Here is a 50,584-nt window from a genome sequence, read left to right on the forward strand (position 1 = left end):
CGCCGGAGCCGAGGCGGCGGGCGCCCCGGGCTTGTAATCGGCGAAGAAGTCCCACCAGGCTCGGTCTACCGAATTCGGGTCCTGGAGGTACTGCTGATAGATCTCGTCGACGAGCCACTCGTTGGCACCGAAGGCGGCCGCGGGGTTCTTCCCGGCGGCTTGGTCATCGGTCGAGATGCTCGAGTTACTGGGGGACTGTGGCGACACGGCGGCAACCGCCCTCTTCCGCTTCACAAGGTGATGGACAGCGGGAATAAAGGCTACGCCTCCCTGGCCGAGAAGGTCAGGCCGGGCCCGTCCAACGTCGTGTAAGTCACACCGGAATCAGTGTTTCGCCCATGGAAATGGCGGGAAACAAGCGAGGTTCCACTTCGGAATGGGTACGTCGATCACGGACCGCGGCATCCTTCACACGGTCCTGTGCCTGATCACACGTGTACGCCGGCGGCGACAGCGATGGATCTTGCGACTCCGGTTCGAACTTTACGTCAACTTGGCAGAGAAGGGAGTCCCGGAAGGATGACCTGGATCCGGCAACCCCGCTGAGATTCGGCCACACCGATCCGTCCGCCGTGCAGATCGACAGCCCAGCGGGCGATGGCCAGGCCCAGGCCCGTGCCGCCGTCGCTGCCCGGACCGTGCGGCGACGGCACCCCGCCCCGGTTGAACCGCTCGAAGACGCGGTGCCACTCCGACTTCGGGATACCGGGTCCCTCGTCCAGGACCTCCAGGGCCAGCGACTCGGGATGGTCGCCCCGCCGCGCCCGCACCGTCACCCGGCCGTGCGGCGGGCTGTGCTTGACCGCGTTGTCGATGAGATTCGCGACGACCTGGTGGATCCGCTCCGGGTCCGCGTGCGCGGTCAGCTCCGGAGGGGACACGTCGAGGTGCAGATGGACGTCCGTGCGGGTGTGGCCGCCGCCGGAACCCGAGCTGAGGTCCGCGCGCGCCGAGGCGACCATGTTGGCCTCCTTCAGCACGCCCGACAGATACGGCCACACCTCGAAGCGCCGCCGGCGCAGCGGTACGACGCCGTTGTCCAGCCGGGACAGGTCCAGGAGCGTCTCCACCAGCCGCCCGAGGCGCTCCGTCTGTTTCAGCGCGGTGCGCATCGTCTCGGGATCAGCGGCCGAGACGCCGTCCACGACGTTCTCCAGGACCGCGCGCAGCCCCGCGATGGGGGTACGCAGCTCGTGCGAGACATTCGCCACGAGCTCCTTGCGCTGACGGTCCTGGGCCTCCAGCTCGTCGGCCATGAGGTTGATCGTCTGCGCCAGGTCGCCCAGCTCGTCCCGCCGGTCGTCACGCACCCGGCGGGTGTAGTCGCCGTGCGAGATGGAGCGGGCAACCGCGTTCATCTCGTCCAGCGGCGCGGTGAGCGAGTGCGCCACGAACTGCGTGATCAGCAGGGTGGCGATCATCGAGAAGACCGTGATGAAGCGCAGCTCCGTCTTGGTGTGCACCGCGATCATCGACAGACCCGTGGTGATGAGCACGGAGATGACGACCAGCGCGCCCAGCTTGGTGTTGATCGAGAAGGGCCGCACGTCACCCCAGGAGCCGGTGCCCCTGCGCTCACCGGACGCGCGCTCGCCGAGCCCGCGTCCTCGCTCTTCGAGTCCGCTCATCACATCAGCCCCTCACGCAGGTCCCGATCACGCGGGTCCTGACGTTCCGACGGAGGCCCGGCTCAGGGAGTCGGGGTCTCCAGTGCGTAGCCGACGCCGTGCACCGTACGGATCCGCTCGGCACCGATCTTGCGACGCAGCGCCTTGATGTGGCTGTCGACGGTCCGGGTACCGGAGGCGTCCGCCCAGTCCCACACCTCGGCGAGAAGCTGCTCGCGCGAGAGTACGGCACGCGGGGTGTTCGCGAGGCAGACGAGGAGGTCGAACTCGGTGGGAGTGAGGTGCACGTCCTCGCTGCGCACCCGCACCCGGCGCTGCGCGTGGTCGATCTCCAGCTCGCCGAGGCGAAGGATGCCGCTGCGCGGAGCGGAGGCCGCGACGACCGCGCGCTCCACTCTGCGGAGCAGGACGTGCACCCGGGCGGCCAGCTCGCGCATCGAGAACGGCTTGGTCATGTAGTCGTCGGCGCCGACACCGAGCCCGACCAGCATGTCGGTCTCGTCGTCGCGCGCGGTGAGCATCAGCACCGGCACCGGGCGGGCGGCCTGCACGCGACGGCAGACCTCCAGACCGTCGAAGCCGGGCAGCATGATGTCGAGGATCAGCAGATCGGGCTGCCAGGCCTCGGCGGTGTCGACGGCGGCCGGACCGTCGCCCGCGGTTTGCACGAGGAATCCCTCGGCTCGCAGGCGGGCCGCGATGGCGTCGACGATCGTCGGGTCGTCCTCGACGACCAAAACCCGGCGCTGAGCGCCCGGGGTCGCCGCCGTACTGTTCTGGGAGGTCTGTGTCTGCTCCATCGCCCGCCCCTGAAGTGTGCTTTCCGGAATCCGTGGGGTGATCCCATGACTGCGCTTGACGCTTGAATGATCCGCGTCAGGCAAGCAGGGTACGGGCAGTCACCGTGCCTCGGCTATCCAGGCCTTACCGCGAGATGCACCACGTCGGGAACGCCCCGGGCAACGGGGATCACTTCGGTACGGACCCGTCGGAATCCGGCATTTCGCAGCGATCCTTCAAATTCCGGAGAGGGCTGGGCCGACCACACGGCGAGCACACCGCCCGGCCTCAACGCCCTTGCGCAGCTTGCCAGTCCGGACTTCCCGTACAGTCCCGCGTTGCCCTCGGTGACCGTCCAGCCGGGTCCGTTGTCGATGTCGAGGCACAGCGCGTCGAACGTGTCGGAGATCTCATTGACGTAGTCGACGAGATCGGACTCGACGATGTCGGTGCGCGGGTCGGCGAGCGCCTCGACCGAGAGTTCGGCGAGGGGCCCGTCGCGGTGCCAGTCGATGACGGCCCGTTCGCGCTCGACAACCGTGATGCGCCCCCAGCGGTGGTCCGCGGCGGCATGAGCGAGCGAGAACCCGACGCCGAGCCCGCCGATCAGCACACTCGGCTCGGGGCGCCCGTCGAGGGCGTCGTACGCCGCGTCGACGAGCAGCCGCTCGGAACGCCCGTCGGAGGTGTCCATCAGAAAGCACCCGTTGGCGATGATCTGCAGCAGAGCACCGTGGCGCCGCAGCACGACCTCGCCGTACGGGCCCTGACGGCGGTCGATGACAACTGGAGTGTCGTACGAGGCGGTCATGGCCGCCATCCTGGCATTTTCACCGGTACGGGTGGCCGGAATTATCGGGGTCCGGGCCTCCGCGGTCCGGCCCCGCCGCCCGGCCACCGTCCGCGGCCCGGCCCCGCACCGCCCGGCTCCGGGGTCCGGACCCCGGACGGTGCGGGGCCGGACGATGCGAGGTCGGACGATGCGAGGTCGGGTGGTGCGGGGTCGGGTGGTGCGGGGTCGGGTGGTGCGGGGCACGCGGGATGCGACCGGGCCGGTTCCGTCATCCGGGGGTGACGGCGGGCCGTACGAGGTTGACGCCGTGGCGGGCCGGGGATCTCAGCTGGAGACCGTGGCGGGTCGGCCCCTTTCTTGAGGAGTTGCTGAGAATCGTTCTGTACGTGGCGCCGGTCATAGACAGCGACACAGGGGACGCGAAGGGTGGGAAGCGACGGAAGGAGCGCCGCACTGTGGACCTGAGCACCACCGGGCGAGCCGATGCGCCCACCGGCCGGGCCGGTACGTCCACCGGGCCGGCGCTGGACACACACCCGCCGAACCGCCTGCCCGGAATGCCTCAGCAGCGCGACGGTTCCACCGCGCAACCGGCTTCGGGGGCCAGGACCACAGCCACACCGGCGGCCGTGTCGACGGCCACGCTCCTGCCGGGCCCGGCAGGCACGATCGGATCGGCGGGTGCACCAGGCCCGGCGGGCACGCTCGTACCGGCGGGGGCGTCCGGGTCGGCGGACCTGCCGGGGGCGCCGGACCCGCTCAAGCCGGCGGGCACGCCCGGGTCGGCGGACGTACGGGAAGCGCCGAGCCGGCTCGAACCGGCGGGCAGGCCCGTGCCCGGCCCGACGGCCTCGGGCATGTCCGCGCCCGGCCCGACCGCCGCGCAGGCCCTCGCGACCGACTCCGGCTCCGTCCCATGTGCCGCCCCCGACCGGTTCGGCGGACTCCCCGTCCGGCGGCTTCTGCCCACCCCGCTGGGTACGCCCTTCACCTTCGGGTACGCGGCCGTCCTCGCCGCCACTTCCTGCCTCGCGGACCAGGCGCACCCCGCGTTCGTCCACGCCCTGCACCAGGCGTCCAGTACCGACGTCGCGCACCTCGCGCGCCACCCGGTACTCGTCCTGATCGCGAGCGCGCTGTGGATCGTCGGCGGGATCGCCTCCCCGTACGCGGTCGGCTTTCTGCTCGTGCTGACCGCGCTGGAGCGTCGTACGGGCACGGCGTGGGCGGCCGGTGTCTTCCTGCTCGGCCATGTGGCGGCCACGCTGGCCACCGAAGTGCCGGTCGGCCTGGCGGTGCTGGCGGGCGTACTGCCCGTCGGCTCACTGCACCGGCTCGACTACGGCATCAGTTTCGGCGTCGCCGCGAGCGTCGGCTCGCTCGCGGGACTCCTCTCTCCCTGGCTGCGCTGGCCGCTCCTGATCGGCTTCGGCTCGGTCCTCGTTCAGGACCTGATCCTCCTGACCGACCCCGTGACGGACGGGGGCCACCTGATCGCGCTGGCGATCGGCGTCGCGACCTGGCCACTGGTACGGCAGCGGCACCGGCACCGATTCCCCGGGCCGGTCGCGCGGGGCTGAGCCGCGGGCCCCCGATCGGATGACGCTCCGGTCGGCTCAGGGGCGCCGCGTCCTTTCCCGCGGACGCGAGGCGACCCGTTGAGCCGTCGGGGTGACGGCCGACGCGCCTCGCCCGGGAACGCCGTGCGTGCCCCGACCGCATCCGGCGTGTTCGCGCGGGTGGTCGCACGCCAGTGCAGGCCGCACGGCCGCTCCCCGGGCCCTTTCGGGGGGCGAGGACGTCCTGCCCCGGAAGTTCGTAGACGGTTCCACCGGTGACGGGCAGCGCCCGGCCGTCGGGCGAGGTCTGCGTCGACGGCGCCCGACAGCAACGGCCGGAGGATTTCCGGATCGGGACAGCCCTTAGCGGGAGAGCGACCCGTTCTGGGCGTCGGACGCGGACTGCCATGCCTGTACGCCCGCCAGGGACGCCTCCTTGGCCTGCCGCCACTTCATGGCGGCCTGCTGGCTCGGAGGCACATCCATGGTGCGGATCATGCGCCGGCCTGCGGAGAACACGGCGACGGCAGCGATGGCCATGCCGCTGAATGCCACCACGGCACCGACCGCGGTGAGCACGGCACCGGTCGTGACGAGCCGGCGGTCGATGTCGAGCGTGGGCTGGGAGTGGTGATGGTTCATGACTCCACCATCCAACGGCAAGTGGTCACCCCGCATCCCGAGCGGCGGCGCCAGAAGCCGGGCACCCGAGCCGTGGCACGTGCGGCGCCCTGGAGGCAGGCGAGGAGATGATCCGTGACCGAGCCGGACGCTCCGGCGACGACAGCCGCTCGACCGGTACCCGGTCCCGTGCGTCGCTCGATCGGCACCCGGTCCGCGCATGGCGGATGACCAGCGGCGATTCGTACAGGTCCGGGAGATCGGAAGTGATCGCTCACAGCGAACAGCCCCTGGGGAACATTGCGGGGCTCCCGTGCATTGAGTCGGCATAGCTCAACTTGACTGCCGAAGGGGAGATCATGGCTTCGACGTCCGCATCACTCACCCTGCCCGTGCTGCCGCTCGACGACGAGGTCGTGCTGCCCGGAATGGTGGTTCCGCTGGATCTGAACGACACCGATGTCCGTGCCGCGGTGGAGGCCGCCCAGGCCGCCGCCCGTTCAACGCCGGGCAAGCCTCAGGTACTCCTGGTGCCACGCATCGACGGGACCTACGCGAGCACCGGAGTGCTCGGCACCGTCGAACAGGTCGGCCGGCTGGCCGACGGAGACCCGGGCGCGCTGATCCGAGGGCGTGGGCGCGTGAAGGTCGGCGCGGGGACCACGGGTCCCGGCGCGGCCCTGTGGGTCGAGGGCACCCGGGTCGAGGAGACCGTGCCCGACCCGCTGCCCGGCCGGGTCACCGACCTGGTGAAGGAATACAAGGCCCTGGCCACCAGCTGGCTGCGCAAGCGCGCCGCCTGGCAGGTCGTCGACCGGGTGCAGCAGATCGACGACGTTTCCGCCCTTGCCGACAATTCCGGTTACTCACCGTTCCTTTCCATCGAACAGAAGGTCGAGCTGCTGGAGACCGCCGACCCGGTGGCCCGGCTGAAGCTCGCCACCGAGCAGCTCCGCGAGCACCTCGCCGAGCAGGATGTCGCCGAGTCCATCGCCAAGGACGTCCAGGAGGGCGTCGACAAGCAGCAGCGCGAGTTCCTGCTGCGGCGCCAGCTGGAAGCCGTACGCAAGGAGCTGCGCGACCTCAAGGGAGAGGACGGCGAGGAGGAGTCCGACGACTACCGTGCCCGCGTCGAGGCCGCCGACCTTCCCGAGAGCGTTCGCGAGGCCGCCCTCAAGGAGGTCGAGAAGCTGGAGCGGTCCAGTGACCAGTCTCCCGAGGGCAGCTGGATCCGGACCTGGCTCGACACCGTCCTGGAGCTGCCGTGGAACGAGCGGACCGAGGACGAGTACGACATCAGGGGCGCCCAGTCCGTCCTCGACGCCGAGCACGCCGGTCTGGAGGACGTGAAGGAGCGCATCACCGAATACCTGGCCGTGCGCAAGCGGCGTTCCGAGCGCGGTCTCGGAGTCGTCGGCGGCCGGCGCGGCGGTGCCGTGCTCGCGCTCGTCGGCCCGCCCGGCGTCGGCAAGACCTCGCTCGGCGAGTCCGTCGCGCACGCCATGGGCCGCAAGTTCGTCCGTGTCGCCCTCGGCGGTGTACGGGACGAGGCCGAGATCCGCGGACACCGCCGTACGTACGTCGGCGCGCTGCCCGGCCGGATCGTCCGCGCCATCAAGGAGGCCGGGTCGATGAACCCGGTGGTCCTGCTCGACGAGATCGACAAGGTCGGCTCCGACTACCGGGGCGACCCGGCGGCGGCGCTGCTCGAGGTCCTCGACCCGGCGCAGAACCACACCTTCCGCGACCACTACCTGGAGGTCGAACTCGACCTCTCGGACGTCGTGTTCCTCGCGACGGCCAACGTTCTCGAAGCCATCCCGGAGGCCCTGCTCGACCGCATGGAGCTGGTCCGCCTCGACGGCTACACCGAGGACGAGAAGGTCGTCATCGCCCGGGACCACCTGCTCCCGCGCCAGCTGGAGCGGGCCGGTCTGGAGAAGGACGAGGTCGTCCTCGACGAGAGCGCGCTGCGCAGGCTCGCCGGGGAGTACACCCGGGAAGCCGGCGTGCGGAACCTGGAGCGGGGCATCGCCCGGCTGCTGCGCAAGGTCGCGGCCCAGCACGAACTCGGCCGCCGGGAGCTGCCGTTCACGGTGAACGACAGCGACCTGCGCGACCTCATCGGGCGCCCGCACCACGTGCCCGAGTCCGCTCAGGACCCGGCCGAGCGCCGCACGGCGGTGCCCGGTGTCGCCACGGGTCTGGCCGTCACCGGCGCAGGCGGTGACGTCCTCTACGTGGAGGCGTCGCTGGCCGACCCGGAGACGGGCGCCGCCGGACTGACCCTCACCGGTCAACTGGGCGACGTGATGAAGGAGTCGGCGCAGATCGCGCTCTCCTTCCTGCGCTCGCACGGCGCGGAGCTCGAACTGCCCGTCGGCGACCTGAAGGACCGGGGTGTGCACATCCACTTCCCGGCGGGCGCCGTCCCCAAGGACGGTCCGAGCGCGGGCGTCACGATGACGACCGCCCTGGCGTCCCTCCTGTCCGGCCGGCTGGTCCGCACGGACGTGGCCATGACCGGTGAGGTGTCGCTGACCGGCCGTGTCCTGCCGATCGGCGGCGTGAAGCAGAAGCTGCTCGCCGCGCACCGGGCGGGTGTCACGACCGTGATCATCCCGAAGCGCAACGAGGCCGATCTGGACGATGTCCCGGCCGAGGTCCTGGAGAAGCTCGACGTCCACGCCGTCACGGACGTCCGTCAGGTCCTGGAGCTGGCACTGGCGCCGGCGACGAACGGCGCGGTGCCGGAGGTTCCGGTAGCGGCGTGACGGACGCTGCCGGAAGGGAAGGCCCGGGTCCCGTGAGGGAGGCCCGGGCCTTCGCCGTACATCGGCCGTGGCCGTACCGCATGGCCGTACGTCATGACTGTGAGCCCTGGCCGTACGACAGTTGTGCACGTCACGGCCGTACGTCACCGCCGTACGTCACCGCCGTACGTCACCGAGGTGCGCCGGAGGTCAGCCCTTGGCGAGCGCCTGGACGCGGTCCAGGGCGCCGTTGAACTTGTCGTGGTCCCCGACCGTCGGGCCGGAGGACGTGTACTGCCACATCGTGTAGTACCCCCAGCCCGCCGGGAGCGTCCCGGGGTCGGAGGCGTAGCGCGCGATCCACAGCGGGTTGGCGGAGGCGAAGCCGCCGTAGTTGCCGGTGCACTGCGTCCACCAGCTGGCGGCCGTGTAGATCACCGCGTCGCGGCCGGTCCGGGCCTTGTACTGGGTGAGGAAGCTGCTGATCCAGCTGACCATCGCGCTCTGCGTCTTGCCGTAGCAGGCGGCTCCGTACGGGTTCCACTCGATGTCGAGGGTGCCGGGCAGCGTCTTGCCGTCGCCCGACCAGCCGCCGCCGTGGTCGACGAAGTAGTTGGCCTGGGTGGCACCGGTCGTGGTGTCCGGGGTCGCGAAGTGGTACGAGCCGCGGATCATGCCGATGTTGTATGCGCCGTTGTACTGCTGGGCGAAGTACGGGTTCGTGTAATACGTCCCCTCGGTCGCCTTGGTGTAGGCCCACCTGACCCCGCTGCTCCACAGCGTCGACCAGGCGACGTTGCCCTGGTAGCCGGAGACGTCCACGCCTTCGGTCTGGGTGGCGTCACCGGTTGACGGCGTGCCGTCCTGGCCGTCGTGGGCGATGACTCCCATGCCCATCCGGGCGGAGCCCCGGGCGGGGGTGTCGGCGGCGGAGGAGGGGAGGGCGGAGAGGAGGGGGAAGGCGGCGAGCAGGGTTCCTACCGCGAGCGCTCGCAGGCGGTGGGCCGTTCCGGATCTGTGCACGGGCATGTGCGTGCCTCCGAAGGGCGATGGAGCTCCGGGAGCCCGGGGGAGCCCGATGGAGCTCGGTGGGGGGAGAGCGCGGGCACGCGTGCCGTAGGGGGGATCAGGTCGTCCTTGACCTGGGGTGGCGTGCGCATGCCAGCAGATAAGTGTCTGATAAAGAAGCTACGCACGTAGAAGACGACGTGGAAGAGGAGCCGGAGGCTGCCGTTGGTCTACGCCTGCGAAATACTGGCGGAGCTGCGACAACGGCGAGTTCTGGCAGAAACTTTCAGGATCGGGAAACCGAGTCAGGGGTGCTGACGTGCACGAGGGCGGAAACGACGGCGGAAGTCCGGTCGAATCCGGCGTGTCGGGAAATGGTGTGGACCGGCCCCCGGCGCACGGTGGCGCGGAGCGCGAGTTCCTCTCCCTGGAACGCGAGTTGACCGTGTTCCTGCGCCGCGCCCGTGCCAGCCAGGGGGAGATGGCCCGCGAGGTCCACCCCGACCTGGAGTCCGCCGCGTACGGACTCCTCGTCCGTCTCGAGGAGTGCGGCCGGCAGCGCGCCACGGAACTCGCCGCCTACATCGGCGTCGGCAAGGCCACCATGTCCCGGCAGCTGCGCGCCCTGGAGGAGTTGGGTCTGGTCGCACGAGAACCCGACCCCGCCGACGGCCGCGCCTGGCTCGTCCACCTCACCGAGGAGGGCCGCGGCCGCGTCAGCAGTGTCCGCGAGGCCCGCCGCGCCCGCTATGTCCGCCAACTCGCGCACTGGGACCAGAACGAGGTCGCGGAACTCGCCCGGCTGCTGCACCAGCTGAACCGCGGCATGGAGAAGTAGCCGCCGCCCGGCGGCGGTCCCTGTCTCCCCGCGTCCCCTCAGAGCTCCGCGAACACCACCGTCGCGTCGTCGTGCGTCTTGCCCCGCCGGGGACGCGACCGCTCCCGCGCGTCCGCGCGCTCCAGCGCCCGCACACGTTCGACGAGCGAGGGGGAGCCCTCTTTGCGTACGAGGGCGAACAGCTCGGCCCAGTCGCCCGCGTGGAACCTCTCCACCCAGCGGGTGGCGCCGTCCGTGAGGGCCGCCAGGGCGCGGACGGAGGAGCGGGGGAGTGTGCCCGTCACCGCACGAGAGGCCACCGAGGGGTCGGCGGCCGCCGTGAAGAAGCCGCCCTCCTTGTTGCGTGCGGTGGTGTCGGCGACGGCGTCCGTGGCGAGCGCGGCGCGAGGGAGGCGGGAAAGGCGGTCGTCCAGCAGCGCGGTGACCTCACCGGCGGGCGATTCCACCAGCAGGGCCGAGTCCGAGAGGACCAGGTACTCGACCTCCGACGTGGACCACCGGGCGAGGACCACGGTTGCCTGGGGTGTACGCGGGTGAGAAAGGTCACAGGTGGCGGCGTGTGCGTCGGCGACGCGGCGAATCGCCCGTGACAGGACCTCGGGCAGGGGTAAATCCCCCTGCGAAACGGACAGTTCGGTCAGCGCTCCGCCGAGCCGCGCGGAGAACCAGGAGACCGGATGCAGACAGCCGTAGTCGCCCCGAGGAGGCGTCACCCCGTCGAGCACGACCAGTGAACCGCCCTGTCCTGAAGCGGGAAGTCCGACCGATGCGAAGTCCTCATTGGGGCGGTCCGGGTCTCCGGGCTCCGATACGAGTTCAGTGCGCATTCCGCCAGTCTGCACGAGCCCTTCACAAGGTTCCCGAAAGGTCGGCAAGGAGCGCTCGACGTGCGGACCAGCAGCTCGGACGCCAGGTTTGGCATGGAATGATCGACTCCGGCAACGCGTGGCGGCGAATACTGCCAAAGCGCGTCCCGGACGTCCAACCGGCCCGCCGCGGGGGCCTGTCGCCGACGGTCCGGGACTTGCTCGCCAACTCCCCTCCGATGTTCACTCCTTCGGGTGGCGGGTCGGATGATGCGGGACCACTGCCCACCGGCACTGGGAGGGTCGGGAGCCGTACCGGGCGGACGCCGCGATTGACGGGACGTCACCCGGGCCCCAAATGGGTACACGAGTCAGGAATGCGAGCACCGGTGCAGAAGACGCGGCCGAGGCGCACAGGCAAGAAGACGGCCTCCAACTCCACAGAGGGTGGCGCCGTCGGCGACGCCACCGACTCCACAGGCCGGGGCAGGACCGCCCATGTACGCAGCCGGCTGATCGTGGCCGTGGCGGTCGTCGCGGCCGCCATCGCCGGCGCCGGCGCGCCCACGGTGCTGTCCGCCTCGCAACAGCTGAACGACTCCCAGAACCTGGTGAGGCTCGCCCAGCGCACCCAGCAGGCGCTGACCCTCGCGCACGCGCTGGCCGACGAGCGTGACGACGTCACCTCGTACGTCGCCGCGGGCCGGCCCAAGGCCAAGGCGCCCTCCGAGCAGCGCAGCGCCCTGGTCGACCGGCAGGTCGACGAGCTGCGGGCGGACGAGACCGCCCCCGCCGCGCTGCTCAAGGACCTCGACGGCATCGCGGCTCTCAGGCGAGCGGCCCTCACCGGGAAGAGCGGCGCCCTCGAAGCGCACCAGGCGTACTCCGGGGCCATCGCCGAACTCCACGCCCTCGCCGAGGACCTGGCCGACCGGATGCCGCCGCGCGCGGGCTCCGGCGCGCACGCCCTCGCCGAGCTGGACACCGCCGTCGAGCAGTCCGCCGCCGCCCGCGGACTGCTGCTGGCGGCCCTCGGCATCCCGCGCACCACCCAGACCGTCTACAACCCGGTCACCGGTCTGATGGAGACCACGAGCACGTCGTCGGACGCCGACACCAAGCAGCGCGACGCGCTCAGCGCCGCCGCCCAGCAGGCCCGCGTCCGCTCCGACGCGTCCCTCGCCGACTTCCGCGAGACCGCGCCAGAGCAGGCCGTGACGTCCTACGACTCCACGGTCACCGGCCCCGACGTCGGCTCCGCCGACAAATACCTGGCGAACCTCACCGGGCAGCCGAAGCTCTCCGACTCCGCGCTCGGCACCAGCACCAAGAAGCTGGACGCGGCCCTGTCCGCCCGGATCGACCTGATGCGCGGCGCCGAGGCCTCCCTCAACGACCACCGCACCAAGGACCTCGAACAGCTGCGGGACGACGACGTCACCGCGCTGGAGATCCGCATCACCCTCCTCGGTGTCCTGCTGCTCGTCGCGGCCGGCGTCACGATGGCCATGGCCCGTACTCTCACCCGGCCGCTCGCCGTCCTGCGCCTCGGCTCGGCCCGGCTCGCCGCCGACCCGGGCTCCCAGGAACCGGTCAAGTTCACCGGCCGCAACGACGAGTTCGCCCAGGTGATCCGCTCCGTCAACGCGTTGCACGCGCACGCCGCCACGCTGCACGAGCGGATCGCCACCCTCGAAGGCGACCGCAAGCACCTCATCGGCCAGCGCCAGCTGATGGCCGACGAGCGCGACAAGCTGCGCGGCGAACTCGCCGAGTCGGCAGCCCGCTTGGAGCAGGTGCGCGGCACGATCCACAGCACCTTCGTCAACCTCGCGCTGCGCACCCTCGGCCTCGTCGAGCGTCAGCTCGGCGTCATCGAGGGCCTGGAGGAGCGCGAGCAGGACCCGGACCGCCTCTCCACCCTCTTCAAGCTCGACCACTTCGCCACCGTCATGCGACGGCACAGCGAGAACCTCCTCGTCCTCGCGGGCGCCGAGCACGTGCAGCACCACGCGGGCCCGGTCCCGCTCGTCGACGTCGTACGGGCCTCGGTCAGCGAGATCGAACGGTACGAACGGGTGCGGATCGCGGCGCTGCCCCCGCACGCGCACATCGCCGGGTTCGCCGCCGACGACATCAGTCACCTGGTGGCCGAACTCCTGGAGAACGCCACCTCGTTCTCGCCGCCCGACGTTCCCGTCGAGGTCTCCGGCTGGCTGCTGGAGAGCGGTGACGTGATGCTCTCCGTGCAGGACGAGGGCATCGGCATGACCGACGAGCGGATGCGTCATCTCAACGCCCGCCTCGCCGAGTTCGACCCGCAGGACACGTACGACCAGGAGAGCGGCGAGGGACTCGGGCTCGGCCTGTACGTGGTGGCCCGGCTCGCACACCGGCACGGCGTACGGGTGAAGCTGCGCGAGCAGAAGCAGGGTGGGGTGGCCGCCGTGGTCGTCCTCCCGAAGGCACTGCTCGCCGCCGCGCCCTCGTCCACCGTCCCCGCCACCGCCCGGCTCGCCGGCGCGGCCCCCGTGGTGACCCTGCCCGGCGCCGACGCCGAGGCCAACTCCAACGTCCTGCGCGGCCGTTCGATCCTCAGGGCATCGGCATCGGCCGGCGGCGAGGACCCGTTGATCGCGGCGGCCAAGGCGGCCGTACGGGACGCCGCTCCCGAGCCGGAAGCGGTGCCCGAGCAGGCTTCGGTCCCCGCTCCCCGGCCGGCCGCGCAGACCCCGGTCGTCCCGGCCCCCCGGGAGCCCGAGCCGGTCACCGAGCCGGAACCGGAACTCACGTCCGAGACGACGATGGAACTGCTGCTCCCGGAGCTCGCTCCGGACGCTTTTGCACCGGAGGCCCCCACGGCGGAGGCTCCTACGGCGGAGGCGCCCGGACCGGACGCCCCCGCGCAGGAGGCCTTCGAGCCGGTGGCCCCCGCATCGGAGGCCGCCACGCAGGGAGCCCCCGCACAGGACTTCGCCGAGGCGGCGTCCTTCTCCACGGGGACGGCCGGCGTACCCGGCTCCAGGGGAACGTCTGCGGTACCGGCCTCCGGGCCCCCTGAGGCGGCCTCCGCTTCCGGGTCCCCCGAGTCGACCCCTTCCGAATTCGGCGAACCTGCCCCGGTTTCCCCCGAGTCGGCCTCGGCCTTCGGGTCCGGCGAGCCGGACCCCGCCCCGGTTTCCCCCGAGGCGGCCGGAGCCCTCGCCGAGCCGGCTCCCGGCTTCGACGGGACGTCGGTCCCCGGCGCGGACGAGGCAACCTCCCGCGTCGGCGGGACGGTCCCCGGCGCGGACGAGGCAACCCTCCGCTCCGGCGGGACGGTCCCCGGCGCAGACGGGACGACCCCCCGCCCTGGTGGGACGGCCCCCGGTGTCACCGAGGCCGGTTCCCACCCCGGCACGCGGGCCGCGGAGCCCGCTCCGGCAGCGGACCAGCCCGCAGGGACCACCACGGACGCGCCCGTAGGGACCCCGGCCGGTGTGCCCGCAGGGGCGACCACCGACGTGCTCGCAGGGGCGACCACCGATGCGCCCGCCGGGACCACGACCGACGTGCCCGTCGGGGCGGCCACCGGCCTGACCGCAGGTCAGGCCGCTCCGGCCACCGACCCCTACGCCATCGGCCCCGACAGTCATGAGCGTGCCGCCGACGAGCACTCCCGGCTCACCGACAAGGGCTTGCCCAAGCGGACGCCGAAGATCTCCGCCCCCGCCGCCGTCCCGCGGCCGCGCGTGGGCGGCGTGGACGCCGATGCCCTGCGCCGCAGGCTGGGCGGGTTCCACCGGGGTGCGGTCGAAGGCCGTCGCGATGTCGAGGCGGAGATCGCCGACCGGACGGCGGAGACCCCCACGCCCGAAGGGCGGACGCCGTCGGCACCCGCACACGCGCCCGCAGGACCCGCGTCCACCGCGCACCGGATCGACGCACAGGACGTAGAAGCATCGGGGGGCACAGTCGAGGAGGCAAGCAGTTGACCGCGACCAGTACCTTCGGCCTGAGCAGTGAAGCTCGTAACCTGCACTGGCTGCTGACCAATCTCGTCGAGGAGGTGCCGGGCCTTCTGTCGGTCGCGGTCGTCTCCTCCGACGGCCTGCTGCTGCTCTCCTCCGACCCCGGCCGCAACGCCGAGGCGAGGACGGCCGACAGCACCAAACCGACCGGCCCCAAGGGGGCCGCGGCCGACCTCGCCACCATCGTCTCCGGCATCGGCAGCCTCACCATCGGCGCCGCCAAGCTGATGGACGGCGGCGGCATCAAGCAGACCATGGTCGCGATGGACCAGGGCAGCCTCTTCGTCATGACGATCAGCGACGGTTCGCTGCTCGGAGTGCACGGCTCCCCGGACTGCGACATGAGCGTGGTGGCGTACCACATGGCGCTCTTCGTCGGCCGGGCAGGACACGTCCTGACCCCCGAGCTGCGTCTCGAGCTGCGAAAATCCCTTGAGGCCGACGCTCTCGGGAGTGCTTGATGACCGTGTCGAACGGCGTTCAGAAGCTCCCGGTCCGCGGCGGCGGCCGCAAGCCCGCCCGCGTACGCCCCTACTCGCTCACCGGCGGACGGACGCGCTTCGGCCACGTCCTGCTGGTGGAGACCTTCGTGGCCGCGCTGGAGGCCCCGGAGGCGCGCAAGGAGTTGACCAACGGTTCGCTCACCACCCGGGTCATGCCCGAGATGCGGGCCATCGTCGAACTCTGCCGCAGGATGCGCACGGTGGCCGAGATCGCCGCCCTCCTCAGGATGCCGCTCGGAGTGGTCCGAGTGCTCCTGAGCGACCTGGCGGACCAGGGAAAGATCCGTGTGTACGGAACAGGTCACGGCCCGGGACAGCCGGACCGCGCTCTGCTGGAAAGGGTGTTGAGTGGACTCCGTCGTCTCTGACGCCGAACCTGGCGTCGCCCCCCTCCTCGACGATGAGGAGAATCTGCAGGCCTGGCAGACGGACCGCACGCGCGCGCCGATCGCCACGAAGATCGTGGTGGCGGGCGGCTTCGGCGTCGGCAAGACCACCCTCGTCACGTCCGTCTCGGAGATCACGCCTCTCCAGACGGAGGCGCTGATGACCCGGGCCAGTGAGGACACCGACGACCTCACGGGTACGCCGGAGAAGCTGACCACCACCGTGGCCATGGACTTCGGCCGCATCACGCTCGACGACGACCTGGTGCTCTACCTCTTCGGTACGCCGGGCCAGCAGCGGTTCTGGTTCATGTGGGACGACCTGGTACGCGGCGCGATCGGCGCGGTGGTCCTCGCCGACACCCGCCGCCTCTCGGACTGCTTCCCGGCGCTCGACTACTTCGAGAGCTGCGGACTGCCGTACGTCGTCGCCGTCAACCACTTCGACGGCAGCGACGACTTCGAGCCGGACGACGTGCGCGAGGCCCTCACGGTGCCTTCACACATACCTGTCATGATCATGGATGCGCGTCGCCGGATCTCGGTCGTCGAGACCCTGCTCGCTCTGGTCGGCCACGCGCTCGAAGTCAGCCCCGAATAGGGACGCCCGAGGACTGGGAGAAGCAACCCGCATGCGGAAGATACTCGTCGTCGGAGCCGGCCAGTCCGGACTCCAGCTCGCCCTCGGACTCCAGTCGCAGGGGTACGAGGTCACCCTGATGTCGAACCGGACGGCGGACGAGATCCGTGCCGGCCGGGTCATGTCGACGCAGTGCATGTTCGACACGGCGCTCCAGCACGAGCGCGATCTCCAGCTGAACTTCTGGGAGTCCCAGGCTCCGAAGATCGAAGGGCTCGGTGTCTCGGTCGCGGCCCCCGGCTCCTTCGACCCGGGTCCCTCGCAGCGCGTCATCGACTGGGTCGGCAAGCTCGACGGGTACGCGCAGTCGGTCGACCAGCGGGTCAAGATGGCGGGCTGGATGGAGACGTTCGCGCAGCGCGGCGGCCAACTGGTCATCCACGGCGCCGCGGTGTCCGACCTCGACTACTTCTCCCGCGCGTACGACCTCGTGCTCGTCTCGGCAGGCAAGGGCGAACTCGTCTCGATGTTCGGCCGCGACGCCGCCCGTTCCCCGTACACCGAGCCGCAGCGCGCCCTCGCGGTGTCCTACGTGCACGGTCTGGGCCCGCGCCCGGAGCACCCGGACTACGACGCGGTCCGCTGCAACCTGGTCCCCGGCGTCGGCGAGCTGTTCATCATGCCGACCCTCACCACCTCGGGACGCGCCGACATCCTTTTCTGGGAGGGCATACCCGGCGGCCCGCTCGACGTCTTCAACGGCGTCAAGGACCCCGCCGAGCACCTCTCCCTGACCCTGGAACTCATGGAGCGGTTCACGCCCTGGGAGTACGCGCGAGCCACCAACGTCGAACTGACCGACGCGGGCGGCACGTTGTCCGGACGGTACGCCCCCACTGTCCGCAACCCGATCGGCCGTCTCCCCGGCGGCGGGCTGGTCCTCGGCGTCGCCGACGTCGTCGTGGCCAACGACCCGATCACCGGCCAGGGCTCCAACTCGGCCTCCAAGTGCGCCGCCGCCTACCTCGCCTCGATCGTCGAGCAGGGCGACAAGCCCTTCGACGAGGAGTGGATGCAGGCGACGTTCGACCGCTACTGGGACACCGCGCAGCACGTCACCAAGTGGACCAACGCGATGCTGGGCGTCCCGCCGGAGCACGTGCTCAACCTGATCGGAGCGGCAGGTCAACTCCCGCCCGTGGCCGACCGGTTCGCCAACGGCTTCAACAACCCGGCCGACTTCGAGAACTTCTTCTTCGAGCCGGAGAAGACGGGCGCCTATCTGGCGTCGGTGACCGGCGCGACGGAGGCGTAGCCCTCGTCGGTTCCTTCGGTGGCGTGTTCGGGGAGCTTCGGCGGCGTGTAGTGCCGCAGGGGCTCCCCGTCCGGATCCGGGCGCACCGCGCCCAGCAGCGGGTTCGCCGCGATGGGGGACACCTTGATCCTCGCCCCGGGCCGCGGCGCCTGCACGACCATCCCGTCGCCCAGGTAGATGGCGACGTGCGTGGCCTCGGGGAAGTAGATCACCAGATCGCCGGGACGAAGCTTGCTCAGCGGGATCCTCGGAAGCTGGGCCCACTGTTCCTGGCTGGTGCGGGGGACGGGACGGCCGGCCCGGTCCCAGGCCTGTGACGTCAGCCCCGAGCAGTCGTAGGCCGCCGGGCCCTCGGCGCCCCACTCGTACGGCTTCCCGATCTGCTCGACGGCGTAACGCAGCGCCTCCTCACCCTCCTGAGTCGGCGGCCGCACGCTGCTGAGGGCGCCGGAGGCCATGAACTTCTTCTGCGCCGTGGCCGTTCCCGACTTCTCGGACCTGTCCAGTTCGGCGATCTGTTCCGCGGTCAGCGAGGCGAGCAGCAGCTGGACGTCGTCGAGCCGCTTGCGCACCTCGTCCCGCTCCTTCTTCTGCCGTTCGGCGAGGGAGAGCTGACCGTCCAGCGCCTTGCGCGCCGCACGCGCGAGGGCAGCGGTGTGCTTCTCGCCGCCCGCGACCCGCCGCACGGTCTCGGCCCGCTCCAGCGACAACTGTCCGATCAAGTGCCCCTGGTCGAGGGCGTGCTGCGGATCCCGGGCGAGCAGCAGTTTCACGTACGTGGAGAGGTCGTCGGCGCTCTGGTACTGCTGCCGGGCCAGCCGCCCGGCGGCGCCGCGGCTGTCCTGCAGGGAGAGGCGGGCCCTGGCGAGGCCGGCGTCGAGCCTGGCGACCTCGGCGCGCTGCTTCCTCAGTTTCTCGGCGGTGCCGTTGTACGTCTCGGTGGCGCGTTCGGCGTCCCGGTAGAGCCGCTGAAGATCCGTCAGCAACGAGGCGACGGAACGCCGGGCATCGGTCCCGGACCCCTGGCCGGGCTCCGGGGCGGCCATCGCCGACGGGGGCGAGAGCAGCGCCCCGGCCGCCACCGCCGCCGTACAGAGCAGACGCAGAAGCCTTCCTGACACGTCATCACCTCCGGTACCGGGGTGGTCCGTCGACCACCCGTCTCGCACCGGCAGGATCGGCCCAGGGCATCTCGCGCGCGCGCCGGGTGACCGCTTCGGCCCAAGAAGGTCACTCGTCGGCGTTGCCGTCCGGCGTGGCGCCGCCGCTGCCCCCACTCTTGTGCGTGCCCGGAGACCAGGGCAACGTGAACCGGCGCCCCGACGTGTCGCCCTCGGGGGCGTACTCGTACTTCCACCCCTGATGGAGCCCGAGCCGCTTGCTGGTGGCCGCCTGGACGCGCCGGTAGACCAGCACGGTGGGCTCGCCGCCGTCCGGGTCGGGCACCGGAATCCGGTACGTCTTCGGCGGGTGACCGGTGATCCCGAGCAGAACGGGCAGGACGCGCCCGTCCAGCGGGCCGCCGACAAAGGGGGTGTCTTCGCTCTTCACCGGACCAGTGTCACAGCAGGTGGGCCGCTTCCCCGACAACGGGCAGCACCCGGCGGACCAGCGTCCCCGCGATGCCGTCGGGGCTCTCCATCGCGAGCGAGGCCCGTACCACCGCCGCGGTCTGCGGATCACTGCCCGCGCTCGCCACGAGCGCCGCCACGAACTGCTCGACGAGCCAGTCCCGCAACTCGTCCAGCGGCGGTTCCTTGTCCTCGTCGAGCCAGATCAGCGAGGCGGCCTCCACAGCCGTGATCCACATCCGGACGGTCATGCGCAGCCGGGGCCCGGGATCCTTCACCGCCAGATGATCGAGAATGTGCTCCGCCGCCGCCCGGCGGACCCCGTCGACTATGGCCGTGGTCCGCGAGGTCTCGATGACGCTCCCGCCCTGCAGCAGCGCGCTGAACCCGGCGTCGTGCTGGTCCACGAAGGCGAGGTAGCGGTCGAGGGCCCGGGAGAGCCGTTTGGTGAGCGGACCCTCCGGGGGCTCCGCGAAGCAGTGCTCCAGTTCCTCGGCGGCGGACCGCAGGGCGGCCTCGTACAACTGCTGCTTGCCGCCCGGGAAATACCGGTACACGAGCGGCCGCGACACTCCGGCCGCCTCCGCCACATCGTCCAGCGAGACCTCCTCGGGCACCCGCTGGGCGAACAGGGACAGCGCGGCTTCGAGCAGCTGACTGCGCCGCTCCTCGACACTGAGCCGACGGTAGGCGGGGGTGGAAGCCTGCGAGGTCATGCCGGGCAGCGTAACCGCCCACCCGCCCGGCCCCCGTACGACGCCGAACGGGAACCTCCCCCCGTACGACGCCGGACGGGACCCCCGTACAAGCCGGACGGGACCCCCGTACAACGCCGGATGGGAACCTCCCCGTACAGCCGCGGACGAGGAAGGGCCTTGGCGCGCAAGCCCCCACCCAGCGGCACCCGCCGGACAACGCGAGGGGACGTGCCGGTACATCGAATGCCCGCGGCCGGACGGATCACAAGCCGCGACCACTTGGAACACCGCTCAGATCCGTTCGGGCGCGGGCGGATGTACCGGCGCGGCCCCGCCCCCGGGAGACCTGGGCGCACCCGCAGCCGAACGGGCCCTGCCCCGAAACCTCAGCCGAGTCCGGAACCGAGCCCGACACCCCCCGACACCGCCGTCCCCCGACACCGCCCGACACCGCCCGGCAGGGCCCCGCAGGGCCCCGCGTCAGGCCAGCAGCCCCGACGACTTCCACAGCCGCCGCCCCGCCCCCCGCAGCACCCCGATGTCGTCCAGGAAGTCCGTCAGTTTCTTGGCCCCGGTCTGCATGACGTCCCGCCGGTGCCCGCTGGCCTTCACCTGGGCCAGGGCCTCGCGCTGGTCGAGTCCGACGTTCGTGTAGACGTCGGGGTTGATGAAGGCCACCGAGAAGACACGGGCGAACTCGCCCGAGGTGACTCGGGTGAACTCCTGCGACCACCGCGGCGCGGAGACCATCTGCCGCCGCAACTCCTCCCGGGCGTAACGGACATGGCGGGCCTCCTCCACCACATGGATCCGCGTGACCCCCCGGACGAGGGTCTGCACCCGCTCGTCCGGGAACGTCAACCGCTGCATCCAGTCGAGGATCTCCTCACCGAGCAGCGTGGCCGTGAAGGAGCCCGGTGTGGTCGAGATGGTCTTGAAGACCCGCCCGAGATTGAGATGGGCTCGGCTGACCGGGTAGTACGGGGTGCCCCCGCGCGTGATCAGCCGGGCGAACATCTTCGAGTGCCGGCACTCGTCCTCGATCTCGGTCAGCGCGTACCGCACATGCGCGCTCGTCGCCGCCTTGTCGTAGATGTGCCGCACCAGCAGCTGCATCAGGATGATCTCGAACCAGATGCCCAGGGAAGCCAGCGCGGCCGCCTCGTGCTGGGACAGGGCGATCCGCTGCTCCTCGCCCATCCGCCGCCACAGCGGGGTGTCGTACAGCGACACCAGCTCGGGCGGCCAGAACCACTTGCCCTCCTCGAAGGGCGCGTCCCAGTCGAGTTCCTTGTCGGGGTCGAAGGAGTGCTTGGCGGAGGAGTCGAGGAGGCGCTCGGCCACCTGCTCCCGGTCTTTGAGCAGACCGAGCGCGTCACGGAGCACATCGGCTTCGGTCACCGTCGTCATGGCTGTTCCCACCTCGTCGTACGGGATCACTTCAGGGGTTACCGGCGGTCACCACTTATGAGACTGCTTGTCAGCAAGCTCGTCAATCCCCCGTGCCGGACTTGTTGACGGCGCGTCTACTCCGTGTGAGCCTGCGAGGTATGCCGACGCATGAGCTGTACGCCGCGGACTCGGGAGATCCCCTCTGGCAGATACCGGCCTCGGGGGCGGCCCGCTTCAACTGGGAGTACGACGACGGTCGTGACCGGCTGCTCGCCCTCTACCAGAAGGGCAAGGACAAACAGTGGGACGGCCAGAAGCGCATCGACTGGGGTCTGGAGGTCGACCCCGGCGATCCGCTCGGCACCCCGGACGAGGCCATGACCCTGTACGGCACCCCGTACTGGACGAAGATGACCGACCGGGACAAGGCCGAACTGCGCAAGCACTACGCCTCCTGGCAGTTCAGCCAGTTCCTGCACGGCGAACAGGGCGCCATGATCTGCGCGGCGAGGATCGTCGAGTCGGTCCCCGACCTGGACGCCAAGTTCTACTCGGCCACCCAGACCATGGACGAGGCCCGGCACGCGGAGGTCTACACCCGCTTCCTGCACGAGAAGATCGGCATGGTCTATCCGATCAACGACAACCTCCAGTCCCTCCTCGGAGACACGCTCCGCGACTCCCGCTGGGACATGCCCTACCTGGGCATGCAGGTCCTGATCGAGGGCCTGGCCCTGGCCGCCTTCGGGATGATCAGGGACACCACCGACAAGCCGCTGCCGAAGCAGATCCTGGCCTATGTGATGCAGGACGAGGCACGCCATGTCGCCTTCGGCCGTATGGCCCTGCGCGACTACTACAAGCAGCTCTCCGACGCCGAACTCCGTGAACGCGAGGAATTCGTCATCGAGGGCTGCTACTTGATGCGGGACAGGCTGCGCGGGGTCGAGGTCCTGGAGAACTTCGGGATCCCGAAGGCGGAGGCCGAGGAGTTCAGCGAGCAGTCCGAATTCCTGCACCTCTTCCGCCAGTTGCTGTTCAGCCGCATCGTCCCCTGCGTCAAGGACATCGGCCTGTGGGGCGAACGCCTCCAGCGCGCCTACGTCGACATGGGTGTCTTCGGCATGGGCAACTCCAACCTGGACCTCCTGATGACTCAGGACGAGGAGATCGCCGAACAGCTGGACGCGGAACGGTTCGCGACGGAGGAGCGGGAACGCCTGGCGGAGATCGAGGACATGATCGACGAGGGCACAACCCCGTAGGTGCCGGGGTCCGTGAGCCCTGGGCCCCGTGACAACGGGGCCCGCAGGCGCCCTGCCCGCGCCCGGAAACGCGTCCGAAAACGCCTCGCCCGTACCGCACCCCGCCCGGCATCATCACCCCATGACCCCGTCGACCACCCCGAACCGCACGGCCGCCCGGCGCAGCCTCGAAGGCCTGGCCCTCGGCGACGCCTTCGGGGAGCGGTGGTTCCCGCTCTTCAGGGACCGGCTCCAGGCGTACGAGGAGATCCGCGCCCGGCGCACCCCGCAGGAGCCCGCCTGGCACTGGACCGACGACACGGCGATGGCGCTCGGCATCATCAGGGTCCTCGACGAGCACGGCGAGATCCGGCAGACCGAGCTGGCACAGACCTTCGCGCTCGGCTACGACGCGGACCCGGCCCGCGGATACGGCCACGGCATGCACGAACTCCTTCCCCGGCTGCTCCAGGAACCGCACCGCTGGCCGGAGTTGGCGCGGGAACTGTTCGGTGGCGAGGGCAGCCTCGGCAACGGCGCGGCGATGCGGGTCGCTCCGCTCGGGGCGTGGTTCCACGCGAGCCTGCAGGCCGTCGCCGAGCAGGCCGCGCTGTCGGCCGAGGTGACGCACGCGCACCCGGAGGGCATCGCGGGCGCCGTCGCGGTGGCGACGGCCGCCGCGTTGTCCGCGCGGGGCGGTCAGGACCTCGCCGCCGTCGCGTCGGCGACCCCGCGGAGTGCCGTCCGGGACGGCCTCGAAAGGGCGGCCGGCCTCCCCTTCTCGACCGCTCCGTGGAAGGCCTCGGACATCCTGGGCAACGGTCAGCGGATCCGGGCCGACGACACCGTTCCCTTCGCCGTCTGGTGCGCCGCCCGTCACCCCGACGACTTGACCGCGGCCCTCTGGAGCACCGCCGAGGGCTTCGGTGACGTCGACACGACCTGCGCGATCACCGGCGGAATCGTGGCCGCCCGCACCGGCGTCGAAGCGGTCCCAGCCGACTGGCTGCGCCGCAGGGAAGCGGTGCCCGGGGCCTGAGGGCTGTCCCGCCGTCCCCGGCGGGCGCACGACGACAGCCGTGGCCCTCCCTCAAGCTCTTCGAGCAGGGGGGCACCCACGCCGCGTTGTCGGATCGCCCGAATACGCCCGTACGAGGACGACCTGCCGCCTTGCGACGCTCCCCCACAGCCGAAAGGCGTGGGAGGGGCCCCAGCATCCGATGTCGCGCGCTGATCCACCGGGGATTGCGGGACAGCCCTCAGGACCCTTCCGCCGCCCTCGGGGGGAAGGACGTCCGCAGAGTGAACGCCTGCCGAGTGGGCCCGTGTTCACGCAGGTGCAGCAGTCGGGACTCGGCCTCCGGGACGGTGGGGCGATGGCCGGCCGGGACCCACCACAGCGCGGTCACCGCCTCCTCCAGCCGCTCGAAGAAGTCGCGGCGCCGCGCCATCAGCTCACGGTGCCGGCCCTGGTACATGAACGCCGTCAGCGCGTTCGTGTCGCGCCAGGTGGACATGTTGACGATCAGCCAGTCGTCGCCGAGGACGGGAACGTCCGTGGCGTTGCCGGAGTCGCTCTGCAGACGCCAGACGAATCCGTCTGCCGCGTCGGCGACGGCATTCACGGGGTCGAGGGCTTCGACGAAGTCCTTCAACCGGGGTGAGTCCAAAGGTGCTTTGAGGCGGGCGATATTGACCTGTGCGAGCTCGTACGAGGCTGTCGACTCAGTCATGGCCGAACGGTAGGTCGGCCGGGGCGACGGCCACACCCCCGTCTCACGCAATGAGAGAACGCCCCTCGCGCTCCCCTCATTCACCCCTGTCTCCCCGTCACCCACCCGTACCCCGTACCCCGTCCCCTCCCGTCACCCACCCGTACCCCGTCCCCTCCCATCACCCCCGGCCTACCGCTGCCCCACCCTCATCCGCCCAGGCCCGCCCCTCACGACCCCAGGACCGCCTCCATCACCGCCCGTGCGATCGGCCCCGCGAACCCGCCGCCGGTGACGTCCCCCCGGTCCGCCGCCGCGTCCTCGACGACGACCGCGACGGCCACCGCGGGCTCCATGGAGTCCTCGGCACGCGCCCAGGAGATGAACCATGCGTACGGGGTACCGGAGTTGCCGATGCCGTGCTGGGCGGTGCCGGTCTTTCCGCCGACGATGGCGCCGGGGATGGCGGCCACGGTTCCCGTGCCCTTCTCCACGACGTCGGTCATCAGCTCGCGCATGCGCCGCGCCGTGGACGCGGTCATCGCCTGGTGGAGAGTCCGCGGGCCGGTCGTGGCCAGCGTCCTGCCACCCCGTGCGGTGGTCCTCTCCACCAGGTACGGCGTCCTGACCGAACCGTCGCCCGCGACGGCCGCCGAGATCATCGCCATCTGCAGCGGAGTCGCGCGGGTGTCGAACTGGCCGATGGAGGAGAGCGCCAACTGCGCCTTGTCGAGCCGCAGATCGAAGTTGCTGGGCGCCACCGAGAAGGGAATGCGCAGCTTGCGGTCGTTGAAGCCGAAGTTCGCCGCCGTCCTCGTCATGTCGTCGAGCCCGACGTCCACGCCCAGCTTGGCGAAGACCGTGTTGCAGGACCAGGTGAAGGCGTAGCGCAGGGAGGCGTTCTCGCATCCCTCGATCTCGTTCGTGAGCCTCGACGTGGTGCCGGGGAGCCGGTAGGGGTTCGGCGACGTGGTCGGCGCGTCCACATCGTCCACCACGCCCGAGTCCAGCGCCGCCGCGGAGGTCAGCACCTTGAACGTCGACCCCGGCGGATACGTCTGCCGGATCGCCCGGTTGAGCATCGGCTTGTCGGCCTGCCCGTTCAGCCGAGCCCAGGCCTCGGACACGGCCGGTCCCGTCCCGGAGAGCAGCGCGGGATCGTACGACGGCGTGGAGACCAGTGCCAGGATCCGTCCGGTGGACGGCTCGATCGCGGCGACCGCGCCCCGGCGGGGGCCGAGACCCTCATAAGCCGCGCGCTGCGCCGCCGCGTTGAGTGTGGTGACGACCCTGCCGCCGGGGTTCCGGGCCCGGGTGAGGCCGTTCAGCAGGGGGAACGGGTCGAGCATCGGATCGGCGCCGGAGAGGACGCCGTCCTCGGTGCCCTCCAGCAGCGTCGCCCCGTACAGCTGCGAGGCGAAGCCGGTGACGGGCGCGTACAACGGGCCGTCCCGGTACGTCCGTTCGTAGCGGAGCTGCTCGCCGGTGTCTCTGGAACCGGTGACCGTCCGGCCGTCCACGACGATGTCGCCGCGCGGCTGGCCGTAACGGGCGATGGCCAGACGCCGGTTGGCGGGGTTGCGGTCGTACGACGGTGCCTGGACGACCTGGACACGGGCGGCGTTGACCAGGAGCGCCACCAGCAGCACGGCGCACAGTCCGATGGCCCGGCGGATGTACTTGGTCATGGTGCCGGTGTCCCGTCGTACTGACCGCGGGCCGAGTCGCTGATCCGGATCAGCAGGGCCACGATGATCCAGTTGGTGACGACCGAGGAGCCGCCCTGTGCGAGGAAGGGCATCGCCATGCCGGTCAGCGGGATCAGGCCGGTCACGCCGCCCGCGATGACGAAGACCTGGAGGGCCACGATCGAGGCGAGGCCGATCGCGAGCAGTCGGCCGAAGGGGTCGCGCAGGGCCAGGCCCGCGCGGTAGCCGCGTTCCACGAGGAGGCCGTAGAGCAGGAAGATCGCGGACAGGCCGATCAGTCCGAGCTCCTCGCCCGCGGTCGCCAGGATGAAGTCGGACTTGGCGGCGAAGCCGATGAGGATCGAGTGGCCGAGCCCGAGGCCGGTGCCGAGCATGCCGCCGGCGGCGAACGCGAAGAGGGACTGGGTGAGTTGGTTGGGGCCCTGCCCCGCGGTGATCGAGGCGAAGGGGTCCAGCCAGTCCTGTACCCGGCTGTGCACATGCGGTTCGAGACGGCCGACGGCGACCGCGCCGGCACAGGCCAGCAGCAGCCCGATCGCGGTCCAGCCGGTGCGGCCGGTGGCGACGTAGAGCAGGATCACGAAGAGGCCGAAGAAGAGCAGCGAGGTTCCGAGGTCCCGCTCCAGGACCAGGACCACGACGCTCAGCAGCCAGATCGCCACGATCGGGCCGAGTACCCGGCCGGTGGGCAGCTGGAGCCGCCGGAACCGCCAGATCTGGCGGCCGCTGTAGGCGAGCGCGTTGCGGTTGGCGGCGAGGTAGCCGGCGAAGAACACCGCGAGCAGCACCTTCGCGAACTCGCCCGGCTGGATGGAGAATCCGGCGATCCGGATCCAGATGCGGGCGCCGTTCACCGCCGGGAAGAAGATCGGCAGGACGAGCAGGGCGAGTGCGCCGACGACCGAGACGTAGGTGTAGCGCTGCAGGACACGGTGGTCGCGCAGGAAGAGTACGACGCCGATGAAGAACGCGACGCCGAGCGTCGACCAGATGAGCTGGATGGGCGCCGCCTGGTCGGCCGGGGTCTCCAGGTCGAGCCGGTAGATCAGCACCAGGCCCAGGCCGTTGAGGAGGACGGCGATGGGCAGCAGCAGCGGATCGGCGTACGGGGCCCTCAGGCGCACGGCGACATGGGCGAGGAGCGCGAGCACGCCGAGCCCGGCGCCGTATCCGGCGGCGCCGGGCGGGACGGTGCCGTTCCTGGCCAGACCGACGGCGCAGTAGCCGTACACGCAGAGCAGCACGGCGACGACGATGAGGGTGAGCTCGATGCCACGGCGCCTGGGCAGGAGTTCAGCGGGAGGGGCCGGCTCCGCCGCCACGGCCGTTCCGGACATTCCGGGCAGGATCATGTCCGGAACGTAGCAAGCGGGCGACCCGATGTCCCGTTACGCGATGGCGAACGGGCCGGTCCGCTTCGCCGTCGTTCGGCGCCGGGGTGTCAGCACCAGCGGGGGGACGGGCCGATGTTGTCGATGTAGCGCGCGGCGCCCCAGGCCCAGGTGCCGTCCGTGAGGAGGTACCAGAGGGGGTTGCCCTCGACGGTCTGGCCCGAGGTCTTGCAGAAGATGGAGACGATCTCGCCCTGCCGCGCGACCCGGATCAGCTGGCTGCCGCGGGTCGGGGAGCTGCGCAGGGCCAGCCCGCCGCGGGCGGTGATCCTGCCCTGGTACAGGCGCGGGTTGTTCTGGCCGACGCCGTCGCCCCTGCCGTTCCCGTTCGCCGGTTCGCGGCCGTCACCCCCGCCACCGCCGCCACCGTTGTTCCACGTGTGGCCGCCCCCGCCGCCACCGTTGTTCCACGTGTGGCCGTTGCCGCCGCCACCGTTGTTCCACGTGTGGCCGTTGCCGCCGCCACCGTTGTTCGAGGTCTGGCCGGCGCCACCCCCGCCTCCGCCCTGCTCGCGGCCGTCACCGCCGTCGCCGCCATTGCTCCACTGGTGGCCGTCGCCTCCGCCATCGCCGCTGTTGCTCCACTGGTGATTGTCGCTGCTGCCGGTGCCGCCCTCGCCGTCGGCGAAGGCGGGGGTGGCACCGGCTAGGGCGACAAGGCTGCCGGCGGCGAGGGCCATACCGATTCGGGTGTATGTGGACCGCAGGGACATGGAGGGCTCCTCCAGAAAGGGAATGAACCTGACTTATCGCCAGATTAGGATCGGGAGCCGGGGAGCGCAGGTCACACTCCGCCATCGGAGATGCCCGGCTCCTCCCGCCCGTGCTGAGGGAGCGTCAGCGTCGCCACCGCTCCGCCGTCCGGGGCGTTGGCGAACGCCAGACGCGCGCCCAGCACCTCCGCCTGCCCACCACGGCGACCGGATCGACCTTGTGGGCGTCGTCGCCGGGCGCGGTGACGCCCTTGACCGTCTCCGTGTCCGCCTCGCCGTAGTCGATCGCGGGCGTCGAGGCGGGCGGCAGCCGCGGCCACAGAATGGTCGGGCCGAGGGCGGTGGGGGTCGCGCCCGCGCCGTGCAGACCCGCCGGAGTCTCCGCAGCCCGCCAGGGCCGCCACCAGTACGGCGGCCACAGCGGCTCCGATGGCAGCGCGGAAGCGGGGAGGCGCCATGCGCGGGCAGCCGCCGGACGCGGGCCGTGGCTGTGCGCGGGCCGTGGCTGTACGCAGGGCGTAGCTGTGCGCGGACCGGGGCCGTGCACGAGCCGGGGCCGTGCACGGACCGCCGCTGTCCGCAACCGTCACCAGGCCCGGATCCCCGTCCTGCCGCGCGAGTGCCCGGCTCCTGGCTCCCGGTTCCTGGCTTCCCGGCTCCTACTCCGCGAGTTCTTCGAGGAGACGTGCCGTGGTGAGCCCGGCCTGCAGGTACTCCACGAACAGCTCGTTGTGCAGCGCCCAGGGCGAGCGTCGGGCCCTGATCAGCCGGATCGCGTCCTCGGCGCTGTGCCCCGCCAGCGTGAGCGCGTGCGCGACTACCAGCCCCGAGCGATTGTACCCGTGATAGCAGCGGACGAGCACCCGGCGCCCGTCCTCCAGCGCGTCGTCGGCGGCCCGCGCGAGCCGCATCACCCCTGTGAGCTGCGTACCGTCCAACGGTCCGTCCGGTATCGGCCACACATGGTGCTCGACCCCCGGGTCGGGTCCGTGCCCCGGCAGTCGCAGAAGCGTCAGGACCAGGTCGAACTCATCGTGTACGACGGCGGATTCGGGCTGTCCCGAATGCCCCTCGAACTCATGGCCGCCCATCCACAGGCCGGGCACGATCTCACTCCACGGGCTGTCCGGAGCCGGAACCTCCGGATACCTTCTACGAGTCCGCAACGGCGCCTCCCACCCAACTCCCCCAACTCCTGCCAAAGGTAACCGGGTTCTTGCCCCTGGAGCACCCCGCCTGTTCCCATGGTCATGGGGTGATGGTGCATGAACGGACTGCGCGTCATACCGGCCTGGCGGCACGGACAGGAGCGCCTGTACGTGTGCCTGACCGACGGGAGAAACGTCGCCTGGTACGACCGGGAGACGGCCAGGGTCAATCTGCTCAGCGAGGAACGGCGCGAGGACGTGCTCGTCGCGCTGGGCCCGTTCCTGACCGGCCCGGTGACGGTCGGGCCGCCGCCGGTGCCGACTCCGGCCGAGCTGGCCCGGCTGACGCTTCACCCGGACGACGACCTCGCGCCGAACCGGCCCGGCGAGGCCCTGCTGACCGACCTCGACCGCGACCCGGGCCCGGCGCACCGGCTGCGCCCCGACCCGCGCCGCCGCGCGCTCGCCGCCGAGCAGGCCGTCGGCGCGGCCCTCGACCAGTTGGAGGGAGGCGGCTGGCACACCCTGCACTCGGTCGCGCTCCCGGGCGGCGACCGCATCCACCATCTGGTGATCGGCCCCGCCGGTCTGTTCTGCGTACACGCCCTGTACGCCCGCAAGCAGCGCGTCCTGGTCGCCGACCCGACCGTCACCGTCGGCCGCCGCGAACCGCGTCCGCTGCTCCGCCGGATCCGGGCCGACACCGACCGCGCGTCCCATGCCCTGACGGCCGAGGTCCACGCCGTCCTCGCCGTGGTCGGCCCGGCCCGCCTCGACACACCGGCGCCCCCGCGCGAGGTCCGCGTCCTGCTGGACACCGACCTCGTGGGTCTCGCCCGGCTCGGCGGTGTGCTCAAGCCGGCGGACGTGGAGGCCCTGCACGCGATGGCCCGCGACCGGCACACCTGGCTGCGGGTGTGAACACGATCCGGGCGCTGCCCGCACACGTCCTTCGTCGCCCCGTTCAGGGCAGCGGGCTCGCGAGCTCCGGGTCGAACAGCGGGGCCAGCAGGTCGCCGAACTCCTGCACGCGGGGCGCGATGTCCGTTGCCTGAAAGGCCAGTTGGGCGGGTGACCCGCACTCTTCGACCTCCTCCCACGTCACGGGCGCCGAGACCGTCGGCGCCGCCCGGGCCCTGAGCGTGTAGGGAGTGGCGGTCGTCTTGCGGCCGGCGTTCTGGCTCCAGTCCACGAACACCTTTCCGGGCCGCAGGCTCCGTGTCATCCGGTGCACGACCTGCCGGGGCAGCACCTTCTCCGCCTCCGCGGCCAGCTCCTTCGCGTACGCGCTGACGTCGGCGGACGGTGTCGGCGCGACGGCGGCCAGCAGATGCAGCCCCTTGGACCCCGACGACTTCGCGCAGGCCTCGATCCCGTCGCCGGCCAGCCGCTCGCGCAGCCACATCGCCACCTCGCAGCACTCCACGACCGTCGCCGGCGCCCCCGGATCGAGGTCGAAGACGATCCGGTCGGCGGTCCCGGGCGTGCCGATCGTCCACTGCGGCGTATGGAACTCCGTCACCAGGTTCGCCGCCCACATGAGTGAGGCCAGGTCCTGGACGAGGACCATGCGCGCGGGCCCCTCGGTGTGCGGGACCTCGGCCGTGGCGACCCAGGCGGGCGTACCGGGCGGCACGTTCTTGGTGAAGAAGACCTGCCCGTCCGGCCCGTCGGGATAGCGCAGGAAGGAGACCGGCCGGTCCCGCAGATGCGGGAGCAGTACGTCCGCCACCGTGGCGTAGTAGTGCAGCACCTCGCCCTTGGTGAAGCCGGTGGCCGGATGCAGGACCTTGTCGAGATTGGTGAGCGCGAGCCTTCTGCCCTCCACCTCCGTGATCGGCGTCATACCATGACAATCCCATGAAATGGCACAAAAATGGCTCAAAGTGATCGGAAGGGTGCTGCACGTGCGATCCATTTGGAACGGCGCCATCTCCTTCGGCCTGGTGAGCATCCCCATCAAGGTCGTGAACGCCACGGAGAGCCATGCGATCTCCTTCCGCCAGATCCACCTCGACGACGGCGGTCGCATCCGCTACCGCAAGGTCTGCGAGCTGGAGGACAGCGAGGTCTCGACCGCGGAGATCGGCAAGGCCTACGAGGACGCGGACGGCACACTCATCCCGATCACGGACGAGGACCTGGCCTCGCTGCCCATCACGACCGCCCGGACCATCGAGATCGTTGCCTTCGTCCCGGCGGACCGGATCGACCCGCTCCAGATGGACACGGCGTACTACCTGTCCGCGAACGGCGTCCCGGCCGCCAAGCCGTACGTCCTGCTGCGCGAGGCCCTCAAACGCAGCCGGAAGGTGGCCGTCGCGAAGTTCGCGCTGCGCGGGCGGGAGCGGCTCGGCATGCTGCGCGTCGTCGGCGACGTCATCGCCATGCACGGCCTGCTCTGGCCGGACGAGATCCGCGCCACCGACGAGGTCGCCCCGGACGCCGCCATCACGGTCCGCGACAAGGAGGTCGACCTGGCCGACGCCCTGATGGACACCCTCGGCGAGGTCGACCTCGACGACCTGCACGACGACTACCGCGAGGCCGTCGAGGAACTCGTCACTGCCAAGGCCGAGGGGCACGAAGCGCCCGCCGCCCACACCGGGGAGAAGACCGGCGGCAAGGTACTGGACCTGATGGCGGCCCTCGAGAAGAGCGTGCGCGCGGCCAAGGAGTCGCGGGGCGAGGAGGCCGACGAGGACACCGGGACAGGCGAGGAGGCCGAGGTCACCCGGCTGCCGTCCGGCAAGACCGCCGCCCGCGGGTCGGCCCGTACGGCGCCCAAGGAGGTCGGCGGGAAGAAGTCGACGTCCACGGCGAAGAAGCCGGCGGCCAAGAAGACCGCGGCGAGGAAGTCGACGGCGAGGAAGTCGACGGCGAGGAAGTCGACGGCCAAGACGACCGGCACGACAGGCACGACCGCCGCGAAGCGGTCCGGCGGCACGGCGGCCTCCCGGACGGGGGCCAAGAAGACCGCCGCCAAGAAGACGTCCACGAAGAAGACGGCACCGCGCAAGAGGGCGTCCGCCTGACCGATGTCCCCGCGCCGGGGTGCCGGCCCGGGAGCCGGAGGGGCACGCCGCCCCGGTCTCCCGGGCCTTTCCGGCTTCCGGGCCCGGTCACGGGGGACCGGGCCCGGAGCGACCGTGCTGGGCGGCAGCACATCCGACGCGGCCCGCGTGGGCTCGGCGGGAGCCCGGCGCCTTCCGCCGGCCCAGCGCCCCGTCGGATCCCGCTTCCAGCTCCAGCAGGGCGCCCACACCGCGGAACGGGACGTGGATACGGGCTACGGCGCCACACTGACGGCGGGAGCGGCCGGGGGGAGCGGCTGGCAGTGGGCAGGAGTGGGCAGGAGTGGGCGAGACGGAAGACGCCCGGGTGCGCGGACTTCGCTCATGACGTCGGCCGGGCGGCCGGGGTGAGGCGAAGGTGCCCGAGGGGTCGGAGTGATGCGAGGAGTTGCTCGGGATGCCAGGACGGTACGAGTCGCCCGGAAGGCCGGGACGATGCGCGGAGCGGTCCGAGAGGCCCGGCGGCCGATCAGGTCACGGCCGATGAGCGCGCCGCCCCTGGCACTCGTCCATGCCTGCCTGCGCGACGGCGCGGGCGGAAGCCCCACCGCCGTGGTGCTGGAGGAGGCGCGGCCGACCCTGACCGATGCGGAACGGCGCCGGGTGCCGGTGGAGGCGGGCACCTCGCACGCCGTCTACGTCCGCGTGCACCCCGGCGAGACCCGCGAACCGATGGTGGACCTGCGCTTCTTCACCGCGGAGGGGGAGTTGCCGGCCTGCGGCCACGGAACGGTCGCCGCCCTGGCGTACCTCGCGTACCTCGCCTCGCGGAACGGTGCCCCGGAGCCCTGGCGGGCCACCCTCCGGACATCGGGACGCGTCTTCGACGGCTGGTCCGAACCGCGTGGGGCCCACTTCGCCGCCGCCTTCGATCCCGGCCCCGTGGACCTGCGCGAACCGACCGGGACGGAGCGAGCCCTCGCCCTGACCGCCCTGGGCGTGGCGCCGGACGAGTCCGGCCCCGACGTACGTGTGGCGGCGATGGGAAGGGAGCGTCTCCTGGTTCCCGTTCCCGACCGCTCGGCGCTCGCCGCGCTGACCCCGGATCTCGACCGGCTCCGCGACGCCTGCGACCGCTTCGGCCTGCTGGGCGCGTACGTCTATTCCCCGCCGTCGCCCTCCGGCTCCCTTGCGGCCCGCATGTTCGCACCCTCGATCGGCGTCCCGGAGGACATCGCCAACGCCAACAGCAGCGCCTGCCTGGCCGCCCACCTGGCCGGACAGGGCACCGCCGAGCTCACCATCGACATGGGCGACGCACTCGGCAGCCCCGCCACGATCACCGCCACGGCCCACTCCGGCAGCCGGGGACCGCGAATCCGACTGGGCGGAACGGCAAGCGTCGACCACACGAGGAACGCGCCCGGGGTCTGACCGCGCCGCTCAGTCCTGACCGCTGCGGCTGCGGCCGTCGTTACGCCGGCGGTGTTTCTCCGAGTACCTCAGCAGTTCGCCGGCCGTGATCGTCACGACGGCCACGACGCGAACCCATCGCGGGCCACCTCTGGCATCCCAGACCACGCACACGCACCCCGCGACGACGAGCAGCAGGACGCCGAGCAGCACCATGATGGTCACGGATCTCCCCCGGTTCGTTCGTACGCCTCGGTCTTCCCCTCAAGAGGGGGCGCCGACACCCGGGGTTGCAGAGCGGCCGGGAAATCTTCGCGGTCGGCGAGCGGACGTGATCCGTGCGCCCTGCCGGCCGCGGGTTGTGCCGGTCGGTCAACCCGGCACCGGTCCGCACCGGTCGAGTTCGAAGCCCGTACAACTCTTCGATCTCCTGTCTGGTAGGCGAATGTTCTCGCGCCGTTCACGGCGCGTGTCCTTGGTCTTCGGAGGGGTTTCGTGAGGGTGAGCGAAGTACGGCGCGGGGTGTGGGCCGCGGCCGGGGTGCTGGCGGTGGCCGCGGCGGTGGTGGGTGTGCCGTCCGGGCGTGCCGTCGCCGTCGGGGCGGGGCTGGAGGTCGCCGCGGATTCCGGCGACTACACCGTGAAGGCCGAGCCCTATACGGACACCGGCCCGAGCAGTTCCGTGACGCTGAGCAACACGGGTACGACGAAGATCACGTCGTACACGCTCACCGTCGACTACACCTCGCTCGGCGGAGTGGTGGACGTCGCCGCCCCCTTCTCCGGATGCGCGAAGAAGACCGAGGGCGTCCTGGTCTGTCAGGGCAAGGACGCTCCCGCACCCGGCAGAACGACCCGGCTCGGCGGCTTCCGGGCGCGGAGCCTGAAGGGTGCGCGGGGCGGGACCACCGGCGAGATCCGGGTCAGCGGACAGGCCGACGGTGCCGCGATCACCGAACGGGTGTGGAAGGTCGACATCAAGGACAGCGGGCTCGTCCAGGACCGTGTCACGGGAGAGGGGGAGGGCAAGGTGAAACCCGGCGCCGAGGTGCGTCCGGGCGAGGGCTTCACCTACTTCGGCGCGAACACGCTCAAGGGCACCGACTTCTTCATGTACGCCTCGCACGCGTCGTTCAAGCAGGAGTTCAGCAACTGCCAGTACGGCAAGCTGCCGATCGACCTGGACGGCGACCCGGCCAGGCACGTCACCGACGTGGCGCTCGCGGCGGCGGTCTGTCACTTCGACGACACGATCGAGGTGGGCGACTCCTACGACGTGTCCCCAGGACCGCTCAGGATCGACGACGACGCACGCACCGTGAAGTGGTACGGCTGGCCGGGCGGTACGGACGAGCTGAAGAGGATGACCGACGTCCACCCCGGCGGGGGCCCCGAGCTGAAGCTCGTGCCGCGCCCGGACGACGCACCCCCGGGGAAGCCGCAGGTGGGCCCGAGCGGCACCTTCTACACGGTCGACAACACGGCGGACATCCAAGCCCTCGGCGCCTCGGCGGAGGGACGACCGGGTGACGTGGTCACGGTGGATGTCGGGTACCGCAACAACGGTCCCGGCGGTGTGCCCACCTGGAACGGCAGTCGGCCCATCGAAGATCCCTCGGTGTGGACGACGGTCACCATTCCCCCGGGCACGACCGCGGTGAAGGTGCCGGAGCGGTGTCGGACCGTCAACAGCCGCAAGAGCGAGCCCGGTGGCCGTAGCTACGAGTGTTGGGAGGAGACCAACGACTGGTGGGTCGGTCCCGGCGAGCGTCTCGTGTGGTCCTTCGGCCTGCGCGTCGACAAGGTGTCGGCCCTCAAGCCCGGCAAGGTGTCGCTGGAGGTGCTGCCCGAGAGTGACAGCAACACGAGGAACGACACCGCCGCCATCACCGTGAAGGAGCCGGGCTCGACGGGTGGTACCGGTGGTTCCGGCGGCGGGAACGGGTCTTCCGGAGGAACGACGGGCGGCTCGTCCGGCTCGGGTTCCAACGGCGGGTCCGGGTCCGGGTCCGCCGGGGGTGCCCACGACACGTCGTCCACCTCCGGGCAGACCGGATCCATGGCGAGCACGGGAGCGGGAGCTACCCCGTGGATCGCCGGAACGGCGGGCGTCCTCACCGCGGGCCTCGGCACGGTCCTGTTCACTACGGCCCGCAGGCGGCGGCGGACCTGAGCGCGCCGCTGCCCGGGGCTTGCTCCGTCGCACGGACCGCAGCCATGAAAACCCTTGTTCGGCACCGGCCGAGGCGCACGATCCGGGGGAACCATGGCCGTGTCGCTGTCCGACTTCACGAGCCCCGGGAGCGGCGGGCGACAGGCGACAGAGGGCAGGCGGCAGACGGACGGGCGACGGACGGACAGGCGACGGACGCGAAAGCCCTTCTCGCGGAGAGCGAGCGCGAAGCGGCCGAGCGGCTTCTGATGGCCGAGCGACTTCTGATCGGCCGCACTGGGCCGGAAGGGCTTCGCGAAGCCCTCCCCTCCCCCTGCTCCTACCGCACCTCTACCTCGATTCGTGCCGTGCTGTTCTCCGGGTGGGGATCGTCCTCCCGGTACATCGTGGTGACGGACCCGGGCCGCAGGTCCCGCGACGCCTCGATGCGGAACTCGAACGCGTACCGCAGTTCATTCCCGACCGCGAGGAACTGCCCGATGGTCCCCCTGCAGCCGTAACCCCGCCCCTTGGGTTTGCCCAGCCCCACAATGTCCTTGTATCGCGCGGAGGGCCGGTTCGTCCTGTACCCGTAGCAGGTGGGCGGGGCGTGCACCACGGTCACGCCCGGAGGCACGGACAGCCACAACTGGCCGTAGTTGCTCAGCTCCTCCTTCTGCGTGGGGTTCCTGGAACCGGGCCCGAGGTTGCGCACGGTGAATTCAGCCCGCACCACTTCGCCGGGCCTGCCCCGCAGGGTGGTCCCGGTGACGGCGAAGTCCGCGGTATTGGCCACGTCCACGGCGGTGTCCAGCGGCTGCCAGACAGTCCCGTCCGTGCGTATGTGCGTGGGAGCAGCGGACCGGGGGACAGCCGTCAGCTCGTCGGGTCCGTCGCCCGTCCGTTCGTTGCCCAGGGGTATCTGCACCAGGCGGGCGTCGGCCGGCATCGATCTGACTTGGTACCCGATGGTTTCCCGCATGGCATGGACGTCGGCCCGCACCGCGCCGAGATCGAGGTCGTACGAGGCCAGCGGTTCGAAGGGGCCCAGCACCTTGCAACTCACGGTCGTCGAGCGGGTCTCCGAGCTCACCCACACGCAGTTACGGAACCGCTTGGTGAGCGACAGGCCCGGCGAGAGCGTCAGTTCGACCCGGACCGCCGGGAGAGGGGCGCGGGTGAAGTTGGTGAAGCCGCCCGGCAGCGGCAGCGTCCCGCCGGGGGTGAGCTGTTCGCGGGCGTTCGTCCCCCGGTCGAACGTCGGCCCGGTCTCCGGGACCGTGACCGTGTACCGCTGCATGCCGCGCGAGCCGTCCCCGGCGGTGGCCGTGATCCGCACCTGATGAAACGTGCCCACGGTCGAGGTCTTCGGGCGGCCGACGCGCACCGCTCCGACCCGGACGGGCACGCCCTTCCTGACCGGGCCGATGCCGTGGCAGACGCCGATCAGGTCGCCGTCGGCGTCGCAGGGCACGTCCACGTCGTCCGAGACGCCCTTCAGGGCGGAGGCGTCGACGGTCACGGTCACGTCGGTGAGGTCGGCCCGCTCCACGTTGGACACCCAGATGCCGTTGGAGTAGCCGGACCCGTACTGGGGCTGGATCTCGTTCGTCGGGCTGTCGACGACGACCACCAGGGGGCGTGTGGTGGCGTCGGGCCGGGTGTCCGCGGCGGCCGATGCCGTGACCAGCTGGGCACCGACGATCAGGGCCGTGCCGACGAGCGTGAGGCTGCGCGGGCGTCGGGGGATGCGATTCATCGGGACTCCCGGGGGGTACGGGCGGCCGCGGACCGGCGCCGCAGCCACAGGATGCCGCCGCCCAGCGCCAGTCCCGCGGCGACGCCGCCTGCGAGGACGTAGGGGAGAGGGGCGCCGCCCCCGGAGACCGACGGCGTGCCCGGGGCGCCGGCGATGTCGACCTTGATGGCGGCCGAGTTGTTCGACAGGTCGCTGTCCCCGTGGCCGATGGACCCCGCCATCCGGATTCTGCCGGGCCTGTTGTCGGCCCGGTCGATGCGGAACACGAAGGGGAAGTTTTCGAACTGACCCGGGGACATGGTCCGGCTCTTGTCGAGACGGTGCTGCCAGCAGTAGTAGTGGGAGGCGCCCGGGGCGCCCTTGTCCGTGTGCCCGCGCTCCTCGCCCCGGCAGAAGTCCGGGGCCTCGACGGCCGTCAGCCCGGGCGGCACCGTCAGCTTGACCACGACCGCCGTCTCGTTGTCCTCCTCGTCGTCGAAGACGGCCCACTCGCCCGCGGGACCGTTGTTGAAGAAGAAGAAGTCGGCCTTGACGGCGTCTCCCCGCTTGCCGCGCAGGGTCACCTCGTTGACCGAGAGGTCGATGGGGGTGTCGACCTCGACACGGGTCGACACCACGTCGTACGCGGCCGGAGCCGGCCGGACGTGCCGGTCGGGGTGGCCGCGCTCGGTGAAGGCCAGCGTCCGGCCCGTGCCCCGGCGTGCGCCCTTCGGCAACTCGTCGTCGGTGCCTGCTCCGTAGGAGATGTGCCCGCCGCCCGACGCGTTGTCGACCTTCGCCTCGCCGAGGTCCAGATCGTAGGACCGGCCGGGCCGCACCGTACCTTCCAGTCGGCAGATCATGCTGTTGACCAGCAAGGTCTCAGCGTCCTCCTGGTACCAGCAGTTGCCGAACTCGTCGGCGAAGGAGAGGTAGCGGTCGAGGTGGACCCTCAGATAGAGGGTGTCGAGCGTCCGCCCGGTGCCGTTGGTGAATCCTCCGGGCAGGTCGAACGACGCCCCCGGGGCCGCGGTGACCTTCTCGACCGCCCGGTCGAAGCGGAGCTTGTCCTCCTCGGCGGCGGCGAGGTGCGGTGTCCCCAGGACCATCAGCAGACCGGCCACCAGGGCGAGCAGCGCGGTGCGGCCGGATCGCTGCCCGCGGGTGTGACTCTCTCGACGGGGCACAGGCCCTCCGTACGTCGTGGAACGTCGGTGGGCCGGCCCCTTGGAGCAGGCCCACCGGACGGTGTGCTCGCACGATGAGACCAAGATCGCCGTACGAAGGTTGTACGTGCCCGGGCGTCAGGCCCCGTCGCCGGCAGCCCCTCGGCGACGTAGTCCGTGGACACCCTTGTACTCGTCCCCGGTGAGATCCGTCGGCGTGTCGACACCGAGGTCGGGAACCGCCGTACGCCACAAGGCAGTTCCGCCAGAAGCCGCACGACCAGGCGTCTGCTGCTGCGCCCCGGCCGGATCACCCGGGCAGGAACCCGGTTCGGGTGATCCGGGCCGCCGGGCGGTAGGCGGCGGGCGTTTCAGTCCAGTCTCTTCCCCATGCGCGCTGAAAACTTCTCCGTGTCCTTTGTGTGCCACCACTCGAACAGGTGGGTGCGTACAAGGAACACGAGGTAATCCAGAGTGTCCTCGGCAAGGTCTCCGCTCACCAGACTCGCTTCATGGCCCTCATAGTCGAGTGAGACTTCCCAAAGCTGCCCGGAGACGCCGACCCGGATCTTCAGAAGCAATTTCGGGAAGACGGACGGCACCTTCACCTCAAGGACTTCAAGAGAGGTCCCTCCGCCCTGGCTCTGCAGTCCTGAAAGCTTTTGAGTGAGTGCTTCCCTTACTTGCTCCGGGGTGGCCATATGGGTCCTCTCAGCACACTGTCTCTGCGCTCGCTGAAGGTGCGGCTATGGGCCGGGCTGTGTACTCTACCGTGGCCGTGATGATTCCCTGGGGTGTGAGACCACCCGGCCTCCCTCCCAGGGGGCCCTTATTGACGACCACCTTGAAGTTCTTCCTCGGATTCGGGGAGCAGCCGGTGCCCACCTTGTACCGGTAGTACACCCCGGGGCTTTTCTCGTAGCCGTTGAAGAGTGTGTCGCCTATCTTGTTCTTGAAACTGGTGCTCCAGCGTCCGCGCGCAACTATGTGGTTGTAGCCCCAGGTCTGCGTTCCGCAGCGCAGAGGCATCCTTTTCGGGCCGATCCAGAAGGTGTAGGCGACCTTTGAGTAGTGCTGTGACCGGCAGGGGTTCGACGCGCTCACTGTGGCTGCTGCGGGCATCCCGGTGGATGCGGTCGCAGGTGTAGGTGCGGTGAGCAGGACAGCGGCTCCTGCTGCCGCGATGAAGGCAGCGGTGGATTTACGTAAATGCGTAGCGCGCACGTTTTCGCCTTTCGGTGCTCGAATCTTCCTTATGTCTTCTGTAGGCCTACTTATGCTCTCCTCGTGGGATTTAAAGGTGCAAGGAATCTCCGCGTGACCATGCTCACGCCCTGGAGTGGAACCGATACGGCGAGTTGTCCATCTTGAACTTGACCGGGCCGGGCAGGACCTGAGGCCCACTCAGCCGCCGAAGCCGCCCGGATCCGGCAGCTCGCCCTCGGGCGGCGGCTCCGCCTCCAGTGGCTTGCCGAACGCGGTAAATGGCCAGGTGCGGTCCGAAAGCCCGTCGCCGCGCACCGACTCGGCGGGCGACTTCCTGATCCAGCGGTCCTGCTCCGCCGTACTCGGCGTCTCCTGCCCCGATGGCTGATCGAGGTGGGCGCGGTTCGGCCGGACGTAGTCCGTCTCTCCGCTCCGGATCTGTTCGAGCCCGGCGCCTGATGGCGAGCGTCACCGGCGATGCCTCACCGGCCATGTCTCACCTGGTGCAGACGGCGGTCGATCAGCGCGTGTCCATCGGTGCTCACGTACGACAGGCGCGCCGCGACCTGGCGCGGCCCGATCCCTCCCAGCACACCGGAAGACCGGCGGGCGCTCCGACCACGTCCGTGGACGGACCCTCGTCTTCGGTCTCATCCACCCCCAAAAGCCCATCTTTGAGGGCGAGTTGCCTCATCGTCCAGCCAACTGCCGTGGTACGCAGAGAGGTTGGCGGCGTGTTCGACGTCACGGTAGAAAACATGATCGAAAAATATGTCCACCTTTGGTCCATCTGACGTAGGGTCACTGTTGCTCGCCGGACTGCCCGAGTGAGCATAAGGAAGGACATGTGATGCGCCACAAGATCGCGGCTCTGGCCGCAACTACCGTTCTGCTTGCCGGCGGAGCACTCGCCACCGCGACTTCGGCGTCGGCAACTGTTGATCCGCCCAGCGGCGGTTGGGATCACACGTGGACCACCACGGACTCGAACAATGGTGGCACGGTCTACATAGCCGAGCACGGCGACCACGTCTCGGTCTGCGACACGGCAGCCGACGGATACGCTCCCCGGGTCCGAATCGCCAACGAGGAGCAGACTGTCCCCGGCGCCTATGACACCCGCTACACCCTCACCGCCTCGGGCGGAGAGGGATCATGCGTCTCGGCCAGTGCTTCGCAGGGGGGCGTGTACGACCTCCCTGAGAACGTCAAGATCGGCGTCACGGTCTACCTGGGTCCGGACTACAAGTACCAGTCCACGCACTATTACCTCAACGACAACTAGCCGGTACGCAGGGGCGGAAGCGCCCCCGCGCACCCTGCGTGGCCAACGCGCCGACGCCGCTGGACCCGCGTACGGGCGGTCGTGCCGGCCTTGCGCAGACGGAGAGCGGGACCCGGTGAGACTGGGCCCGCTCTCTCATGCCGGCATCGGCCACGGTCGGCGCTTGATTTCTGCTGATCCCCGGCGAGTGCCCCGGCAGGATTCGAACCTGCGCACACGACTCGGGAGTGATTGCCTCGATCGAACCCCGTCCCACCTGACCTGTGCGGGAGCCGGACCGTGTCGCTATGGCACCACACTGTGTCGGGGCTCTGTCGCGCTGGCCGAGGAGCCCGGGGAGTCGATGGCATCGGGACGTGGGCTCCGGCGGTGAACGGCGTTTACGGGCCTCGACCCCGGGGGCGGGTACGCATGGTCGATCGGGCCTGGATCACGCCCCCGGGGGGTGTCCGCCGAGACCGGCGGCGGTTACGTCATGGAAAACCCGACGAATTCACCGTAGCGGCCTTTTGGCGTGGACGTTCCACGCAGTCCCGTCGAAGGGCCCGTGACGTGAACATCCTGGCCCGCCGGAACACCCTTCAGTTGCTTCTGGCGCTCGTGGGATTGGCACTGATGCCGTCGCCGGCGGCGCGACTGGACCGAATTCTTTTCGCCGAGATGTTTCGGCGTCTCATCGGACAGGTCGTTCGGGAATCCTCGGAAGAACCTTCTCGGCGATGCTGAGGAGAACGCTGTCGTTCGGGAGGGCTCCGGACTTGCTCCACACGGTGATGTCGCAGTAGCCGCCTCGGTCATTACGGTCCAGGGCCACGGACAGCGTCCTGGCCAGGGGACCTTGTTCGACCGGTCCGCTGGATCGGCCACTCCCGAGATTGAGCTCGATCTTCATCGTGTGATCCGAGGAGAGGACCGCGGGTCGACCGAGAACCTTGAGCGTCTTGATGTCCGTCTCATCCCCGAACTTCATCAGCTTCACGTACTGGTCGGTCGACAGCTCGTTGTAAGTGGCCGAGACGTTCACGGTGTACGTGTCGAACGTGACCTCGGCCTCCGGCTGGGCGACCTTCTCATCAGTCAGAGGAGCGGTGTTGTCGGTGCCGGAGACATTGGTCGCGGTCTCTCCAGGCGTTCCAAGAAGCTTGGCCAGGTCCGGCCGGTTGAGCGCCTTGCACAGCTCCTCACCGGTCACAGGCCGGGGCGTGTCCTTGTAGACCTTCGGAAGCTCCTCGTGTGACTCGCCCGAACACGAGGCGGGCTGCGGGGCGTTGTCGTCGGACGGCATGAAGCGTGGGGCCACCCACAGCGCGGCCGCGAGTGCCCCGAACACGGCCACGGCCGCGACGGCCTGGCTCCAGGGGTTGTGCTCCTTCTCCGGAGTGCCCGGGCCGGGACGCGGCCCGGTTCCGGCCCGGGGCTGAGGGTAGGCCTGGGCCTGGGCCTGGGTGGCAGCACCGACTGCCGCCCCGTCTGCGGAGGCTGTCGGACTCGGGTTCCGGCGTGCGCGCAGGGCCCGGACCACCGCGTAGACGCGTATTGCGGTGAACACGAGGAACACCACGCCGAGACCGGCCGCGACCCGATCGTGATCGCGGACGGCGAGATACATGATGCGTACGCCGAGAACAGAACCGACCGCGATGAGCAGGGGCTCGCGGACCCAGAACGGCAGGAGACGGAGGAGGAAACCGAGCATCCTGCGATCCCACCAGGACAAGATCACATTCGCCATGATGGAAGCCACAGTTCCGGGCACGTGCAGGGCCTGCCGAAGCAGGAGACGCCAATCCGACGATCCCGAGATCGGCCATCGGGACGACAGCGCTGCCAGGACTGAGCCAAAGCTGCCGATGTCCTGGACCACTCCACTCCACTGCCCTGTTCTGGACCACTCCACTGCCCTGAGCTCGGACACCCACGGCACGCCCGTGACCCGCCGTCCGCTACCGGCCTTCAGGCACCTGAAACCCGCTCGCTGCTCACTCGCGATCAGTGCGTAACAACGACAAAGAGCCGGACCAGTAGGACTGGGCCCGGCTCTCGATGTCTGGCACTTGGGCTGGTCAGCGGGTCGATCGCGCTGGTCCGGCTTCTGTGCCCCGGCAGGATCGAACCTGCGCACACGGCTCCCGAGTGATTGCCTGTTTGCTCCCTTGAAATCCCTCTGCCTGCGGCGGAGTCCGATTAAAAGCGCGTGGTGACGCGGAGCGTGTCGGAGGTGTGTCGCGAGAGTGCCTGAGCGAGGCGATCGGAAGTCGCCTCCGACTCCTGCGCCCTCGTGTATTCGCGGCGACTTGAGGAGGGAGCGAAGGCCGCCATCCGCGAGTGACTCTGAGAGCTGACCTGTTCCCAGTCAGGCGCGGCGTAGATCTCAGTTGAGTCGAGCCGTCTCCTGCGCATCGGCCGTCTCAAGCCGCTTGAATCCCCTGCGCGCGGCCTTTGGCTCAGCTGTCCATCGGATGGTCTGTTTTTGATTGCCACGCCAGGTGATCCACGCATTATCTCTGGACGTTCTTGAAGTGTGCAGTGACGTCGTGCCGTGTGTCAGCGCTGCCGACAGAAACGATGAGGGGAACGTTGACCTTGCTGGGCTTGACCACGGAGACGGGGCCGTTCGATTCCCCGGATGCGGTGCCGGTGGCGCGGGAAGAGTATTCGATGACTTCGCTGTTCATACCGCAGTGCAGTGAAGCGAAGGTTCCCGGTGTGGCTGATCTGCTCGTCGCGGTGAGGTAGGGACCGCCAGGTAGGCGGGTCGACCCGTCGGAGGTGTTCTCAGGCCAGGCTGCAGTGATCTGGAGTTGGACTGGGTACGGGCTGTCTGGGCGGACCGCCAAGAGTCCGCACTTACGGCCGGTCGTGTAGGCGAGGAGATAGTCTGGTCCGCTCCGGGCTTGAGCAATGGCCCGGCCGCCAGCCCGAGACAGTACAGGATTGGCGATCTCCGAGACCTTGCCTGTGAGATTGACACGTGGCAAGGAGCTTAGGGCTACGGTTTGCGCTGAGCCACTTCGGGTGGGGCGTGCAGACCCACCCGAAGGCGCCGAGCACGCGACGCCGGCAAGGGAAACGGTAATTCCTATAGCAACGAATTGAGTTGCACGGATCGCCGTCACTCGCTTCCCTTCTCTGTAGCGTCAAGTAATGATTAGCTATTCCACTGATTGTCGAAGGCCGGTTGCATCAGCTTGCTGTCGCTGGTGACCACGGACGTGACACCGCCCCGCTTTATGAGGGTGTGCGCAGTCGGTGTAAACAGCCCCGGCTCACTGGTTGCAGTCACGCCGCCGTGATGGTCAGTCATAGGCGCAGCCTGAGTCGTACCGGAACTCAGAACGCCCAAGGCCAGCGCGCCGACAGCAGCCGTTACTGCAATTACCCGATTCATAGAAAATCCCCCGTAGCCCTGCCACCTACCTTGACTGGGCGGTGGCTGCGGAATTGAACCTACAGGCGAAATAGCCTGCCTAGCGTCATGCGAGATGATCCCTGAGCAAGACTTGAGGTTTTTAGATCCGAATTCAACCTTCCATCTCTCATAAGACAGAATCGAATGGCTCTGCACCCCCTCACAACCTTCTGATCCGTAGCTCTGCAGAGATCGGTCAACGGCGGTCATGCAGGTCACCCTGCGGTCCCCCGAGGTCACTGCTGGGCGGGGCCGGTTGCTGTGGTTGCTGCACTCCGCTGCTGTACCGCTCACAGGTCTACTCAGGACTCCGTCTCCGGACTTCCCTGGCACAGAACGACGTGCGCCATCCTGAAAGGCAGACCGCGGAGGATCGGCTCCATCACCTTGCCCATCGGCAGGACGGACTTGTGTTTCGGGGTATGCGTTCAGGCCGGTCACGCCACGGGCGCCTGAACGGGCCGCAGTGAAGGGACCGAACGATTGATGGAAACCGAAGCTGCCACGCGCGCCCGCCTCAGTGTCCGACAGCAGGAACTCCCAGCCGAACTTGATGAGGTTCATACGGAGTTGACCCAACTCGAAACACTGGTAGTCGTGTCACAGTGGCGGGACAGACCCAGCGGCCCGTACGGGCGAGGCACCATCTATCACACGGGCCTTGATAATCGCTGCCGTCCCACTAACCGCCCAGAGCGGATCACGCTGTACCGAGCCCTGCGTGCGAGTATGTCCCCGTGCCCGAGGTGTAAGCCAGGGAAGGCGTAGCGCCAATTCCACCAGCCCGCCACCCTCCCCAGCCACTCACGGCCGGCACCCGCGAACCGCGCCCCCGCCGGAGGCACGTACTTGACCGGCGGATGCCTTCCTCGCTTATGCCGCTGCACGTAGCGCGCCGCCGGGGCGCAGACAGGAGCCGGGCCGTGCCGCAGAGGCGGCGCGCGGCCCGCGTCTGCGCGGGTCCTTGATCAGGTAGGGAAAATTCCACCAGGAGCGTGAGGTGGCGGCACTGGCGCCCCTCTCAGGAGTGTTGACGGTCGAGCAGGTGTACAGCGTTGCTCGCCATCGCCAGGCTTGGAGCCAGGTCCCGCCGACGCCGACACGACAGATCTGGACATCTGTTGACAACACTTGCCCGGGCTTGGGGTTCCTGTCGTGATGCCCAGGTGCCTCGCCGTTTACCAAGCCTGTCAAGCAGACCTGGTGGCCTGAGCCTGTTCGGAGGCGAGCAGCCGCTCGAGGCTCCTGCGCTCTCTGTCGAGCCCCGCGAGCATCCGCGTACGTGTGTGCTCGAAGTCAGGCTCGACCTCGACGCCGAGGTCGTGGCGCAGGGTGACCCGGAGCAGATACACCCCGTCGGACAGGGGACCGCTGAACCAATCTTTGGCCCGGTTGTACGACCTGTCCGAGTCAGGGCTACTCGGCAACTGCTTCACCACCATGTACCCGACTCCGAGCGCCCTGTTGAGGGACGAGGCGATCTGGTGGACGTCCTTCGGCAGTGCCATCTGCGCCAAGGAGTATTGCTCTGACCAGGCTTCCTTCGCAGCATCGAGGACTGCTGGTTCGACGCTTTCACTGCGCTCGGCCGCTCGGACCGCGTCTCGGGCAGCGACCCGGTAAGCGCGAGCCGTGGTGTTCAGACGGGCATAGAGGTCCCGTCTGGCTTCCTGCGCTCGGTCGTGGCGGTCCTCTGCCCGTTCACGATCGGCACGCTGGTTCTGCGCCCGGGTGACGCGCTGGCTGAGCACTGCTCCACCCAGCGTTCCGCCCAGGGTTCCCCCGACGCCGATGAGCGCGACGGCAAGCGTGGTCACATCCACGAGATCCCCCCAACTCGTCCTTCATCCGCGCGTGGGCAGTTGCTGAAGACGGCACGACGGCCCCAGCAATGCTCAGGCTCCCCATCCGCGGCATGGTCCAAGACTGGGACGATAGCGAGGAGCAGGCCTACCCGGCTTCAATTCGTGCGTCACCTGCGGCGATGCCCCAAGATCCCACTCATGCCTGGTCCACAGTCCCCGACACAGGGCCGCTTCGGGCTGCTGTTCTCGGGATGACGCCAATCGGTACGGCTCGTGGTGGCGGGTAGCTGCGGTCTTATCAGCCCCACTGGGCGACGATGGCTTCCTCGACGCTGAAGACCGCATCACACTCGGCGCACTGCGCACTACCGAAGACGTAGGTCAACTTGCGGGCGATGTCCGGCTGGCCGTCTGTGAGTGCGCGGGAGTGGAGCTTTTGGGCCAGCCCCTCAAAGGATGCGGGGGCTTGAGGTCGCAGCGGCACCTGTCTCGCCGAGGTGGAGGTCCTCATGTACATGCTGTCCGTGGTCGAGAAGAAGCCGTACTCGCCGAAGACTATGAAGTTCTCCGTGTCGCACGTGGGGCAGGGCACCTCGTACTCCTCGTCGTTCAACCCGTCGAACTGCTCGCCCCAGACTTCGACGCCCTGGAAGCTCAGCAACGTGCCCAGCAAGTCCACGTAAGTCGTGGGGTTGTCGGTGAGTCCCGGGTCCTGGAGGGCTTCCTCGGTGAGTTGCGCCAGGTCGGATATCTGGGAGGCGTAGGTCACTTGAGGATCGTCAGCGCCGTACGGCTGATCTGTGCTGGCCACAATGGAGCTGGCCAGGTATAGGGGCATCCGCCGGTCCACCGCTGACCACTGACGCGCCATCTCGGTCAGAGCGGGCAAGGCCGCGTAACTCGCCGAGTAGACGGTGCCCTGATGACACAGCCGGGACCAGAGTTCGTCCCAGCTGGGGTCTTGAGCATTTAGACACGCTGCGTCGAGCAGGCCCGGGACGTCGTCTGCTGTGCCGTAGGCGTGGTGAAGCTGAGACCAGTCTGTCATGCCGATGATCTAAGCAGCCGAGCGCGGCACGATGCCGGGGAGGTTGCGTGAGCCAGCCGTTTCTGGAATCCATCAGTTACCTGCGGCGATGGTCCAAGATCCCGTCCACGCCTCGTCCACGGACCCCGACATACGGCCGCTTCGGGCGGCATATGGCTGCACATACGCGAAGACCCCGGCCTCAGCGTTTCCGCTGGTGACGGGGTCTTTGGGCACCTTGTAAAGGGTGCCCCCGGCAGGATTCGAACCTGCGCACACGGCTCGGGAGGGCATGTCGTAAGCGCCGGATAGACAGGCTCTGACCTGCGAGTTTTCCGCAAGAGCGCCCGAAGAGGGGCGATCTCTATCGCATACTGTGCACAGAAGTCCTAGGGACAAGCGGTTCCGACCGCTCAACTAGCTTATTGCGTATGGGAGTTCCGGAGACGTAACGGCTGCGAGTATGGAACCGACTGAACCGTGGTGCGACAGCAGTGAGGCCGACCGATTAGGCCAGTAGGGGGAGCGTGGCATATGGCATCAACCTCGGCGTCGCCCAGTGGCGACAACCAGTCGCATGGAGCGGCGTCTGCGGGTGCACCTGCACCAGCACAGGCGAATCCGCAGACGGGTGCACCTGTGCCAGCGCAGGTGCACCCGCAGGGGCTGGGCGGGGCTCAGGCGCAGAGCGGCGTGTCCAAGAAGGCGATCTGGACCCGCATGGCCGTTTGGTTCTTTCTCTCCGTCGTGTTCGCGTTATTGCCTACCGGGGGCCAGTATCTGAATGACCGACAGATGGCGGGGCCTCATGATGTGGACCACTGGGTGTGGATCGGTAGGGCGCAGCTTTACCTCGTCTCAATGGGCCTAGCCGTATCCGCCATTGGCGAGGCAATGATCATTCTGAAGAAGAAGCATTCATTCAGGTTGATCATGGTCTCGTTCTTCAACATGCTCATCATGCTTTTCGCTGCGTATCTTGCTCCAGGCGCAGACTCGGACAAGAAGATCGACAGCGTAGTTGGCCAGCAGTCTCTGATCATGTTCGCCGCGGCGCTGCTCACTTCTGGCGCTAGTACGTTTCTCTGCGTTGAGGAAGACGGGGTGCAGCAGTGAAGGCGGACTGGGTACTAACGATCGTCGCAGCAAGCGGCGGCATTGTAAGCATCCTCGCCGCGATGGCAAAGGTATGGGCTCAGAAATTGTCTGACAGACACTTTCTGCGCCGATTCCTCCGTTCAAAGGGCGAAGAAGGCGGGCCTCCACGTCCACGCCCATAGGATGGCGAAAGAAATCACCCCGCGGAACTGGCGGCCCATCACGAATTAGGGACGTTTTCATCTGCAGCGCGGTGTTTAGGAGGAGGGTGCGCGCAGAGCGATCGGATGCCGTTGACTCATTCCAGGAAGCCTCGCCTACCAAACTCGGCCTCTTCATCCTCGCGACGGGCCAGAGACGAGTACCACTCGACAAGCGAACGCATCGAAGACGCCAAGCGCGGCCATTCATCGCTCAATCTGCTGCTTGCCTCGCTATATCGTTGCGCAAATTGACGCTCCTGCTCCCCACCTTCTTCAACACTGCGCTGCACGATGCCCCGTTGCGCAAGAATTCCGGATTTTAGCCCCTTCTCGATCGCTCCATGCAGATTGTCTTCAAGGAAGTCTCGCGCTTCTTCGCAGGGCCACACGTCATCCTGGCCGGCTGGCAGGTGAGAAAGTATCCTGCCTATATGTCAGTCCCCAACTTCGGTGGGACCGCAGTCGCGGGCGCCGCTTGGTGGCGTTCTACGGGGTCCTGTACTACGCGGGACTCCGGCCCGCTGAGGCGGTCGGGCTGAGGCTCCCTGACTGCCGCCTACCGGAGCAGGGTTGGGGCACGTTGACGCTGCGGGAGACGCGCCCCGTATCGGGCAAGCAGTGGACCGACTCCGGGGAACGGCACGACCGCCGGGGCCTGAAGGCTCGTGAGTCCGACACCGACCGCCCGGTCCCCATCCCACCCGTCCTCGTTGCCATCCTCCGAGCCCACCTGAAGGAATTCGGGACCGCCAAGGAAGGGCGTGCGTTTGGGAACGAGCGTGGGGGCGTCGTCGGCTCATCCACGTACTGGCGCGTGTGGGAGGAAGCGCGACTGTTCGCCCTCCCGCCGGACCGCGTCGAATCGCCGCTCGCCGGGCGCCCGTACGACCTGCGGCATGCGTGCATCACGCGGTGGCTGAACGCCGGGGTCCCGATCGCTGAGGTCGCCCGGCGGGTCGGCAACTCCCCGGAGGTGATCCACCGCCGGTACCACGGCTGCATCGATGGGCATGAGGAAGCCGCCAACGCGAAGATCGCAAAGGCGCTGGAGGAGGAGGGCGACGCGACCTAGGCCGTGTCTCTCTGATCAGGTCAGGCCCGGGGCGCCCGGCACCGCGGGCTGATCCGAAGGACACGTTTCAGGCCGGACCGAATGCGCGGGCAAGGGCGCAGAGCCGGCCGTTGGCAGCCGAGTTTCGTAGGTAAACCGTTGTCGGCGCGTCGTTGCCCGGCGGGCCCGTCACCCGCATCCTGACGGTTCAGCATGATCACGATGAAGAGAATGAAGGTTTCCCGCACATGCAGCACATCCCCGACCTCGGAAAGAACTCGCTCGGCAAGCCGGATCCGTGGGCCAAGTTCCGAGGGCTCGCCTGGTGGCAGTTGGTCCTCTCGATCGTGCCGATCTTCCTGCTGCCGGTCGGCGGGGCGATAGGCGGGGCCATCGGGGCGGCGGGCCTCTTCGCGAACCTCTCCCTCGCCCGCAAGCCGTTCGGGACGCCGGTCAAGCTCCTGGCGATGCTGGGCGTGGTACTCGCCTCTTATCTGGGTTACTTCCTCGTCGTGGGTCTCGTCCACAACCTGCTCAAGGGCTGACTCTCCGGCCGGGAATCCTGATCTCGGCGGCCGGGGCGACGGGCCCGGGGTAACTCGCCCCGTCCCGTGTCCTTCGGATCAGGGCCCGGGGCGTCAGGCCCTGATCCGCCGGCCCGCCGCGCCCGACCGCACGTAGCCCGGACCGCCCGCGTCCGACTTGTGGCACAGCCCCAGGGCGTGGCCCAGCTCGTGTGCCGCGATCTGCCGACGTTTCCGCCGACGGCGAGGCCGTCACGGCCGCCCACCCGGCTTCGACCGCGAGGCCTACAAGCAACGGAACACCGTCGAACGCTGCATCAATCGCCTCAAGCAGTG

General features: G+C 69.6%; 45 protein-coding genes and 2 pseudogenes. 19 read left to right on the forward strand and 28 right to left on the reverse strand.

Translation table 11 applies throughout. From position 1 onward, the window contains the following. From N4G66_RS38655 to N4G66_RS38670, 4 genes are all read right to left on the reverse strand, one after another. The coding region (locus N4G66_RS38655) for a 2-oxoglutarate dehydrogenase E1 subunit family protein (protein WP_261708976.1) at nucleotides 1-207 on the reverse strand (207 nt) is incomplete at its 3' end. Between the two features lie 281 nt (nucleotides 208-488). Then, entirely contained in the window at nucleotides 489-1,628 is a 1,140-nt protein-coding gene (locus N4G66_RS38660; RefSeq protein ID WP_261708977.1) for a HAMP domain-containing sensor histidine kinase, read from the reverse strand. A 62-nt stretch (nucleotides 1,629-1,690) separates the two neighbouring features. Continuing rightward, nucleotides 1,691-2,428, reverse strand: coding sequence for a response regulator transcription factor (locus N4G66_RS38665; RefSeq protein ID WP_261708978.1), 738 nt, complete (start codon nucleotides 2,426-2,428; stop codon nucleotides 1,691-1,693). A gap of 113 nt (nucleotides 2,429-2,541) precedes the next feature. Then, nucleotides 2,542-3,219, reverse strand: coding sequence for a spermine/spermidine synthase domain-containing protein (locus tag N4G66_RS38670; protein WP_261709012.1), 678 nt, complete (start codon nucleotides 3,217-3,219; stop codon nucleotides 2,542-2,544). Nucleotides 3,220-3,656: 437 nt separating this feature from the next. On the opposite strand from N4G66_RS38670, the gene N4G66_RS46085 reads away from it, so the two are divergent. Continuing rightward, nucleotides 3,657-4,781 carry a rhomboid-like protein gene (locus N4G66_RS46085; protein ID WP_391858958.1) on the forward strand — a complete coding sequence of 375 codons (1,125 nt, stop codon included), beginning with the start codon at nucleotides 3,657-3,659 and terminating at the stop codon, nucleotides 4,779-4,781. A gap of 342 nt (nucleotides 4,782-5,123) precedes the next feature. Here N4G66_RS46085 and N4G66_RS38680 read toward each other — a convergent pair whose 3' ends face one another. Further along, on the reverse strand, nucleotides 5,124-5,402 hold the full coding sequence (locus N4G66_RS38680; protein WP_261708979.1) for a hypothetical protein: 279 nt from the start codon (nucleotides 5,400-5,402) through the stop codon (nucleotides 5,124-5,126). Nucleotides 5,403-5,740: 338 nt separating this feature from the next. On the opposite strand from N4G66_RS38680, the gene lon reads away from it, so the two are divergent. Beyond that, entirely contained in the window at nucleotides 5,741-8,155 is a 2,415-nt protein-coding gene (lon, locus tag N4G66_RS38685) for an endopeptidase La (RefSeq protein WP_261708980.1), read from the forward strand. A gap of 189 nt (nucleotides 8,156-8,344) precedes the next feature. On the opposite strand, the gene N4G66_RS38690 is transcribed toward lon, so the two are convergent. Further along, on the reverse strand, nucleotides 8,345-9,163 hold the full coding sequence (locus N4G66_RS38690; protein WP_261708981.1) for a lysozyme: 819 nt from the start codon (nucleotides 9,161-9,163) through the stop codon (nucleotides 8,345-8,347). Between the two features lie 298 nt (nucleotides 9,164-9,461). Here N4G66_RS38690 and N4G66_RS38695 point away from each other — a divergent pair, with 298 nt between their 5' ends. Continuing rightward, nucleotides 9,462-9,980 carry a MarR family winged helix-turn-helix transcriptional regulator gene (locus tag N4G66_RS38695; protein ID WP_261708982.1) on the forward strand — a complete coding sequence of 173 codons (519 nt, stop codon included), beginning with the start codon at nucleotides 9,462-9,464 and terminating at the stop codon, nucleotides 9,978-9,980. A gap of 38 nt (nucleotides 9,981-10,018) precedes the next feature. Here the strand turns inward: N4G66_RS38695 and N4G66_RS38700 are convergent, their stop codons facing one another. Then, entirely contained in the window at nucleotides 10,019-10,807 is a 789-nt protein-coding gene (locus tag N4G66_RS38700) for a protein phosphatase 2C domain-containing protein (RefSeq protein ID WP_261708983.1), read from the reverse strand. 368 nt (nucleotides 10,808-11,175) lie between these two features. On the opposite strand from N4G66_RS38700, the gene N4G66_RS38705 reads away from it, so the two are divergent. From N4G66_RS38705 to N4G66_RS38725, 5 genes are read left to right on the forward strand one after another with little or no spacing between them, the layout of a single operon-like run. Further along, nucleotides 11,176-14,760 carry a nitrate- and nitrite sensing domain-containing protein gene (locus tag N4G66_RS38705; RefSeq protein WP_261708984.1) on the forward strand — a complete coding sequence of 1,195 codons (3,585 nt, stop codon included), beginning with the start codon at nucleotides 11,176-11,178 and terminating at the stop codon, nucleotides 14,758-14,760. Then, nucleotides 14,757-15,257: a roadblock/LC7 domain-containing protein gene (locus tag N4G66_RS38710; RefSeq protein ID WP_261708985.1), complete on the forward strand. Its 501-nt coding sequence runs from the start codon at nucleotides 14,757-14,759 to the stop codon at nucleotides 15,255-15,257. The genes N4G66_RS38705 and N4G66_RS38710 overlap by 4 nt, the downstream gene beginning before the upstream one ends. Beyond that, the gene (locus tag N4G66_RS38715) at nucleotides 15,257-15,667 is read left to right on the forward strand and encodes a DUF742 domain-containing protein (RefSeq protein WP_261708986.1); all 411 of its coding nucleotides are present in this window, start codon (nucleotides 15,257-15,259) and stop codon (nucleotides 15,665-15,667) included. Before N4G66_RS38710 ends, N4G66_RS38715 begins: the two co-directional genes overlap by 1 nt. Continuing rightward, nucleotides 15,648-16,286 (forward strand): GTP-binding protein, encoded by a 639-nt coding sequence (locus N4G66_RS38720; RefSeq protein WP_261708987.1) that lies wholly within the window; start codon nucleotides 15,648-15,650, stop codon nucleotides 16,284-16,286. Before N4G66_RS38715 ends, N4G66_RS38720 begins: the two co-directional genes overlap by 20 nt. A 31-nt stretch (nucleotides 16,287-16,317) precedes the next feature. Continuing rightward, a complete protein-coding gene (locus tag N4G66_RS38725; RefSeq protein ID WP_261708988.1) occupies nucleotides 16,318-17,580 on the forward strand; it encodes a styrene monooxygenase/indole monooxygenase family protein in 1,263 nt (420 codons plus the stop codon). On the opposite strand, the gene N4G66_RS38730 is transcribed toward N4G66_RS38725, so the two are convergent. From N4G66_RS38730 to N4G66_RS38745, 4 genes are all read right to left on the reverse strand, one after another. Next, nucleotides 17,544-18,701, reverse strand: a complete 1,158-nt coding sequence (locus tag N4G66_RS38730; RefSeq protein WP_261708989.1) for a C40 family peptidase — start codon at nucleotides 18,699-18,701, stop codon at nucleotides 17,544-17,546. The two genes, N4G66_RS38725 and N4G66_RS38730, sit on opposite strands and share 37 nt — an antisense overlap. Nucleotides 18,702-18,810: 109 nt before the next feature. Beyond that, the gene (locus N4G66_RS38735; protein WP_261708990.1) at nucleotides 18,811-19,131 is read right to left on the reverse strand and encodes a hypothetical protein; all 321 of its coding nucleotides are present in this window, start codon (nucleotides 19,129-19,131) and stop codon (nucleotides 18,811-18,813) included. A gap of 10 nt (nucleotides 19,132-19,141) precedes the next feature. Then, nucleotides 19,142-19,867, reverse strand: coding sequence for a TetR/AcrR family transcriptional regulator (locus N4G66_RS38740; protein WP_261708991.1), 726 nt, complete (start codon nucleotides 19,865-19,867; stop codon nucleotides 19,142-19,144). 462 nt (nucleotides 19,868-20,329) lie between these two features. Next, nucleotides 20,330-21,259, reverse strand: a complete 930-nt coding sequence (locus N4G66_RS38745) for an AurF N-oxygenase family protein (RefSeq protein WP_261708992.1) — start codon at nucleotides 21,257-21,259, stop codon at nucleotides 20,330-20,332. Nucleotides 21,260-21,399: 140 nt separating this feature from the next. Between N4G66_RS38745 and N4G66_RS38750 the strand changes: the two genes are divergently transcribed. Together N4G66_RS38750 and N4G66_RS38755 are read left to right on the forward strand one after the other, a co-directional pair. Continuing rightward, nucleotides 21,400-22,506 carry a ferritin-like domain-containing protein gene (locus N4G66_RS38750; RefSeq protein ID WP_261708993.1) on the forward strand — a complete coding sequence of 369 codons (1,107 nt, stop codon included), beginning with the start codon at nucleotides 21,400-21,402 and terminating at the stop codon, nucleotides 22,504-22,506. Nucleotides 22,507-22,627: 121 nt separating this feature from the next. Further along, nucleotides 22,628-23,524, forward strand: a complete 897-nt coding sequence (locus N4G66_RS38755) for an ADP-ribosylglycohydrolase family protein (protein ID WP_261708994.1) — start codon at nucleotides 22,628-22,630, stop codon at nucleotides 23,522-23,524. 220 nt (nucleotides 23,525-23,744) lie between these two features. Here the strand turns inward: N4G66_RS38755 and N4G66_RS38760 are convergent, their stop codons facing one another. The 6 genes from N4G66_RS38760 to N4G66_RS38785 form a co-directional block, all read right to left on the reverse strand. Next, nucleotides 23,745-24,218 (reverse strand): DUF3291 domain-containing protein, encoded by a 474-nt coding sequence (locus N4G66_RS38760; RefSeq protein WP_261708995.1) that lies wholly within the window; start codon nucleotides 24,216-24,218, stop codon nucleotides 23,745-23,747. A 209-nt stretch (nucleotides 24,219-24,427) separates the two neighbouring features. Beyond that, on the reverse strand, nucleotides 24,428-25,885 hold the full coding sequence (locus N4G66_RS38765) for a penicillin-binding transpeptidase domain-containing protein (protein WP_261708996.1): 1,458 nt from the start codon (nucleotides 25,883-25,885) through the stop codon (nucleotides 24,428-24,430). Beyond that, on the reverse strand, nucleotides 25,882-27,258 hold the full coding sequence (locus tag N4G66_RS38770; protein ID WP_391858959.1) for an FtsW/RodA/SpoVE family cell cycle protein: 1,377 nt from the start codon (nucleotides 27,256-27,258) through the stop codon (nucleotides 25,882-25,884). The genes N4G66_RS38765 and N4G66_RS38770 overlap by 4 nt, the downstream gene beginning before the upstream one ends. 89 nt (nucleotides 27,259-27,347) lie before the next feature. Beyond that, nucleotides 27,348-28,010 carry an SH3 domain-containing protein gene (locus N4G66_RS38775; RefSeq protein ID WP_261708997.1) on the reverse strand — a complete coding sequence of 221 codons (663 nt, stop codon included), beginning with the start codon at nucleotides 28,008-28,010 and terminating at the stop codon, nucleotides 27,348-27,350. Between the two features lie 124 nt (nucleotides 28,011-28,134). Continuing rightward, nucleotides 28,135-28,557 (reverse strand): hypothetical protein, encoded by a 423-nt coding sequence (locus N4G66_RS45760; protein ID WP_315903744.1) that lies wholly within the window; start codon nucleotides 28,555-28,557, stop codon nucleotides 28,135-28,137. A 112-nt stretch (nucleotides 28,558-28,669) separates the two neighbouring features. After that, nucleotides 28,670-29,176, reverse strand: coding sequence for a protein-tyrosine phosphatase family protein (locus N4G66_RS38785; protein WP_261708998.1), 507 nt, complete (start codon nucleotides 29,174-29,176; stop codon nucleotides 28,670-28,672). 99 nt (nucleotides 29,177-29,275) lie between these two features. Between N4G66_RS38785 and N4G66_RS38790 the strand changes: the two genes are divergently transcribed. After that, the gene (locus N4G66_RS38790) at nucleotides 29,276-30,079 is read left to right on the forward strand and encodes a nuclease-related domain-containing protein (protein WP_261708999.1); all 804 of its coding nucleotides are present in this window, start codon (nucleotides 29,276-29,278) and stop codon (nucleotides 30,077-30,079) included. 43 nt (nucleotides 30,080-30,122) lie between these two features. Here N4G66_RS38790 and ligD read toward each other — a convergent pair whose 3' ends face one another. Further along, nucleotides 30,123-31,004: a non-homologous end-joining DNA ligase gene (gene ligD, locus N4G66_RS38795; protein WP_261709000.1), complete on the reverse strand. Its 882-nt coding sequence runs from the start codon at nucleotides 31,002-31,004 to the stop codon at nucleotides 30,123-30,125. A 61-nt stretch (nucleotides 31,005-31,065) separates the two neighbouring features. On the opposite strand from ligD, the gene ku reads away from it, so the two are divergent. Both ku and N4G66_RS38805 read left to right on the forward strand, forming a co-directional pair. After that, nucleotides 31,066-32,193, forward strand: a complete 1,128-nt coding sequence (gene ku / locus N4G66_RS38800) for a non-homologous end joining protein Ku (RefSeq protein WP_449343326.1) — start codon at nucleotides 31,066-31,068, stop codon at nucleotides 32,191-32,193. 522 nt (nucleotides 32,194-32,715) lie between these two features. Then, on the forward strand, nucleotides 32,716-33,606 hold the full coding sequence (locus N4G66_RS38805; RefSeq protein WP_261709001.1) for a PhzF family phenazine biosynthesis protein: 891 nt from the start codon (nucleotides 32,716-32,718) through the stop codon (nucleotides 33,604-33,606). Nucleotides 33,607-33,615: 9 nt separating this feature from the next. Here the strand turns inward: N4G66_RS38805 and N4G66_RS38810 are convergent, their stop codons facing one another. Beyond that, nucleotides 33,616-33,801 carry a hypothetical protein gene (locus N4G66_RS38810; protein ID WP_261709016.1) on the reverse strand — a complete coding sequence of 62 codons (186 nt, stop codon included), beginning with the start codon at nucleotides 33,799-33,801 and terminating at the stop codon, nucleotides 33,616-33,618. A gap of 285 nt (nucleotides 33,802-34,086) precedes the next feature. Between N4G66_RS38810 and N4G66_RS38815 the strand changes: the two genes are divergently transcribed. Beyond that, on the forward strand, nucleotides 34,087-35,757 hold the full coding sequence (locus N4G66_RS38815) for a hypothetical protein (protein WP_261709002.1): 1,671 nt from the start codon (nucleotides 34,087-34,089) through the stop codon (nucleotides 35,755-35,757). A gap of 319 nt (nucleotides 35,758-36,076) precedes the next feature. Here the strand turns inward: N4G66_RS38815 and N4G66_RS38820 are convergent, their stop codons facing one another. The 4 genes from N4G66_RS38820 to N4G66_RS38835 form a co-directional block, all read right to left on the reverse strand. After that, complete coding sequence (locus tag N4G66_RS38820) at nucleotides 36,077-37,495, reverse strand: hypothetical protein (RefSeq protein ID WP_261709003.1); 1,419 nt, start codon at nucleotides 37,493-37,495, stop codon at nucleotides 36,077-36,079. Beyond that, nucleotides 37,492-38,661: a hypothetical protein gene (locus N4G66_RS38825; RefSeq protein WP_261709004.1), complete on the reverse strand. Its 1,170-nt coding sequence runs from the start codon at nucleotides 38,659-38,661 to the stop codon at nucleotides 37,492-37,494. Before N4G66_RS38825 ends, N4G66_RS38820 begins: the two co-directional genes overlap by 4 nt. 350 nt (nucleotides 38,662-39,011) lie before the next feature. Next, nucleotides 39,012-39,341 (reverse strand): hypothetical protein, encoded by a 330-nt coding sequence (locus tag N4G66_RS38830; RefSeq protein WP_261709005.1) that lies wholly within the window; start codon nucleotides 39,339-39,341, stop codon nucleotides 39,012-39,014. A gap of 10 nt (nucleotides 39,342-39,351) precedes the next feature. Further along, a complete protein-coding gene (locus N4G66_RS38835) occupies nucleotides 39,352-39,762 on the reverse strand; it encodes a hypothetical protein (protein ID WP_261709006.1) in 411 nt (136 codons plus the stop codon). A 934-nt stretch (nucleotides 39,763-40,696) separates the two neighbouring features. Between N4G66_RS38835 and N4G66_RS38840 the strand changes: the two genes are divergently transcribed. Further along, nucleotides 40,697-41,131: a hypothetical protein gene (locus N4G66_RS38840; protein ID WP_261709007.1), complete on the forward strand. Its 435-nt coding sequence runs from the start codon at nucleotides 40,697-40,699 to the stop codon at nucleotides 41,129-41,131. A 673-nt stretch (nucleotides 41,132-41,804) separates the two neighbouring features. On the opposite strand, the gene N4G66_RS38845 is transcribed toward N4G66_RS38840, so the two are convergent. The 3 genes from N4G66_RS38845 to N4G66_RS38860 form a co-directional block, all read right to left on the reverse strand. After that, nucleotides 41,805-42,827, reverse strand: coding sequence for a DUF6215 domain-containing protein (locus N4G66_RS38845; RefSeq protein ID WP_261709017.1), 1,023 nt, complete (start codon nucleotides 42,825-42,827; stop codon nucleotides 41,805-41,807). A 2,903-nt stretch (nucleotides 42,828-45,730) separates the two neighbouring features. Then, nucleotides 45,731-46,363, reverse strand: coding sequence for a hypothetical protein (locus N4G66_RS38855; protein WP_261709008.1), 633 nt, complete (start codon nucleotides 46,361-46,363; stop codon nucleotides 45,731-45,733). Nucleotides 46,364-46,643: 280 nt separating this feature from the next. Beyond that, complete coding sequence (locus tag N4G66_RS38860; RefSeq protein WP_261709009.1) at nucleotides 46,644-47,114, reverse strand: hypothetical protein; 471 nt, start codon at nucleotides 47,112-47,114, stop codon at nucleotides 46,644-46,646. A 792-nt stretch (nucleotides 47,115-47,906) separates the two neighbouring features. Here N4G66_RS38860 and N4G66_RS38865 point away from each other — a divergent pair. Beyond that, complete coding sequence (locus tag N4G66_RS38865; protein ID WP_261709010.1) at nucleotides 47,907-48,488, forward strand: hypothetical protein; 582 nt, start codon at nucleotides 47,907-47,909, stop codon at nucleotides 48,486-48,488. A 280-nt stretch (nucleotides 48,489-48,768) separates the two neighbouring features. Here the strand turns inward: N4G66_RS38865 and N4G66_RS38870 are convergent, their stop codons facing one another. Next, nucleotides 48,769-49,062, reverse strand: a complete 294-nt coding sequence (locus tag N4G66_RS38870) for a hypothetical protein (protein ID WP_261709018.1) — start codon at nucleotides 49,060-49,062, stop codon at nucleotides 48,769-48,771. Nucleotides 49,063-49,130: 68 nt separating this feature from the next. Here N4G66_RS38870 and N4G66_RS38875 point away from each other — a divergent pair. Beyond that, nucleotides 49,131-49,745: pseudogene (locus tag N4G66_RS38875) on the forward strand (tyrosine-type recombinase/integrase); the annotation flags it as partial. Nucleotides 49,746-49,972: 227 nt separating this feature from the next. After that, the gene (locus N4G66_RS38880; RefSeq protein WP_261709011.1) at nucleotides 49,973-50,269 is read left to right on the forward strand and encodes a hypothetical protein; all 297 of its coding nucleotides are present in this window, start codon (nucleotides 49,973-49,975) and stop codon (nucleotides 50,267-50,269) included. A 93-nt stretch (nucleotides 50,270-50,362) separates the two neighbouring features. On the opposite strand, the gene N4G66_RS46090 is transcribed toward N4G66_RS38880, so the two are convergent. Further along, on the reverse strand, nucleotides 50,363-50,470 hold the full coding sequence (locus tag N4G66_RS46090) for a hypothetical protein (RefSeq protein ID WP_391858960.1): 108 nt from the start codon (nucleotides 50,468-50,470) through the stop codon (nucleotides 50,363-50,365). Between the two features lie 13 nt (nucleotides 50,471-50,483). On the opposite strand from N4G66_RS46090, the pseudogene N4G66_RS46095 reads away from it, so the two are divergent. Next, nucleotides 50,484-50,584: pseudogene (locus tag N4G66_RS46095) on the forward strand (IS5/IS1182 family transposase); the annotation flags it as partial.

The sequence above is a fragment of the Streptomyces rhizosphaerihabitans genome (assembly GCF_025399795.1).
GTDB lineage: Bacteria > Actinomycetota > Actinomycetes > Streptomycetales > Streptomycetaceae > Streptomyces > Streptomyces rhizosphaerihabitans.

Excerpts from the sequence above, each read along its gene's own strand:
- N4G66_RS38750 (WP_261708993.1), top strand. The coding sequence starts at position 21,400 with ATGCCGACGCATGAGCTGTACGCCGCGGACTCGGGAGATCCCCTCTGG.
- N4G66_RS38755 (WP_261708994.1), top strand. The coding sequence starts at position 22,628 with ATGACCCCGTCGACCACCCCGAACCGCACGGCCGCCCGGCGCAGCCTC.
- N4G66_RS38790 (WP_261708999.1), top strand. The coding sequence starts at position 29,276 with ATGAACGGACTGCGCGTCATACCGGCCTGGCGGCACGGACAGGAGCGC.
- N4G66_RS38770 (WP_391858959.1), bottom strand. The coding sequence starts at position 27,258 with ATGATCCTGCCCGGAATGTCCGGAACGGCCGTGGCGGCGGAGCCGGCC.
- N4G66_RS38725 (WP_261708988.1), top strand. The coding sequence starts at position 16,318 with ATGCGGAAGATACTCGTCGTCGGAGCCGGCCAGTCCGGACTCCAGCTC.
- N4G66_RS38880 (WP_261709011.1), top strand. The coding sequence starts at position 49,973 with ATGCAGCACATCCCCGACCTCGGAAAGAACTCGCTCGGCAAGCCGGAT.
- N4G66_RS38670 (WP_261709012.1), bottom strand. The coding sequence starts at position 3,219 with ATGACCGCCTCGTACGACACTCCAGTTGTCATCGACCGCCGTCAGGGC.
- N4G66_RS38845 (WP_261709017.1), bottom strand. The coding sequence starts at position 42,827 with ATGCTCGGTTTCCTCCTCCGTCTCCTGCCGTTCTGGGTCCGCGAGCCC.
- N4G66_RS38765 (WP_261708996.1), bottom strand. The coding sequence starts at position 25,885 with ATGACCAAGTACATCCGCCGGGCCATCGGACTGTGCGCCGTGCTGCTG.
- N4G66_RS38835 (WP_261709006.1), bottom strand. The coding sequence starts at position 39,762 with ATGCCCGCAGCAGCCACAGTGAGCGCGTCGAACCCCTGCCGGTCACAG.
- N4G66_RS38865 (WP_261709010.1), top strand. The coding sequence starts at position 47,907 with ATGGCATCAACCTCGGCGTCGCCCAGTGGCGACAACCAGTCGCATGGA.
- N4G66_RS38810 (WP_261709016.1), bottom strand. The coding sequence starts at position 33,801 with ATGGTGCTGCTCGGCGTCCTGCTGCTCGTCGTCGCGGGGTGCGTGTGC.
- N4G66_RS38665 (WP_261708978.1), bottom strand. The coding sequence starts at position 2,428 with ATGGAGCAGACACAGACCTCCCAGAACAGTACGGCGGCGACCCCGGGC.
- N4G66_RS38700 (WP_261708983.1), bottom strand. The coding sequence starts at position 10,807 with ATGCGCACTGAACTCGTATCGGAGCCCGGAGACCCGGACCGCCCCAAT.
- N4G66_RS38745 (WP_261708992.1), bottom strand. The coding sequence starts at position 21,259 with ATGACGACGGTGACCGAAGCCGATGTGCTCCGTGACGCGCTCGGTCTG.
- N4G66_RS38775 (WP_261708997.1), bottom strand. The coding sequence starts at position 28,010 with ATGTCCCTGCGGTCCACATACACCCGAATCGGTATGGCCCTCGCCGCC.
- N4G66_RS38740 (WP_261708991.1), bottom strand. The coding sequence starts at position 19,867 with ATGACCTCGCAGGCTTCCACCCCCGCCTACCGTCGGCTCAGTGTCGAG.
- N4G66_RS38680 (WP_261708979.1), bottom strand. The coding sequence starts at position 5,402 with ATGAACCATCACCACTCCCAGCCCACGCTCGACATCGACCGCCGGCTC.
- N4G66_RS38690 (WP_261708981.1), bottom strand. The coding sequence starts at position 9,163 with ATGCCCGTGCACAGATCCGGAACGGCCCACCGCCTGCGAGCGCTCGCG.
- N4G66_RS38660 (WP_261708977.1), bottom strand. The coding sequence starts at position 1,628 with ATGAGCGGACTCGAAGAGCGAGGACGCGGGCTCGGCGAGCGCGCGTCC.
- N4G66_RS38715 (WP_261708986.1), top strand. The coding sequence starts at position 15,257 with ATGACCGTGTCGAACGGCGTTCAGAAGCTCCCGGTCCGCGGCGGCGGC.
- N4G66_RS38820 (WP_261709003.1), bottom strand. The coding sequence starts at position 37,495 with ATGAATCGCATCCCCCGACGCCCGCGCAGCCTCACGCTCGTCGGCACG.
- ligD (WP_261709000.1), bottom strand. The coding sequence starts at position 31,004 with ATGACGCCGATCACGGAGGTGGAGGGCAGAAGGCTCGCGCTCACCAAT.
- N4G66_RS38805 (WP_261709001.1), top strand. The coding sequence starts at position 32,716 with ATGAGCGCGCCGCCCCTGGCACTCGTCCATGCCTGCCTGCGCGACGGC.
- N4G66_RS38830 (WP_261709005.1), bottom strand. The coding sequence starts at position 39,341 with ATGGCCACCCCGGAGCAAGTAAGGGAAGCACTCACTCAAAAGCTTTCA.
- N4G66_RS38760 (WP_261708995.1), bottom strand. The coding sequence starts at position 24,218 with ATGACTGAGTCGACAGCCTCGTACGAGCTCGCACAGGTCAATATCGCC.
- lon (WP_261708980.1), top strand. The coding sequence starts at position 5,741 with ATGGCTTCGACGTCCGCATCACTCACCCTGCCCGTGCTGCCGCTCGAC.
- N4G66_RS38840 (WP_261709007.1), top strand. The coding sequence starts at position 40,697 with ATGCGCCACAAGATCGCGGCTCTGGCCGCAACTACCGTTCTGCTTGCC.